This window comes from Ferruginibacter profundus, assembly GCF_054783275.1.
Genome location: NZ_BAAGQW010000002.1, coordinates 1211101 through 1268771, shown reverse-complemented (window position 1 = coordinate 1268771; position 57671 = coordinate 1211101). Strand labels below are relative to the sequence as shown.

The 57671-nt window shown below is 39.5% G+C and carries 53 protein-coding genes (2 of these 53 only partly in view); 29 read left to right on the top strand and 24 right to left on the bottom strand.

The window, feature by feature from the left end; all coding sequences use genetic code 11:
- From ACYVM0_RS15595 to ACYVM0_RS15570, 6 genes are all read right to left on the bottom strand, one after another.
- Window positions 1-599, bottom strand: partial view of an alpha-2-macroglobulin family protein gene (locus ACYVM0_RS15595; protein WP_460558322.1) — the start only. 5011 nt of this gene lie to the left of the window's left edge; 599 of the gene's 5610 nt are visible here — the first part of the coding sequence; its start codon is at window positions 597-599; its stop codon lies off the left edge, out of view.
- Window positions 600-976: 377 nt separating this feature from the next.
- Window positions 977-1372 (bottom strand): hypothetical protein, encoded by a 396-nt coding sequence (locus tag ACYVM0_RS15590; RefSeq protein WP_460558320.1) that lies wholly within the window; start codon window positions 1370-1372, stop codon window positions 977-979.
- Window positions 1373-1374: 2 nt separating this feature from the next.
- A complete protein-coding gene (gene lysA, locus ACYVM0_RS15585; RefSeq protein WP_460558318.1) occupies window positions 1375-2583 on the bottom strand; it encodes a diaminopimelate decarboxylase family protein in 1209 nt (402 codons plus the stop codon).
- A gap of 184 nt (window positions 2584-2767) precedes the next feature.
- Entirely contained in the window at window positions 2768-3559 is a 792-nt protein-coding gene (gene scpB / locus ACYVM0_RS15580) for an SMC-Scp complex subunit ScpB (protein WP_460558316.1), read from the bottom strand.
- An 87-nt stretch (window positions 3560-3646) separates the two neighbouring features.
- The gene (gene atpG / locus ACYVM0_RS15575; protein WP_460558314.1) at window positions 3647-4528 is read right to left on the bottom strand and encodes a F0F1 ATP synthase subunit gamma; all 882 of its coding nucleotides are present in this window, start codon (window positions 4526-4528) and stop codon (window positions 3647-3649) included.
- A 277-nt stretch (window positions 4529-4805) separates the two neighbouring features.
- A complete protein-coding gene (locus tag ACYVM0_RS15570) occupies window positions 4806-5810 on the bottom strand; it encodes a helix-turn-helix domain-containing protein (RefSeq protein ID WP_460558312.1) in 1005 nt (334 codons plus the stop codon).
- 16 nt (window positions 5811-5826) lie between these two features.
- Between ACYVM0_RS15570 and ACYVM0_RS15565 the strand changes: the two genes are divergently transcribed.
- Entirely contained in the window at window positions 5827-5973 is a 147-nt protein-coding gene (locus ACYVM0_RS15565) for a hypothetical protein (RefSeq protein WP_460558310.1), read from the top strand.
- Window positions 5974-5980: 7 nt separating this feature from the next.
- Here ACYVM0_RS15565 and ACYVM0_RS15560 read toward each other — a convergent pair whose 3' ends face one another.
- A complete protein-coding gene (locus ACYVM0_RS15560) occupies window positions 5981-8773 on the bottom strand; it encodes an outer membrane beta-barrel protein (RefSeq protein WP_460558308.1) in 2793 nt (930 codons plus the stop codon).
- A 266-nt stretch (window positions 8774-9039) separates the two neighbouring features.
- On the opposite strand from ACYVM0_RS15560, the gene ACYVM0_RS15555 reads away from it, so the two are divergent.
- The 4 genes from ACYVM0_RS15555 (at window position 9040) to ACYVM0_RS15540 (ending at window position 10848) form a co-directional block, all read left to right on the top strand.
- Window positions 9040-9186, top strand: a complete 147-nt coding sequence (locus tag ACYVM0_RS15555; RefSeq protein WP_460558306.1) for a hypothetical protein — start codon at window positions 9040-9042, stop codon at window positions 9184-9186.
- Entirely contained in the window at window positions 9183-9323 is a 141-nt protein-coding gene (locus ACYVM0_RS15550; protein WP_460558304.1) for a hypothetical protein, read from the top strand. The genes ACYVM0_RS15555 and ACYVM0_RS15550 overlap by 4 nt, the downstream gene beginning before the upstream one ends.
- A complete protein-coding gene (locus ACYVM0_RS15545; protein ID WP_460558302.1) occupies window positions 9323-9634 on the top strand; it encodes a hypothetical protein in 312 nt (103 codons plus the stop codon). The genes ACYVM0_RS15550 and ACYVM0_RS15545 overlap by 1 nt, the downstream gene beginning before the upstream one ends.
- A gap of 125 nt (window positions 9635-9759) precedes the next feature.
- Window positions 9760-10848 carry an MFS transporter gene (locus ACYVM0_RS15540; protein WP_460558300.1) on the top strand — a complete coding sequence of 363 codons (1089 nt, stop codon included), beginning with the start codon at window positions 9760-9762 and terminating at the stop codon, window positions 10846-10848.
- Here the strand turns inward: ACYVM0_RS15540 and ACYVM0_RS15535 are convergent.
- Window positions 10837-11541, bottom strand: coding sequence for a hypothetical protein (locus tag ACYVM0_RS15535; RefSeq protein WP_460558298.1), 705 nt, complete (start codon window positions 11539-11541; stop codon window positions 10837-10839). The genes ACYVM0_RS15540 and ACYVM0_RS15535 overlap by 12 nt on opposite strands.
- A gap of 262 nt (window positions 11542-11803) precedes the next feature.
- Between ACYVM0_RS15535 and secA the strand changes: the two genes are divergently transcribed.
- Together secA and ACYVM0_RS15525 are read left to right on the top strand one after the other, a co-directional pair.
- The gene (gene secA, locus ACYVM0_RS15530) at window positions 11804-15130 is read left to right on the top strand and encodes a preprotein translocase subunit SecA (RefSeq protein WP_460558296.1); all 3327 of its coding nucleotides are present in this window, start codon (window positions 11804-11806) and stop codon (window positions 15128-15130) included.
- Window positions 15131-15305: 175 nt separating this feature from the next.
- A complete protein-coding gene (locus ACYVM0_RS15525; RefSeq protein ID WP_460558294.1) occupies window positions 15306-18104 on the top strand; it encodes a TonB-dependent receptor in 2799 nt (932 codons plus the stop codon).
- Window positions 18105-18184: 80 nt separating this feature from the next.
- Here the strand turns inward: ACYVM0_RS15525 and ACYVM0_RS15520 are convergent, their stop codons facing one another.
- Window positions 18185-18832: a hypothetical protein gene (locus ACYVM0_RS15520; RefSeq protein WP_460558292.1), complete on the bottom strand. Its 648-nt coding sequence runs from the start codon at window positions 18830-18832 to the stop codon at window positions 18185-18187.
- A gap of 171 nt (window positions 18833-19003) precedes the next feature.
- On the opposite strand from ACYVM0_RS15520, the gene ACYVM0_RS15515 reads away from it, so the two are divergent.
- Window positions 19004-19900 carry an SAM hydrolase/SAM-dependent halogenase family protein gene (locus ACYVM0_RS15515; protein ID WP_460558290.1) on the top strand — a complete coding sequence of 299 codons (897 nt, stop codon included), beginning with the start codon at window positions 19004-19006 and terminating at the stop codon, window positions 19898-19900.
- A 106-nt stretch (window positions 19901-20006) separates the two neighbouring features.
- Here ACYVM0_RS15515 and ACYVM0_RS15510 read toward each other — a convergent pair whose 3' ends face one another.
- Window positions 20007-21200: a pyridoxal phosphate-dependent aminotransferase gene (locus ACYVM0_RS15510; RefSeq protein WP_460558288.1), complete on the bottom strand. Its 1194-nt coding sequence runs from the start codon at window positions 21198-21200 to the stop codon at window positions 20007-20009.
- A 170-nt stretch (window positions 21201-21370) separates the two neighbouring features.
- On the opposite strand from ACYVM0_RS15510, the gene ACYVM0_RS15505 reads away from it, so the two are divergent.
- Window positions 21371-22543, top strand: coding sequence for a THUMP domain-containing class I SAM-dependent RNA methyltransferase (locus ACYVM0_RS15505; RefSeq protein ID WP_460558286.1), 1173 nt, complete (start codon window positions 21371-21373; stop codon window positions 22541-22543).
- An 86-nt stretch (window positions 22544-22629) separates the two neighbouring features.
- On the opposite strand, the gene ACYVM0_RS15500 is transcribed toward ACYVM0_RS15505, so the two are convergent.
- The 5 genes from ACYVM0_RS15500 to ACYVM0_RS15480 all read right to left on the bottom strand — a co-directional run bounded on the left by ACYVM0_RS15500 (window position 22630) and on the right by ACYVM0_RS15480 (window position 26576).
- Window positions 22630-23394, bottom strand: a complete 765-nt coding sequence (locus tag ACYVM0_RS15500; RefSeq protein ID WP_460558284.1) for an NYN domain-containing protein — start codon at window positions 23392-23394, stop codon at window positions 22630-22632.
- 31 nt (window positions 23395-23425) lie between these two features.
- Window positions 23426-24055 carry a Pr6Pr family membrane protein gene (locus tag ACYVM0_RS15495; RefSeq protein ID WP_460558282.1) on the bottom strand — a complete coding sequence of 210 codons (630 nt, stop codon included), beginning with the start codon at window positions 24053-24055 and terminating at the stop codon, window positions 23426-23428.
- 85 nt (window positions 24056-24140) lie between these two features.
- Window positions 24141-24368: a VF530 family protein gene (locus tag ACYVM0_RS15490; protein WP_460558280.1), complete on the bottom strand. Its 228-nt coding sequence runs from the start codon at window positions 24366-24368 to the stop codon at window positions 24141-24143.
- A 3-nt stretch (window positions 24369-24371) separates the two neighbouring features.
- Window positions 24372-25250 carry a DUF6263 family protein gene (locus ACYVM0_RS15485; protein ID WP_460558278.1) on the bottom strand — a complete coding sequence of 293 codons (879 nt, stop codon included), beginning with the start codon at window positions 25248-25250 and terminating at the stop codon, window positions 24372-24374.
- A gap of 93 nt (window positions 25251-25343) precedes the next feature.
- The gene (locus tag ACYVM0_RS15480; RefSeq protein ID WP_460558276.1) at window positions 25344-26576 is read right to left on the bottom strand and encodes an NADP-dependent isocitrate dehydrogenase; all 1233 of its coding nucleotides are present in this window, start codon (window positions 26574-26576) and stop codon (window positions 25344-25346) included.
- A 263-nt stretch (window positions 26577-26839) separates the two neighbouring features.
- Here ACYVM0_RS15480 and ACYVM0_RS15475 point away from each other — a divergent pair, with 263 nt between their 5' ends.
- Complete coding sequence (locus tag ACYVM0_RS15475; protein ID WP_460558274.1) at window positions 26840-27724, top strand: T9SS type A sorting domain-containing protein; 885 nt, start codon at window positions 26840-26842, stop codon at window positions 27722-27724.
- A 187-nt stretch (window positions 27725-27911) separates the two neighbouring features.
- On the opposite strand, the gene icd is transcribed toward ACYVM0_RS15475, so the two are convergent.
- From icd to ACYVM0_RS15450, 5 genes are all read right to left on the bottom strand, one after another.
- A complete protein-coding gene (gene icd / locus ACYVM0_RS15470) occupies window positions 27912-29222 on the bottom strand; it encodes an isocitrate/isopropylmalate dehydrogenase family protein (RefSeq protein ID WP_460558272.1) in 1311 nt (436 codons plus the stop codon).
- A gap of 187 nt (window positions 29223-29409) precedes the next feature.
- Window positions 29410-31209, bottom strand: a complete 1800-nt coding sequence (locus ACYVM0_RS15465; protein WP_460558270.1) for a carboxypeptidase-like regulatory domain-containing protein — start codon at window positions 31207-31209, stop codon at window positions 29410-29412.
- 78 nt (window positions 31210-31287) lie between these two features.
- Window positions 31288-31755 (bottom strand): GNAT family N-acetyltransferase, encoded by a 468-nt coding sequence (locus ACYVM0_RS15460; RefSeq protein WP_460558268.1) that lies wholly within the window; start codon window positions 31753-31755, stop codon window positions 31288-31290.
- Between the two features lie 2 nt (window positions 31756-31757).
- Complete coding sequence (locus tag ACYVM0_RS15455) at window positions 31758-32216, bottom strand: hypothetical protein (protein WP_460558266.1); 459 nt, start codon at window positions 32214-32216, stop codon at window positions 31758-31760.
- A 2-nt stretch (window positions 32217-32218) separates the two neighbouring features.
- Window positions 32219-33445 (bottom strand): trans-sulfuration enzyme family protein, encoded by a 1227-nt coding sequence (locus ACYVM0_RS15450; protein ID WP_460558264.1) that lies wholly within the window; start codon window positions 33443-33445, stop codon window positions 32219-32221.
- 66 nt (window positions 33446-33511) lie between these two features.
- Here ACYVM0_RS15450 and ACYVM0_RS15445 point away from each other — a divergent pair, with 66 nt between their 5' ends.
- A complete protein-coding gene (locus ACYVM0_RS15445) occupies window positions 33512-34006 on the top strand; it encodes a DinB family protein (RefSeq protein ID WP_460558262.1) in 495 nt (164 codons plus the stop codon).
- Between the two features lie 55 nt (window positions 34007-34061).
- Here the strand turns inward: ACYVM0_RS15445 and ACYVM0_RS15440 are convergent, their stop codons facing one another.
- From ACYVM0_RS15440 to ACYVM0_RS15430, 3 genes are all read right to left on the bottom strand, one after another.
- Complete coding sequence (locus tag ACYVM0_RS15440) at window positions 34062-34772, bottom strand: hypothetical protein (protein ID WP_460558260.1); 711 nt, start codon at window positions 34770-34772, stop codon at window positions 34062-34064.
- A gap of 22 nt (window positions 34773-34794) precedes the next feature.
- Window positions 34795-35913 (bottom strand): MnmA/TRMU family protein, encoded by a 1119-nt coding sequence (gene mnmA, locus ACYVM0_RS15435; protein ID WP_460558258.1) that lies wholly within the window; start codon window positions 35911-35913, stop codon window positions 34795-34797.
- Window positions 35914-36011: 98 nt separating this feature from the next.
- Window positions 36012-36407: a TonB family protein gene (locus tag ACYVM0_RS15430; RefSeq protein ID WP_460558256.1), complete on the bottom strand. Its 396-nt coding sequence runs from the start codon at window positions 36405-36407 to the stop codon at window positions 36012-36014.
- A gap of 69 nt (window positions 36408-36476) precedes the next feature.
- Here ACYVM0_RS15430 and ACYVM0_RS15425 point away from each other — a divergent pair, with 69 nt between their 5' ends.
- The 15 genes from ACYVM0_RS15425 to ACYVM0_RS15355 all read left to right on the top strand — a co-directional run bounded on the left by ACYVM0_RS15425 (window position 36477) and on the right by ACYVM0_RS15355 (window position 54347).
- Window positions 36477-37271 (top strand): thymidylate synthase, encoded by a 795-nt coding sequence (locus ACYVM0_RS15425; protein WP_460558254.1) that lies wholly within the window; start codon window positions 36477-36479, stop codon window positions 37269-37271.
- Between the two features lie 179 nt (window positions 37272-37450).
- Window positions 37451-38869, top strand: a complete 1419-nt coding sequence (locus ACYVM0_RS15420; RefSeq protein WP_460558252.1) for an AAA family ATPase — start codon at window positions 37451-37453, stop codon at window positions 38867-38869.
- Between the two features lie 52 nt (window positions 38870-38921).
- Window positions 38922-40523: an OmpA family protein gene (locus tag ACYVM0_RS15415; protein ID WP_460558250.1), complete on the top strand. Its 1602-nt coding sequence runs from the start codon at window positions 38922-38924 to the stop codon at window positions 40521-40523.
- Window positions 40524-40641: 118 nt separating this feature from the next.
- Window positions 40642-41133: a dihydrofolate reductase gene (locus tag ACYVM0_RS15410; protein WP_460558248.1), complete on the top strand. Its 492-nt coding sequence runs from the start codon at window positions 40642-40644 to the stop codon at window positions 41131-41133.
- 573 nt (window positions 41134-41706) lie between these two features.
- A complete protein-coding gene (locus tag ACYVM0_RS15405) occupies window positions 41707-42504 on the top strand; it encodes an O-methyltransferase (protein ID WP_460558246.1) in 798 nt (265 codons plus the stop codon).
- Between the two features lie 101 nt (window positions 42505-42605).
- Window positions 42606-43733: an NAD(P) transhydrogenase subunit alpha gene (locus ACYVM0_RS15400; RefSeq protein ID WP_460558244.1), complete on the top strand. Its 1128-nt coding sequence runs from the start codon at window positions 42606-42608 to the stop codon at window positions 43731-43733.
- A 59-nt stretch (window positions 43734-43792) separates the two neighbouring features.
- Complete coding sequence (locus ACYVM0_RS15395) at window positions 43793-44101, top strand: NAD(P) transhydrogenase subunit alpha part 2 (protein ID WP_430986617.1); 309 nt, start codon at window positions 43793-43795, stop codon at window positions 44099-44101.
- A gap of 141 nt (window positions 44102-44242) precedes the next feature.
- Entirely contained in the window at window positions 44243-45679 is a 1437-nt protein-coding gene (locus tag ACYVM0_RS15390) for an NAD(P)(+) transhydrogenase (Re/Si-specific) subunit beta (protein WP_460558242.1), read from the top strand.
- Between the two features lie 245 nt (window positions 45680-45924).
- On the top strand, window positions 45925-46521 hold the full coding sequence (gene cysC, locus ACYVM0_RS15385; RefSeq protein ID WP_460558240.1) for an adenylyl-sulfate kinase: 597 nt from the start codon (window positions 45925-45927) through the stop codon (window positions 46519-46521).
- Entirely contained in the window at window positions 46518-47342 is an 825-nt protein-coding gene (locus ACYVM0_RS15380) for a sulfotransferase (protein ID WP_460558238.1), read from the top strand. Before cysC ends, ACYVM0_RS15380 begins: the two co-directional genes overlap by 4 nt.
- A gap of 63 nt (window positions 47343-47405) precedes the next feature.
- On the top strand, window positions 47406-48533 hold the full coding sequence (locus ACYVM0_RS15375; RefSeq protein ID WP_460558236.1) for an OmpA family protein: 1128 nt from the start codon (window positions 47406-47408) through the stop codon (window positions 48531-48533).
- A 53-nt stretch (window positions 48534-48586) separates the two neighbouring features.
- Window positions 48587-49249 (top strand): alpha/beta fold hydrolase, encoded by a 663-nt coding sequence (locus tag ACYVM0_RS15370; RefSeq protein WP_460558234.1) that lies wholly within the window; start codon window positions 48587-48589, stop codon window positions 49247-49249.
- 146 nt (window positions 49250-49395) lie between these two features.
- Complete coding sequence (locus ACYVM0_RS15365; RefSeq protein WP_460558232.1) at window positions 49396-51873, top strand: DUF5686 and carboxypeptidase regulatory-like domain-containing protein; 2478 nt, start codon at window positions 49396-49398, stop codon at window positions 51871-51873.
- Window positions 51874-51925: 52 nt separating this feature from the next.
- Entirely contained in the window at window positions 51926-52768 is an 843-nt protein-coding gene (locus tag ACYVM0_RS15360) for a maleylpyruvate isomerase N-terminal domain-containing protein (protein WP_460558230.1), read from the top strand.
- A gap of 73 nt (window positions 52769-52841) precedes the next feature.
- Complete coding sequence (locus ACYVM0_RS15355; protein WP_460558228.1) at window positions 52842-54347, top strand: DUF4394 domain-containing protein; 1506 nt, start codon at window positions 52842-52844, stop codon at window positions 54345-54347.
- A gap of 135 nt (window positions 54348-54482) precedes the next feature.
- On the opposite strand, the gene ACYVM0_RS15350 is transcribed toward ACYVM0_RS15355, so the two are convergent.
- Window positions 54483-55220 carry a hypothetical protein gene (locus ACYVM0_RS15350; protein ID WP_460558226.1) on the bottom strand — a complete coding sequence of 246 codons (738 nt, stop codon included), beginning with the start codon at window positions 55218-55220 and terminating at the stop codon, window positions 54483-54485.
- 115 nt (window positions 55221-55335) lie between these two features.
- On the opposite strand from ACYVM0_RS15350, the gene ACYVM0_RS15345 reads away from it, so the two are divergent.
- From ACYVM0_RS15345 to ACYVM0_RS15335, 3 genes are all read left to right on the top strand, one after another.
- Window positions 55336-55716 carry a Dabb family protein gene (locus ACYVM0_RS15345; RefSeq protein ID WP_460558224.1) on the top strand — a complete coding sequence of 127 codons (381 nt, stop codon included), beginning with the start codon at window positions 55336-55338 and terminating at the stop codon, window positions 55714-55716.
- Between the two features lie 13 nt (window positions 55717-55729).
- Complete coding sequence (locus ACYVM0_RS15340) at window positions 55730-57100, top strand: methyltransferase RsmF C-terminal domain-like protein (RefSeq protein ID WP_460558222.1); 1371 nt, start codon at window positions 55730-55732, stop codon at window positions 57098-57100.
- 124 nt (window positions 57101-57224) lie between these two features.
- Window positions 57225-57671, top strand: partial view of a LysM peptidoglycan-binding domain-containing protein gene (locus ACYVM0_RS15335; RefSeq protein ID WP_460558220.1) — the 5' portion only. Its footprint extends 567 nt past the window's final position; only the first 447 of its 1014 coding nucleotides appear in the window; the start codon lies at window positions 57225-57227; its stop codon lies beyond the right edge, outside the window.

Genomic DNA, 57671 nt, shown 5'->3' with positions numbered 1-57671 from the left:
TGCTGCCAGTTAATTTTTAAAGCTTTGCCGCTTTGTGTTGCTACCAGTAATTTTTCAACTTCGGCACCTTTTTCCACGTCAGCTGTCTCCAGGTCGCCGCTCAAGGTCATTTTATTTTTTACGCCGCTGCTGCGCAATCCTTCATCGCTTACTTTAAATGAAGGCTTAACGGTTTGCATACTGAATTTAAAGTCTTCATACTTGCCGGGTACTTTGGTTACATTACCCAATTTGAATTTTACGGTATACAACTGATTGGGCTTTAACCAGGCTTCCGGTTTAAATTCAATTGTTCTGGCGTCTAACCAAAATGCTTTTCCCTTAACTGAAGGAGAAAAGTCAAAGAGGTCATCTTTTACGGCTTCTCCTACGGCATGGGTGGTGTTGGCATCAGTTGCCAGCTGAATGCGTACGGCAGATGTTTTGGAAACGGTGCCTGTAGTGTAGGCGTCAATGTACTTGCTGAATGCAGGATCTACATCAATCCATTTGTCTTTTTTGTTGCAGGATGAAAACAGAGCAAGGATTACTGTAAGGCACAGTATTGCCCTAAAAGTTGCACTGAACTTTTCAGGACGGGGAACACGGTCGTGATCCATAAATTTAAAGTTGTAATTTTTTTGTTCAGCAAAACCAGGACGGCTTTACTGTTTTTGTTTTGATGACGTAAATGTGATAAGAATTTTTGGATTCTGCAATAGTGGGGAGAAATATTTTTAGTTAAAGGTTGTATAAAACTAGCAAAAGGTAAATCAGTTTTGTTTTTTAGAGAGATTCGTTAGCAGTAAATATATAATTACCCCTCCGCACAAAACAATAAAGCTGTTGCTGTCAGGATTAGTTGGCCTGTTTGGGTCGCCGGTGGAAATATGTATAATTTCAGAAAGCATACCTCCGCCAAATAAACTAATAATAACTCGTACCCAGGTCTTTTGAAGGTATTTCACAGCTGTAAAGTTTAATCTGATAAAAATGATTAGTCTAATTTGGTTACTTCAACGTTGTATGTGCCATTAGTTAGTGAAGAAGAGGTTTGTTGTGTGTATGACCTTCCTGATGTGGCAATGATCTTTACATGAATTTCGAGGTTGGATGGAAAATCAATTTTATTTTCATTACGGATAACTTTGTCCAGCTTTAGTGTATAGGAACAGTTGTCCTGCCAGGTAATGCTGAATCGTACCACAGCCTTCAGCGATTCACTGGACTCAGTCTGGTAACCGCCTCTGCGCTCTGCAATGGTTACCACACCCACTCTTGTATCTGCAATCCTGAATTTGCCTTCTTTAAATTTAAAGCAATCCGCAGTTTGACTGAATGCTGTAAAAGCAGGTAAGAATAGTAGTGTCAGTATAGTGATATTTTTCAACATTATTAAAGCACCTGGTTACTCAGTATATCTTCAAATGTATCTCTTTTTCTTATGAGAGTCGCTTTACCATCTTTTATCAATACCTCGGCAGGTTTGTAACGGCTGTTAAAGTTGCTGCTCATCTCAAATCCATAAGCACCTGCGTTTTTAAATACCAGCAGATCGCCTTCTCTTACGGCAGCAATTTTTCTATCCCAGGCAAAAGTGTCGGTTTCGCAGATATTACCGGTTACGGCATAATGTTTTTCTTCGCCGGCAGGGTTGCTGATATTCTCTATCTGGTGATAAGCATCATAAAACATAGGGCGTATCAGGTGATTAAAACCAGTATTCAATCCTACAAAAGTGGTGTTGGTATTTTCTTTGATCACATTTACTTCTGCAATTAAATAACCTGATGCACTTACTAAAAATTTACCCGGTTCAAACCAAACCTGTAAATGTTTGCCATTGGGGTTGGGATGATTGGCAAATGCTTCATGTACTTTTTGCGCCAATAAAGGGATGTCCGTTTCTGCGTCGCCTTTTTTGTACGGCACTTTAAAACCACCGCCAAGATCTATAGATGATAATTCTTTGAATTGAGGGATGATGTCGAACAAAACTTCAATACCTTTTACAAATACATCTACGTCTTTAATATCGCTGCCCGTATGTATATGAAGATTTTGGATGAACAGATCATATTGTGAAACCAGTGCAACGATCTTATCTAACTGGTCAATGGGAATACCGAATTTACTTTTATCATGCCCGGTAGAAATTTTGATATTGCCACCCGCCATAATGTTGGGGCGTAGGCGAATACCAACAGGATAACTATGCCCGAATTTTTTGCCGAACTTCTCCAGGTTGCTCAGGCTGTCGATATTGATATTTACGCCTAAGCTTTGCGCCTCTTCTATCTCGCTAAAATGAATACCATTGCTGGTGTATAACACATTGCCGGGCTCAAAGCCAGCCAGCAAAGCCAGTTTTACTTCGTTGATAGAACTGCAATCCACATTGCAACCAATGCTTTTAATGTGTTTTAAAATATTGATATTGGTGAGCGCCTTGCAGGCATAAAAAAACTTTGTATCAGTTTGTGCAAAGGCATCGGTTAGCCGTTGGTATTGTGCCGTGATGTTGTCCGCATTATATACATACAATGGTGTACCAAACTCCCGTGCAGCGGCAATTAATTGTTCGTTGGGTAATTGTTGTGACATTTTGCGAATTTACGAAGGAATGGAACACGGATTCCGGGGATTGATAAAGATTATAGAAATTGAGATGAAAACTTTAAGCTTCGCTTAAATAAATGGGAATATGGATTGTGCAGCCAGGATCGATTTTTACCGATAAAAAAAGGCATGAAATAATTCATGCCTTTTAAAAACCTGTATAATATGCTTAGCCTTCGTTTTCTTCTTTATCAGCATCCGGCTTTTCTTCAATAATTTCTCCTGCTTCAGTAACTGCTAAAATAGTTTCTTCCTGTGATTCTGCAACTACAATAATTTCTTCGGTTTCTGCAACTTCAATTTCTTCTTCTGCAGCAATCTCTCTTTCCATTGGTGTGCCATGGGCAACATCAGATTCGTATTCCTGTTGTTCCGCCCTGGCTTCAATTACATTAGTAGCATTTACCAATTCTTCCATCATTACTTCACTAATCTTAGGCAGATCATCTGCACTGTTGATACCAAAATAATCCATAAAAGATTTTGAAGTAGAGTAGATCAATGGCTGGCCCACTGCATCTTCTTTTCTTCCGGATATTACCACCAGATCTTTCTCTAATAACTTTTGTACGGCATAATCGCAGTTTACTCCACGAATAGCTTCCATTTCACTTTTAGTAATGGGCTGCTTGTAGGCAATAATAGCCAGGGTTTCCAAAGCTGCAGTAGAAAGGCGTTTTAAAAATTTATCGCCATTTAATAAAGCAACTGTTTTATAGTATTCCTTCTTGGTTAAAAACTGTAATCCACCTCCTATCTCTCTCAGTTCAAAAGCGTAAAATTCAGCACTATACTTTTCTCTTATACCATCAAGGGCAGCGTCAATCTGCTCGGGAGTTGCCCTGTCTTCAATAAAGCCTAAAGCATTATTCAGCAGGTCCACCAGTTCCAGCCTGGTCAATGGTTTATCACTTGCAAAAACCAATGCTTCTATATGAGGTATAATCTGAGAAAGCTCCATTTTGATTGTAGATTTTAGATTGTAGATTTATGATTTGAATTGCGTTGTAAAATCCGCCATCTGAAATCATTAATCACAAATCGTTTTTTAGCCGTTTAATGCAGCTGCACCACTTACAATTTCTGTAAGCTCAGTGGTAATGGCAGCCTGCCTTGCCCTGTTGTAACTGATCTTTAATGATTTTAATAATTCATTGGCGTTATCACTTGCCTTATCCATTGCTGTCATCCTTGCACCATGTTCGCTGGCATTGCCATCAAGTATAGCCTTGTATAATTGAGTATTTAAGATCTTGGGCATCAGTTCTGCAATCAAAATCTCTTTGCTGGGTTCAAAAATGAAATCTGCATTTTTTTGTCCTGCAGCTTTTTCAACTTTTGATACCGGTAAAAAAGGTTCTGCAATAAAACGCTGGGTAGCGGCATTTTTAAATTCGCTGAAAACTAATTCTACTGCATCTACTTCTTTATTAGCAAAAGCATCCATAGCATATTTTGCGGCAGCCTGTACTTTATCAAAACTTAAGCCGGTAAAAATATCCCAGTATTTATCTACTACTTTAAAACCATTCTTGGTAAAATGTTCATACCCCTTTTTGCCAATAGGTAATACCTGAACATTGCCTTTTGCCAGTTGCTGGGGGTATTTGTCTTTAATTACCTGCTTGGCTAATTTAATCAGGTTACTGTTGTAGCCACCACATAAGCCCCTGTCGCTGGTAACCAACATAATTAAAACTTTTTCTACCGGCCTTTCAGCAGCCAATGCCACTTTTACATCGCCATCGCTATTGCTCACAATATTACTCAGCATTTCCTGCAACTTGTGTGCATAAGGGCGCATTTGTGTAATGGCATCCTGTGCACGGCGCAGTTTTGCCGCACTCACCATTTTCATAGCTTTAGTGATCTGCTGTGTGCTCTGCACACTTTTAATTCTGTTACGAACCTCTTTTAATGCACCTGACATATTGAAATAATTAGAAAATTAACGCTTGGTTTTCGGGTGGCAAAGGTAGGGCAAAACGGGCAAAAACAAACACCCCTTTTCGAAATGAAAAAAGCCCGGGTAATCGGGCTTTTCATTGTGGTTTCATAGCACATTATCGAATTATTTGCTGTAATCGGGGGTTTTACCGGCTTTAAAGGTTAGTGGACTTTAAATTGGCTTAAGAGGTAAAATTAAAAGAAACCGTTATGGTTCTTGTGTTGTATACGGCTTAATGATAGCCGTATTAGCTATTTTTTTAAAGTACTTGCTGTATTTCGCTGGGCAAATAGCTGAATTCTTTTTTAAATGCCACAGAAAAATTGCTCAGGTTCTGGTAGCCCAGCATGGTGCCCACCTGTGAAATACTGTGCTCACGGCTACACAGCAATTCCTTTGCTTTATGCATCCGGTTCTTTTGATAATATTGATAAACGGCCATGCCGTAAGCTTTTTTAAACAATTTCTTCAATTTGCTTTCGCTCATATAAGCTGTTTTGGCAAGTGTTTCTACAGAAGGAAAACCGGCAGTAAGGTTTTTTGATAACAGGCGCTCCACTTTTACGATGGCCTGGAAATCTTTGGGATTAGCAAATTCGGGCATACTGGTTAAGCCTCTGTGGCAAAGCCGGGTAAGAAATTGCTCTGTTAAACGCAGTACCCTGCTTTTTATAAACAAACCGGGCAGCAGGCTTTGTTCGGAACTAATAAAAATATCATTTAAAATACTGCGCTGTTTAGCACTGATAAAATCTGTTACACAATCTTTTTGTTTTATCATTTCCAGTTTCTCCGGGGTAAGATCTTTGATGTTTTCTTTTAACCAGGCTTCGGATAGCTGAACAGATAATCCTTTTACAATAGTGCCTTTTTTTAATTGTAAATGCTGATGGGTTAAACTGTTGGTCATTAAGGCAATGCTGTAATATTTATCATTGCTTTCAATAACAGTACCACCGGTTTTGCAATACACTTTTTCATCAAACTGCACTTCGTAAAAATAGAGCATCAGGTGCAGCTCTTTGGATGGGGTGCGCAGGCATTCAAGATCTGTATGAAGGGTGTAGTTTACGATCCGGTAAGACAGGCCGGGTTCAATAGTTTTTGCTTTTGCATATCCTGCCGCAACATTTTCGGGATAGGCTATCCGGTCGGCAAGGGTGGTGGCTTTAATATGGTTGCCAAAATTGGTTACCCATTTTTCATAATCTTCCTGGTAATAATTGAAAACCAACGGTTTGCCGGCAATATTCAGGGCATTCATAAAAGATAAGTTTATAATGTATGCACTCAAGATGGAAGGCAATAGAAAATGGTTGCAACTACAGGCAACTAATTCGGGCGCAGGTGTCACCGAAAAAGACAAATGGGGAATATGGTATGATTTTGCTATACAATATTCCCCACCCGGGTATTTATTAGATTAGAATTTGTTTAAAACATTCTCATGGCAGGGCCGCCCATGGTACGCATATTACCACCTTGCGCCGCCTGGCCCACAAATTTTTGAATGCGGTAGGTGAACGTAAGTAAGAAATAACGGGTTAATTTATTGGTTCGGGTATCAGTTATAGAACTACCGTATATGCTGCGGCTGATATTGGTATTTTGTTTAAACAGATCGTAGGCGGCAAATTTAATGATGCCGTTCTTCTTTTTAAATAATTGTTGTTCTATTGAACCATTCATTAAAACGGGGTTTTGGCTTACACCGCTGGCAAGGCCATTGTTCATGGTATAATCAAGGTCATATTTTACTACCAGCGTTTTGGTTACATTAACATTGATATTGTTGGTCAGCGTCCAGGCATTGCTGCTGCTGTTTACAAAACTGGTAGGTTTGTCTGATGTACTTTTATATTTCACATCGTTCAAACTGTAGTTCACTCCGCTTCCTAATTGTAACCATTCCTTTAAATTATATTCAAAACCAAAACCCTGGCTGAGTACCCAGTTTTGCCCGATGGTTTTAATATCATCAGTAAGGTTGATATTGTGGTTAAAGTTGGCAGAACCGTTCAAACTGAAAACATACTTGCGGTTTTTAAATGGTTTTGAAAAATTATAAAAACCCGTAAGGTTGTAGTAGCCATTTACATTTTGCGGAAGGCTTGTTCTGTATCCTGTACTTTTATTGATGATACTGTTGTTGATGATCTGGTTTTTAATAGTGCTGAAATTAAGGGCAGTAAATAATACTTTGCCCGTGATCAGGTTAAAACTATTGTAGGTTAAATTGATGTTCTGTGTAATGGATGGTTTTAAGTTAGGATTACCAATAATAATATTCTGGATATTACTTGAATCTACAACCGGCTGCAATTGGGTAAACGTAGGCTGGGTGGCATTACCGCTATAAGTAGCATTAATTGCTTTGGTACGGCTGAAATTATAAACCAAACGTGCAATAGGAAAAATATTTACCCTGGTAATGGATTTATACGCACTGTCTTTAGTAATTGATTTACCCTGCAGATCAACCGGCTGTACACTTACACCCAAAGTGTAATTGTATTTTTTCATGGTAGTTCTTAATGAAAGGCCGATACGATTATTATAAAAATCATTTTCATAGTCATTACTTAAAAGCCCGTTCATGGTTTTTATCTGCGTTAATGAATCTACGTTGTACGTTTTTTTATTATTGCGGGCATAGTTTAAATTATGAGAATAAGAAAGATCTAAACTGCGGTATTTGCTGATGGGTTCGGAGTAAGTGAAACGAACACCATAATTATGGTTATCATTTTCCTGGTCAATATATTGAAAGGTATTTTTAGGACCGATAAAAGGACCCTGGTAATAATAACTCAGGTTGGTTGCATCCTGTGTGGAATTACTGTTTGAATTGCCCAAACTTCCGCTGGCTGAAAAATTTCTGCCACGTTTCCGGAATTTATGGTTGAACAAAACATTTATACTGAGGTTAGGCGATTTTGAATCGCTTAAATTTTTATTGCTTCCGTCGGTAGTTTTACCCGTACCGGTTTTAGTATTGTTGAAAACAGTGTTACTATTACCATCACTATTGCTGTAACTGAAATTGGGTGTAACTTTTAAATAATTAAAGGAATCTACCTGGTATTCTATATTAAACGTTGCCCGGTGACTGCCGCCGGTAGTTAAAGAATTGGCATCCTGCTGATTAATGAATGTACCATTGGCAGAATTATTTTGAGAAGAAATATTTTGTAACTGGCTGGTGTTTCTGTGGCTGTAACTATAGCTGCCGTAAACACTCACTCTTTTACCCCATTGGTCCCTGTAATTAAGACCGGTTGAGTTTGTTGCAGTGATACCGGAATTTCCACCGCCGCCAAACTGGCTCATATCTATTCCTCCGCCACTACCCATTGCTATCATACTGCTCATACCACGGTTGCCGCCACCACCAAAATTAAACAAAGAGGCATTGGTATTATTGCTGTTGCCTACGAGGGATATCTGCGTATTATTGTTGAAGTAATTACCGTTAAAAGAACCGAGGTAACGGTCTTGTGTACCTGCTCCCACAGTAGCCCTGCCAAAAAACCCTTTATTCTTATCTTTTTTAAGCTGTATGTTGATCACTTTATCGGGATCACCATCTTTAATGCCGCTTACGGTTGCCTGGTCGCCGTAATCATCAATTACCTGTATCTTATCTACAATATTGGCAGGTAATTCTTTGGTGGCAGTTTTAAGATCGCCACCAAAAAAATCTTTGCCGTTTACTTTTACCCTGGTAACGCTTTTGCCCTGCGCTTTTACATTACCATCTTTATCAACATCAATACCAGGTAATTTTTTCAACAGGTCTTCTACTACAGCACCTTCCTTGGTTTTAAATGCATCCGCACGGTATTCTACGGTATCTTCTTTTACAATTATGGGGGCCGATTCTACAATCACTTCATCCAGTAATTTGGCACGGCTGGCTAAAATAACAGTACCAATGCTGATGGTTTTTTCCTGTTGCTTTACAGGAACAAATTTTGCAACCGGTGCAAAGCCACTGTTGGTAATGATCACAGAAAAATTTGAAGAAGGGACCACATCAAAATTAAATTCACCCTTATCGTTGGTAAAAGTATAAGTGGTATCGGTAGGGTTGGTTTTAATAACAAGGCCTACAACGGCTTTGTCAATTGGCTTTTTTGAAGCAGAATCAATTACAGTGCCCTTTACCTGGGCTTTTGCAGCAAGTATGCCTACGGTTAAACACAGACTAAGTACAAGTTTTCTCATAAAGAAGTTATGGTATTACGAAAAATTTCGTGTAAAAGTAATACCCCGGACTTTATTTCAAACTTTTTTTTTATAAGTGGTAAGTAGTTTATAAAATGATTAACAGTTTTTTTTCACTGATTGTTTTTTACTATTGGCCAAATGTGTAATTGAAGCGGACAATTGAGGGGGTGAATTATTGTTGCTATTTTCAACGTTTAAATAATATACCTGCACAAGGGTATTGCTCTTTTAACTGCATATGATTAGTTTCACGTAAACTTTCAATGATGAAGCAGTTTTTCCTGGATGTGGTGGAAGAACCCTGGCTGCAAAGAAATGGCAGGGATATTATTATACTCACCATAATGGCGGTGGTAGCCATTGCAGCTATTGTGGGTATTTTTATGTGGATCAAAAAAAGAAAAAAATGACAATAAGTACAATACTCCTCGATGGTGTTCCGGAGGAATTTGGAATTGCGATAAGTTTCATTTTTTTTGGTGTTGTGGTGCTGGCGCTTTTTTTACTGATCTATTTTTTTCTTAAACAAAAAAATAAAAAATCCTGATGCCGGTATGGTATTATTTCCTGCTTACTTTAGTTATTGAACTGCCAATAGTTGGTGTTTTTTTTAGTAAGCGATGGAAGTATGCATTACTCATTGGTTTTTTATTAAATCTTTTTACATGGCCATCGCTGAATATTTTATTGTTTTACACCCACTGGAATATTAATGTTTTGGAAATTGGCGTAGCTGTAACAGAAAGTGCCGGCTACTATTTATTAATGCAATGCAGTTGGAAAAAGGCGCTGTTACTCGGTTTTATAGCAAACGCTATCAGTTACGGAATAGGAGTAATACTGAATAGCTATTTATAGCGGCAGAAAAAAAATACTCCATATGCAATGTTCAATACTAAATGAAAATAAGCCTGCGTTTGTTGAATATTGGATATTACCGTGACGTTTTATTATAAACTAACACGTTTTAAATAACTATCGAAGTGAAGTATAACTATCAGCTACCAGCTAAAAACTATCAACCTGTATTATGGGGTTTGCTCCATGGCCTCAACGATTTTGCTGCAGGTTTTATGCTGGCAGGTTACACTTATCATCATAATGCTTCCGATAGTTTTTTATTCATCGTTATTTATTCCATCATTGGTTTTGGCGGTCAGTTGCCTGTTGGGTTTTGGTTAGATTATAAAAAACAAATCAAACCATTTGCTGCTGCTTCGCTTATATTATTACCGGCATCAATGCTGATGTATTTTATAAATGCAGAAACGGGTATTATATTCTCAGGTATAGCATCTGCATTGGTGCATGTAACAGGCGGGGCGGTGTGCCTGCTACATGAGTGCGGCGGACAGGGACAAGAAAATAAGGCCGGGCCACTGGCATTATTTACAGCACCGGGCGTTTTGGGCTTAACCATTGGTGGTGCGCTGGGAATGTTATCAATGTATAGTTTGTGTTTTGTTATAGTTGCAGTTGTACTGGTTGCAGTATTTATCCGTAGCAATAATTTACCTGTTTATAAAGCACCCGAAAAAAAGCATAGTGAACTGGATGCACATGATTTTATCATGCTGGGTATTTTACTCATTATGTGTTTTCGTTCTTTTGTTTTTGATATTATTAATCATGTGGCACATGATTATGAAAATGGTATTCTTATTATTGGTATCAGTGCATTTATTGGAAAAATAGCCGGCGGTTTTGTAGCCGATAAAATCGGCTGGAAAAAGTTTGTGTACATTTCACTCCCCATTGCATTGGTGCTCTTTCAATTTGGCAAAGAAAATATTTATGCATTGGCATTTGGTATTGCCTGTTTGCAAAGCAGTGTGCCCATTACACTATTGTTGATGAGCAGGAGCCTGCCTTTGTATCCTGCAACAGCAACGGCTTTAAGCCTGGGTACCTCGGTGGCCCTGGCCGGCTTACCGGTTTATTTAATCAGCGAAAGGAAAATAATACTGGATGGTTTTAATAATGCCTGGCTGACAGCCATTGTATTTGTTCTGTTATTTTTAAGCTGGCTGCTGGCAGACAAATTTTTATTTGGAAAAAAATTACTCCGATAGTTTGATCGTCACCGGTCTTAACGCATAGCGTATGCTTATCTTTCCACCTTCGGCAGTACTTTGCTGCAATGGGATGCTTCTGTATAACGCTGCTTCAAGGGTTAATGTTTTGGTTTTCTGACGTTTCAATTCTTTTGCCGGTATCACAATAGTATTGCTTTTATCTGCGGCATTATGTGTAACACTAAAACTACTGTCCGTATTGCCGGTGCCTACTTCAATATAATCATCGCCCTGTAATGGCGTAGTTTCAAAATTCAGGTTAAAGGATTGTTTTTTGGAAACTGTGGCCGGTACATTTACCAGTTTAAAAGGATCGAAAGAAAAACGATTCTCCAGCTTTTTATTATCGGTTGTGGTAAACGTGATGTTATGCTTTCCTGTAAAACCAGCCGCCGGCTTATAGATGCTGTAATAAGCGCCCCCGCCGGCGCTGCTGTCTACCGGCAACTTTTCTCCGTCAAATTGAACCTGGCTGGGGGTATTTAATACCAGTGTTGTGCCATGCTGACCGGCAAACCTGAACTGGCAATACACTTCTGCATTGGTGTTTCCTTCTGTATAATTAACCGTATATCCCTGGTAAATTTTATCCTGTGCTACATCTTTACTGTCACCTATTTCGTTGCTGCTGCAGGCTGCAAATGCAAAAATAACTGCAATTAAAACGGGTGCTGGTTTACTTTTAAACATATTGTTGGTTTTTTACTTTATGCCCTGTTTTATTAAAAAGTTAGTTAACAAAACCCTAAACCCCTGAACTCTAAACCCCTCAACTGGTAAACCTCTAAACTCAAAACCTCTAAACCCAAACTATTTGCTACCTTTGCCACCCTCATTAAACCGGGGACAATTGCTGTCAATTTGGCTTTAATTATGTTTTCAGCACCATATTTGACAACACAATAATCTTTATAATTAATTATTTATACAATACCCAACAACACTGAATTTTATGTTAGGCATTATTTCAAAACTATTTGGCGGCAGTAAGAGTGAGAAAGACGTAAAAAAAATTACCCCACAGGTAGATAAGATCAACCAGTTTTTTGCACAATACCAATCATTAAGCAATGATGAACTGCGTGGCAAAACTGCTGAATTTAAACAGCGCATTGCTGCTCATCTTACCGCAATCGACAAAACCATTGCCGATAAAAAGCAGGTTGCAGAGGAATTACCCGTTGCAGAAATTAACAGCAGGGATATTATCTATAAAGAGATAGACGAACTTAAAAAAACAAGGGATAAGCAGATCGAAGAAATTCTGGAACAGTTATTACCCGAAGCTTTTGCGGTAGTAAAAGAAACCAGCCGTAGGTTTAAAGAAAACGAAACATTGGAAAGTACAGCCACAGACCTGGACAGGGATCTTGCTGTAAAAAAAGACCAGGTAACAATAGTTGGAAGTAAGGCCATTCATAAAAATACCTGGACGGCAGGTGGTGGCGCAGTAACCTGGAACATGGTGCATTACGATGTACAGCTGATAGGCGGTACCGTATTACACTCCGGCAAAATCGCCGAAATGGCAACGGGTGAGGGTAAAACCCTGGTAAGTACTTTGCCTGCTTACCTTAACGCTTTGGCAGGCGAAGGCGTACACATTGTAACAGTGAACGACTACCTGGCTAGAAGGGATAGCGAATGGAACGGGCCAATTTTTGAATGGCTGGGCTTAAGGGTGGATTGTATTGACAAGCATGAACCCAATACTGATGCCAGGCGCAATGCCTATAATGCCGATATTACCTATGGTACCAACAATGAATTTGGTTTTGATTACCTGAGAGATAATATGGTGCATACCCCTGATGAAATGGTGCAGCGTAAACCACATTTTGCCATGGTGGATGAAGTGGATAGTGTATTGATTGACGATGCCCGTACACCGCTGATCATTAGTGGACCGGTTGGCCATAGTGATAATACCCAACAGTTTTTTGATCTTAAACCACGTATAGAAAAATTATTGGAAGCACAGCGTAAAGCGGTTAACCAGTTTTTAATTGAAGCCAAGAAAAAGATTGCCGAAGGTAACGATGATCCAAAAGATGGGGGACTGGCCTTGATGAGGGCCCACCGCGGTTTACCAAAGAATGGTGCTTTAATTAAATTTTTAAGTGAACCTGGTATCAGGGTGAAACTGCAGAAGAGTGAAAATTACTATTTAGCCGATCAGCAAAAACAAATGCCTAAGGTTGATGAGGAATTGTTTTTTAACATCGATGAAAAAAATAACCAGGTAGACCTTACTGATAAAGGTATTCAACTGATCACCAGGGCAGGAGAAGATCCTAATTTCTTTATTGTTCCGGATATATCTACCAAATTAGCCGACATCGAAAAAAGTGATGCCAGTGCCGAAGATAAATTACATAGCAAGGAAGCATTGCTGAATGATTACTCTGTAAAAGTTGACCGTATACATACTGTACAGCAATTACTAAAGGCTTACACTTTATTTGATAAAGATGTGGAGTATGTAATTATTGATGATGCTGTAAAAATTGTTGATGAACAAACAGGCCGTATCATGGAGGGCCGTCGTTACTCCGATGGTTTGCACCAGGCGCTGGAAGCAAAAGAAAATGTAAAGATTGAAGCCTCTACGCAAACTTATGCAACAGTTACTTTGCAGAATTACTTCCGTATGTATCATAAACTTTGTGGTATGACGGGTACTGCCGAAACTGAGGCTGCAGAATTGTGGAGCATTTATAAATTAGATGTGGTAACCATTCCTACTAACGTAAAGGCTATACGAAAAGACGAACAGGACCTTGTGTATAAAACCAAACGTGAAAAGTATAAAGCTGTAATTGACGAAATAGAAAAATTGCGTATTGCAGGACGACCTTGCCTGGTAGGTACCACTTCTGTTGAAGTAAGTGAATTACTGGCAAGAATGCTGAAGCAAAAAAATATTCCGCATAATGTATTGAACGCAAAACAACATGCTAAAGAAGCTCAGGTAGTTGCCGAAGCAGGTTTTGCAGGTGCTGTTACTATTGCTACCAACATGGCGGGCCGTGGTACCGATATTAAATTAGGCCCCGGTGTTAAAGAAGCCGGTGGTTTGGCTATCTTAGGTACAGAGCGCCATGAAAGCCGCCGTGTAGACAGGCAGTTACGTGGGCGTGCCGGTCGCCAGGGTGATCCCGGCAGCAGCCAGTTCTTTGTAAGCCTGGAAGATGACCTGATGCGTATGTTTGGCAGTGAGCGTATAGCAGGATTGATGGATAGGATGGGGTATAAGGAAGGCGAAGTGATCCAGCACAGCATGATCTCTAAATCAATTGAAAGGGCACAGAAAAAAGTAGAAGAAAATAACTTTGGTATAAGAAAACGTTTGCTGGAATATGATGATGTAATGAACAAGCAACGTAACGTGGTATATGGCAAACGCAACCATGCATTGTTTGGAGAACGCCTGGCACTTGACCTGGATAATGCATTCTATTCTGTTGCCGATGGTTTGATCAACTCATTTAAAGAAGGTAACGATCATGATGGATTTAAATTAGCCGCCATTGTAAACTTTGGTATTGATACCACTATTACTGCGGAAGAACTAAGCAAGGATGACGCTAACAGCTTAACAGAACGTTTGTATACAGAGGCTATAACACAATACCGCCGTAAAACAGATGCGATGATTGAGCAAACCCTGCCGATCATTAAAAATATCCGTAAAGAACAAGGTACACATATTGAAAATGTACAGGTACCATTTACAGATGGTAAAAAAGGTATACAGGCATTAGCAAACCTGGATAAATATTTAGCCAGCAACGGAAGGGAATTGAATGATGCACTGGAACGCAGCATTACCTTAGCTTTAATTGATGATGCATGGAAAGAGCATTTACGTGCGATGGATGATTTACGCCACAGTGTTCAAACTGCCGGTTACGAACAAAAAGATCCGTTGGTGATATACAAGATAGAGGCCTTTAGTGCATTTAAACAAATGGATGATGAGGTAAACAAAAATATTGTGAGCTTCCTTTGTCATTGCGGTATACCAATGGAACAGCAACAGCCGGGTAATTTAAGAGAAGGCCGTGAGCAAAAGACTGACCTTAGTAAAATGCGTGCCAATAAAGCTGAGATTGATGCCGCCGGCGAAGATTACGCCGCCAACGAAAAAGATTATTACGATCCTTCCGAAGGTATAAAACAAGCACCGGTAAAAGTAGAAAAGCTGCCGGGCCGTAATGACCAATGCCCGTGCGGTAGTGGAAAGAAATATAAAAACTGTCACGGCAAAGAAGCATAAATATCTCTAAGTAATTTTAATTATCACCGTCCCCAACTTGTAGGGGACGGTTTTTTGTTACCCAACTGTTATTCGATCAACCAGGTAAACGCTGTGGTTTTAATAACTCAATTTATTTTATTAGTTTTACTGCCTGCTTGTTATCCCGCTTTTTATCAACCAAAACTATGTTATTATGAGACAATTATTATTGACAGTATCCTTAATTTTCAGCAGTTACCTTTTGTTGGCACAACAAACGATAACGGTAAAAGTAAAAGATGCAAAAACAGGAGATCCTGTAACCAGTGCATCAGTAGTTGTAAAATCAACCGGTAAAGGTGCTTCTACCAACAACGATGGTGTCTTCATCATCCAGGTTAAAGCGTCGGATGTTTTAGAAGTAACCAGCGTTGGTTATAAACCCCAGTTAGTAAAGCTTACAGGGTCAAACGAAATCACTGTTTTTCTTGAAGTGGCTTCTCTCGACCTGGGAGATATAGTTGTAATTGGTACACGTGGTGCAGCAAGAGCGAAAACAGAAACTGCAGTACCGGTAGATGTGATCAAAATAAACCAGGCCGGGTTACCTACTGCAAAAATGGATCTTACTTCAGTTTTAAATATGGCGGCGCCATCATTTAATTACAATAAACAAAGCGGTGCCGATGGAGCAGACCATGTTGACCTTGGTACACTGCGTGGCCTGGGACCCGACCAGACATTGGTGTTGATTAATGGCAAACGCCGCCACTCCACTGCCTTTGTAGCTTTATTTGGAACAAGGGGCAGAGGTGCATCAGGATCTGACCTGAATGCATTTCCTCAAAACGCAGTAGACAGGATAGAAATATTACGTGATGGTGCTTCGGCACAATATGGTAGTGATGCCATGGCTGGTGTAATGAACATCGTTCTTAAAAAAGATATTAATCACTGGACGATCAATACCGGCTGGGCTGGTTACTATGATAATAAATTCAATACTTCAAAATTCAATGAAGGCAACCAGTATTATTCCGGCAATAAAATTGATGGCGGCACATTTACCTTTTCTGCCAATAATGGCTTTGGGTTAGGTAAGAACGGGGGCTTCATTAATTTTTCTTTGGATTATCTGACACAAAATAAAACGTATCGCCAGGTAGATACCACCAACTGGCAAACGGATAAATATGCCTTACCCTATATCAATAGCGGCCGCAGGGCATTTGGCGATGGTTCTGTAAAAACTTACGGTACCATGTACAATATGGAATTGCCAATAAAAGATACAAAAACGGTGTTCTATTCATTTGGTAGTGTTAACCAGAAAGAATCGGATGCATTTGCCTACACAAGAAATTTAAGCGCCAAGCCTAAACGTTTTCCTACCAGTGCAGGTGGTGCCCCGATATTTGTACCTGGTATAATGAGGGTATCAAATGACGGCGAAACTTATTACAATCCTCATATCGGTACTAATATCAATGATGCCTCTATTGCTTTAGGCTTCAGGGGTATCAGTACAAAAAACTGGAACTGGGATGTGAGCCTTACCAATGGAAAAAATGATTTTCAATATTTCGGCGATAAAACATTCAACGCTTCATTAGTAGGCAATACCGAAAAAACTTATTTCCTTGACGGCGGATTCAGATTCAGGCAAGCTACTTTAAATGTAGACCTGAGTAAATCATTTAAATCTGTTGCACAGGGATTAAATATCGGTTACGGATTTGAGTACCGCAACGAAAAATATACTATCAATAAAGGAGAAGAAGCTTCTTATGCGGCTTACCCTAACAGTTATGACCTTGCACCCGGTGCACAGGGATTCCCCGGATTCAGCCCTGCCGACGTAGTTGATGCAAGGCGTTATAACTTTAGTGCTTACGGCGATGCCGAATTAAATGTTACCGATAAATGGCTGGTTGATGGAGCAGTTCGTTTGGAAACTTATTCCGATTTTGGTTCGGTAGCTACTTTTAAATTTGCGACCCGTTACAAAGTGGCTGATAATTTTAATTTAAGGGGATCAGTAAGTACAGGTTTCAGGGCCCCTTCTTTACAACAAATTAATTTCAGCAATACGCTTACTTCTTTTAGTAACGGGCAACTGGTACAATCACGTGTTTTACGCAATGGTGATCCTATTACCAAATCCATTGGTATTCCCGATTTGAAAGAAGAAACTTCACTAAATGCCAGTCTTGGTTTTGCATGGAAACCTGTAAGCGGATTTACAGTTACCGTAGACGGGTACATGATAAAAGTAAAAGACAGGGTTGTGTTATCAGGCTTGTTCAGCCAGGGTGATCCTTCTTTGCCCCAAAGTTTCAACGACCAGTTAGCAGCCCTGGGAGTATCCACGGCACAATTTTTTACCAACGCAGTTAATACCACCAATTACGGCGCAGATGTAGTGGCAGATTATACAAAAAAATGGGGTAGCCATAGTTTTAAAATATTGCTGGCAGGTAATTTTCAGGATATAAAACTGGACAAGATAAATGTACCGGCAGCATTAAGTACCACTACATTGAATAAAAATACTTTTTATAGTGACAGGGAAATTGCCTTCTTAAAAGCATCGGCGCCCAAAGCGAAATTTAATTTGAACCTGGATTATGGTTGTGGTAAGCTGGGCTTTGGTACACACCTTACCTATTATGGTGGTATTAAGTTATTGGGCTTTGGAGATTCCACACCTGATAATCCATACAACTCCGGTATTAATCCAATGGTGCCTTCTGATGCCAACGGCACGTATGTACCTGAAGTATTTGATTACAAAGGAAAGCTGGTAACAGATCTTTTTGCATCTTATAAATTCTGTAACCAGGCTACCATTTTTCTTGGAGCCGATAATATTTTTAATGTACATCCTAACCTTGGCGTTAATCCATTGGCAAAAGGCTGGGCTGGTGATAATGAAAGCGGCGGCCCATGGGATAGCGTGCAGATGGGCTTTAACGGTATGAAATTATTTACTAAGCTGGTGCTTAATTTTTAATACTGTATTCCGGTTTTAAAAAAGGTGGTGAACTTTCAAGTTCACCACCTTTTTTATTTAATAAAATATTTAAAGAGAACTTATCTTATTGTTATGCCATAAGAAACAGCAAATGATAATCTTTTTACTCTGTATTTAAAAAAATCCTCGGGAGAGTATTGGCTGATTGTTTTTAAATAAGCAGTGACATAATCAATTTGCTTTTCTATCCCCAGCTTAAGAAGCCCTTCATTGTTTTTGGAATAAAAAATACCGAGATTAAACAGGGCCCCGTTTCTGAATTTATAAATATAATCATCCTGCGAAAAAAATATAAAACCTTCAGCAGCTTCAATTCCGATAGTGCTTTTTTCAGGAGCCCATATTGTATACCGCTGAGTCAGTTGCAGGGAGGGCCTTAGGGTGGTTCTTTTTAAATTGTAAATTACCGGAGAGTGTTCTGAATAATGCACATGGATGCCTGTTTGCAACCCCAGTTTTAAGTTAGCTGCAGCAGCATAGGATATAGTACCCAGCAAATTAAAATAAGGGTGATCAAATTTTTTTCTTGAATAATATTGAAGGCTTACGAAAGAGGGGTTAGTTATATAGGTGCGTTCAAGGTCGTTACTAAATGATTTTCTTACGCCAAAACTCAGGTCAATACCAATCTTCTTTTGGGCGAATGCAAAACTTGTACAGAATAGCAGGAATAAATAAATATGACGGCGGATGATGCTGATAAACATAAGGTGATAGTTTAGTCTTATTGCGAAGGATCAAAAAATCAAGCAGTCATAATTTTTGCAACAGGTAACAAGGATAGATAATTTTTACCGGGCCTGCAAATTTTCTGTTCGTAAAAGCTTCGATTTAACTATTTTGCAACTATTACTTTTATAACTGAAATGCCTTTACAGATGAATAAGATTATCGCTGCTTTATTATTTCCCTTTGTTTTTTCTATAAGTACAATACTTGCTCAAAACAAGATCGTAGTCTTTCAATCAGATTTTGGAGTAAAGGATGGCGCCGTATCGGCAATGAAAGGCGTGGCGATGGGTGTAGACAGCAGCCTGAAATTATTTGATCTCACCCATGAAATCCCGGCGTATAATATCTGGGAAGCCGCTTATCGCCTGGAACAAACGGTGCAATACTGGCCGGCCGGCACCGTGTTTGTATCTGTAGTTGACCCCGGGGTAGGAACGGACAGAAAATCTGTTGTGCTAAAAACAAAAGCGGGGCATTTTATTGTTACACCGGATAATGGTACGCTTACTTTAATTGCTGCATCAGAAGGTATTGCAGCCATAAGAGAAATTGATGAAGCGGTGAACAGGAGAAAAGGCTCGGAAAAATCTTATACTTTTCATGGACGTGATGTGTATGCGTATACAGCTGCAAGGTTAGCTGCAGGTGTGATCAGTTTTGAACAGGTGGGGAAATTATTGCCTGAAGCAGTAGTGAGCATTCCTTACCAGAAAGCAACTATAGAAAATAAAAAAGTAAAAGGCACCATCGCTATTTTAGATATCCAGTATGGTAATATCTGGACCAATATTACTGCCGACATTTTTAAACAGCTGGATGCAAAAGTGGGCGATAAATTACACGTTGTAATTTATCAGCATAAAATAAAAAAATACGAAGGCTATATGCCTTATGCCGAAACTTTTGGTGCCGTTGCAAAAGGCAAACCATTGTTGTATTTAAATAGTTTGTTGCAGGTTTCATTTGCATTGAATATGGATAATTTTTCTGTAGTGCATAAAGTGTATAGCGGCAGCGAATGGACGGTGGAAGTTTCTAAATAAAATGATTATTTAAAAACAATTAAGTATACAGTATGGTATAAAGTACAAGAGAGCAAATTCATTTGCTCTCTTGTACTTTATAATAATTTATTTCAACGTCATCCTGCTACAACCTTCCGGGATATTCTTCTAAAGCTTTTTCCAAACAATCCATAGCAGCATTAATTGCAGTTGTATTTAGCACATAAGCCAAACGCACTTCCTGTTTGCCTAAACCCGGTGTGCCATAAAAGCCTGTAGCTGGCGCCAGCATTACTGTTTGCCCGTTGTAACTAAATGATTCCAGTAACCATTGACAAAAAGTATCGCTGTCATCTATCGGCAATTTTGCCATGGCATAAAATGCACCTCCGGGGTTAGGGCAAAATACACCAGGTATTGCGTTCAATCTTTTTACAATAGTATCCCTGCGTAATTTATATTCTGCTTTAGTGGTATCAAAATAATCATCCGGTAAGTCAACAGCAGCTTCGCCTAAAATTTGGGCAAAAGATGGAGGGCTTAATCTTGCCTGTGCCAACTTCATTGCAGCACCCAGCAAGGCGGCGTTTTTTGTTACAAATGCACCAATGCGTCCGCCACAGGCGCTGTAACGTTTACTGATCGTGTCCATCAATATTACATTATCATCCACACCGGTTAAATGCATGGCACTGGTATGGGTGCCTTCGTAACAAAATTCACGGTAGGCCTCATCAGCAAATAAATACAGGTTGTGTTTAAGGATGATCTGCTTCAATACTTCCATTTCGGCGGCACTGTATAAATATCCTGTTGGATTATTGGGGTTGCAGATAACGATCGCTTTTGTTTTTGCAGTGATAGCTTTCTCAAAATCTTCAATGGGCGGTAATGCAAAACCATTTTCAATAGATGATGTGATAGGCTTTACAATTACACCGGCTTCTACAGCAAATCCATTGTAATTGGCATAAAAAGGCTCGGGAATGATCACTTCGTCACCGGCATCCATGCAGGCCATAAAACCAAAGATGATGGCTTCACTGCCACCTGTTGTAATAATGATCTGTTCAGGGGTAACATTAATGCCCACTTTTTTATAATACTGCGTAAGTTTTTTACGGTAGCTTTCATTACCTGCACTATGGCTGTATTCCAATACTTTAAAATCGGCATTGCGTACCGCATCCAGGCATTGTTTGGGTGTTTCAATATCAGGCTGCCCTATGTTTAAATGATACACTTTGGTACCCTTTTTTTTAGCCGCTTCGGCATAAGGTACCAGTTTACGAATGGGAGAGGCGGGCATTTGTAAGCCCCGGTTACTGATTGTTAGCATGGCGCAAATATAAAGCAGAACCGCCTGCGGCGGTAATAGGAACGCAGATTTTTATGATAATTATGATATACACAGATAAGATCGTAATAAATTAATCCCCGTCTTTAAAATCTGCGTTCCCGAAAAAAGTACTGAAATTGCTTAGGTGTTTTTTAAAGTATCTTTGCGCTATGCAAATTTTTGAAATCATCAGCCGTATAATTGTAACCTGCAGTAATCGTCTTTCGCCACATTTACAAATGGAAATTGAAGCATTGGGGTTAAAGCCCATACGTATTTTTAAAACCGGTGTGGAATTACATGGCAATTTGCATGATTGTATCAGGCTGAACCTGAATTTGCGCTGCGCCAGCCAGGTATTGTTTTCTGTAAAAGAATTTACGGCTTTTAACGCCGATGCTTTATACAAAACTTTATTGGATTTTGAATGGGAAGACATTATTCCTGCAGAAGGTTATTTTTCTATCACCAGTAATGTAGATAATGAAACCATCACCAATAATTTATTTGCCAATGTAAAAGTGAAAGATGCTATTGTTGACAGGTTCAGGAATAAAACAGGGCAACGCCCCAACAGCGGTCCGGAATTAAACCAAACGGTAATTCATTTATACTGGAAAGAAACTATTGCAGAAATATTTATTGATACTTCGGGAGAAACTTTATCCAAACATGGCTACAGGAAAATTCCGGGAAAAGCACCGATGCTGGAAAGCCTTGCCGCAGCCACTTTGTTAGCAAGCCGTTGGGATAGAAAATCGGCATTCATTAATCCGATGTGCGGTTCAGGTACCGTTGCCATTGAAGCCGCATTGCTTGCCACTAACCGTAAGCCGGGATTGCTAAGGCACAATTATGCTTTTATGCACCTGGTAAATTATGACGAACAATTGTATGTAAAAGAATTTTCCAAATTAGAGGCACAGGTTACTACTATGCCGGAATTAAAAATTATTGCTACTGACATCAGCGAAGATGCGGTAAGCATTTCAAAAATAAATGCCGGCATTGCAGGTGTGGAAGAAATGATTGAATTTGATGTATGCGATTTTGAAGAAACGAAACTTATAGAAAATGAAGCTGGCGTGGTGTATTTTAATCCGGAGTATGGTGATCGTTTGGGGGTAGAGGCAGAACTGGAAATTACTTATAAACGCATTGGTGATTTTTTAAAAAAGAAATGTAAAGGTTATACCGGCTACATCTTCACGGGCAATTTAGAACTGGCAAAAAAAATCGGCTTAAAACCTAAAAGACGAATTGAATTTTATACAAGCAAGATTGATTGCAGGTTATTGGAGTATGAGTTATATGACGGAAGTCGTGAAAAACGTGAGGCGTGAAATCGTCAGACATGAATCGTGGGTTACCGCTCGGTTAAATAGTTATTTGGTCTCACTAATTTAATACTCTGCTCAAGTTTCACTACTCATGCCTCTTTATTCCTGATATACACCAGCTTTATCCCCGCCTTATCTGTTTCTCTTTTATCAATTTCAAATTGTGGTAAAGATTTTATCAGTGGGGTTAGTTTTTGAAAACCATAATTCCTCGGATCAAAATTGGGTTGCTTTTTCAATACTAAATTGCCTACATCTCCTAAAAAGGCCCAGCCATTTTCATCGGCCAGGTCATTAATGGTATGAGCAATTAATTTCAATGTTTCTTTATTCAGTTTATCAACTAATGCTTTAGGTTTTGGATTAGCAGCTTTTGTTTTTGTGGTGCTGGTTTCTTCAGGCTCGGCTTCAAATGCAGGAATGATCTCCATGTAAATGAATTTATCGCAGGCTACAATAAATGGATTGGGGGTTTTCTTTTGGCCGATGCCAAATACTTTCATGCCGGCTTCTCTTAACCTTGTAGCCAGCCTGGTAAAATCACTGTCGCTGCTTACAATACAAAAACCATCTACTTTACCGGAGTATAAAATGTCCATCGCATCAATGATCAAAGCACTGTCGCTGCTGTTTTTGCCACTGGTATAACTGTATTGCTGAATAGGCGTGATAGCATTTTCCAGCAACACATTCTTCCAGCCACTGATAGTTGGTTTGGTCCAGTCGCCATAAATTCTTTTAAAAGTGGGGGTGCCGTATTTGGCAATTTCTTCCATTACACCTTTTACATTGCTGTAAGGCACATTATCGGCATCAATTAAAACAGCCAGGCGAATATCTTTTTGTATTTCCATACTTTGTATTTCAAATACAATTTACTCTTTTTTATGCAGAACGTTTGCTCATTGCTTTTGCAATACCGATAAACAAGGCGGCAATTACAACAAAAGCAAATGTTACAAAAATGCAGTTGATAAATACTTTGTTGTAACCAAAACTATCTACATCAACAAAAGGATAAGGGTACCAATGCGCCAGCGGGCCCCGTAATAATGTATAGATAATGTACAACAGGGGATAGGCCAGCCAGGGAAAAATATTTTTCCATTCAATATTTAGTTTGGGCACAAATTGTAACCAGAAAATAATAAAGCCTGATGGGATGACACTATGCAGTAATTCATCGGCAACTTTTGGCCATCCCTGTGGAGCCCATTGAAAACGTAAAATGGTATTATAGATCAAGCCAACTATTGTGATGTACACAACTGTTGCGGTTAAGGTTTTCGGTCTTGCAAAAAAGTTGCCGGTTACTGCAATGCCTTTAAAAAAAACAATTGTAAAACTTAGCGCTACCAATATATTGGTGAGTATGGTAAAATAGCTGAAGTAGCGTACAATAGTTTCGGGAATACCAGCTAAGCGGTTTTGAATGATAAGGTATAGCTGCAATAGTAAAGCAAGCCATCCAACTATAGCGCCAACAGCGGCATAGGTTTTTGTTGATGACGACATAAGGTGTAGTTTGTAAAATAAAGTTAGGGTAAAACAAGCGTATGGTCACCTCTTGTTTTACCCTCGATATTTAGTGCACTGGTGTTTAGTAACCACCATCAACAGAACTGATATATAACGCTTCCACTTTTTTTCTGGCCCACTCCGTTTTGCGTAAAAATTTTAATGAAGAATTAATGCTGGGGTTATCAATAAAACAATTGATACGAATGGTATCACCCAGCTCTTCCCAACCATATTTGTTCACTAAATATTCCAGTATGGCTTTTAAAGTGATACCATGCAGCGGGTCTTTATGGGCAGCCTTGTTCATCAATTATTTATTGCTTAAAAAATAGTCTGCTTTAATGGTCATCGGTACTTTTTGTCCGGCCATTTCCATATCTGCTTTTACATCCATTTTGTAAGAGCCATTTTCAAGATAACCATCTTTCATTGCAATGGTAAGCATTCCTTTTTGTGTGCCCGACATCGACATGGCAATTGACATGCCATTTTGTTTCATATCTCCTTTGCCATCAATAAGGCCATCCACATCAATATCTGCCATGCCATTTTTAACACCCACCAATTTATATTTTATGCTTACCTGCATATCTATATTGGCAAGGTTTACTTTTGACTTAGAGGTCCAGGTTTCCCCTATTCTAACCGGTTTGGAAGGATACATACTGAACATCATACCAAACATATTATTCATCTGGTCTTTCGAAAACATTTTTTCCATCATCTGCTTGGTGGCTTCGTTATCGGTGCTGTTCAGCATCAGCGAATCAAAACCCTTTACCCCGGTGATTTCGTTGGTGGGGGATAATTCTATAAGAACCGATTTACCGATCATTTTTCCAACAGATTCATTCATGATGCTATCCATATTAATAGCGGCCATGGCTTTATTGCCCATATCCATTCCCATATGCATTTTGGTATAGGTTAATTGTAATTCCTTGCCGGTGCTGGTAGTATCGGCCACTTCAAATGTTATGCCTGCATCCATATTCATTTTCATGTCCATTGCCTGGCCCATTACATTCATCTTCATGTTCATATCCATTTTGATATTCTGATGAAAAGTATCAGCTTTATTCATCCTCATCTTAATGGTATAAGCTTCTCCGGTAAGACCACTATTACAGGAGGATACTACTACACAGCATGCAGTGGCTACTAAAAGGAACAGGTTGATTTTTTTCATAAAAAATATGATTGGTTGATTAATGAGGGTATAAATGTAAACTAAAAAGGCAACTATTACAGTTGCCTTTTCTTATTTTGTTTTAAATAGATTTTACAATCCCATCTTCGCTTTTAAGTTAGCGTCAATAGCATCTAAAAATTCTTCGGTGTATAGATAATGGTCACCATGTTTTACTTTGTTGCCATGTATACAAACTGCAAGATCTTTTGTCATTTTGCCGCTTTCAACGGTTTCAATACAAACAGCTTCCAGTGCATTACAAAAATCGATCAGTGGCTGGTTATCATCTAATTTACCACGAAAGGCCAAACCTCTCGTCCATGCAAAAATGGATGCAATAGGATTGGTAGATGTTGGTTTACCTGCCTGGTGCTCCCTGTAATGGCGGGTAACGGTACCGTGTGCAGCTTCTGCTTCCATGGTTTTGCCATCAGGTGTAACCAATACAGAAGTCATTAAACCCAATGAACCAAAACCTTGTGCTACAGTATCACTCTGTACATCACCATCATAGTTTTTACAAGCCCATACAAAGTTGCCATTCCATTTTAAGGCACTGGCTACCATGTCATCGATCAGGCGGTGTTCATAAGTAATGCCTGCTTCGGTAAAGGCAGTTTTAAATTCTTTCTGGTAAACTTCTTCAAAAATATCTTTAAAGCGGCCGTCGTATTTTTTAAGAATAGTGTTTTTTGTAGACAGGTACAAAGGCCATTTTTTGCTGAGTGCCATGTTAAAGCAACTCCTGGCAAAGCCATAAATACTTTCGTCGGTATTGTACATGCACATAGCAACGCCGTCGCCTTTATAATTGTACACCTCAAAAGTCTGAGCTTCACCCCCGCCTTCCGGAGTAAAGGTCATGGTTAACTTTCCTTTGCCTTTTATTACGGTATCAGTAGCACGGTACTGGTCGCCAAAAGCATGGCGGCCAACAATGATAGGTGCCGTCCAGTTTGTAACCAAACGGGGAACGTTCTGCATTACAATCGGCTCACGAAAAACGGTACCGTCTAAAATATTACGGATAGTGCCGTTGGGAGATTTCCACATTTGTTTCAGCTTAAATTCTTCCACCCTTTGTTCATCAGGTGTAATGGTGGCGCATTTAATACCTACCCCACAGGCTTTAATAGCATTGGCCGCATCAATAGTAACCTGGTCGTTGGTCTCGTCACGGTATTCCATACCCAGGTCATAATACTGAATAGGTACATCCAGGTAAGGGAGAATTAATTTGTCTTTAATGAATTTCCAGATGATCCTTGTCATCTCGTCGCCGTCCAGTTCCACCACCGGATTTGCTACTTTTATTTTTGCCATGTCAATTAAATTGTTTTGGGGTAAAATTACAGAAATACTGGTGTATTATCAGCATTTTACTCATATTGATAAACGCAGAGTGCCTGTGTTTAAGTTTTACCCTGCATTTTTATAAAATGAACAGCATGTAACCGGGTAAAAAATTATCTGTAAAACGATACAACTATTTTCCTTGTCTTTTCGACTAAGAACCTGAAACAAACTCCTTTGAAAGGCTAAAGAGCTTTTTATTTATATTATTTAATCATTTTAAATCGGAGTTTGTGAAAAAATTATCTACATTTTTTGTTTCCCTGTTATTTTTATTTTCGGCCCATGCCACGCTTTATACCGGCACTTTAAGCAGTGCAACAGGTACTGCAGGCAGTGCCGTTACAGTTACCTTTAACCTTACCAGCGGCCCGGCCATTAGCGAACTGGTGATTTACTCTTCAATTTTGGGCACCGTAACACCGCTTACTACGGCCAATAACCCGGTTTTTGGTATTTATAATAATAATTACACGGCCACCTTTACCGTACCATCCGGATACCCGAATGGCACACCCGTATTTTTTACCATAAGTTCCAACCCGTTTGGCACCGTATATGGTAATACAAGTCCGTTCCCTATGTACACTATTTTACCCATCACCTATATCAGTAACTCGGCCAGGTATATTGAAGCCGGAAATAAGGTGGCTTTAAACTGGAAAATCGGCTCTACAGATGGTGTAAAAGAATTTAAGATCATGCGTAGTACCGACGGCTTCAACTTTACAAAGATCGGTACTGTGTTACCGGGTTCAACCACCGATTATACCTACGAAGATTACCTGCCTAATACAACCGTAAATTATTACTATAAAATTTCGGGAGTAACCATGGATGGTATGGTAAAAGAAACAGGAAGAATGCTGATTAAAAAAAGCGATAAAAATGCGGCACCGGTTATTTTAAATAACGGGAATGTAAAAAATGAGCTGCTGGTTACGGGGGTTAACCTGATGGATTATAAAACCGGTGAAGTAAAAGTTTTTGATGTAACGGGCCGCAGCTATGCAGCCACTATACAAAGCAGCAATTCCATTTTTGTTAGTACGTTATCTGCAGGTATGTATTTTCTAAAGATCAAAGATCTGCCTGCCCTCAGTTTTATGGAAAAATAATTGAGCAGCCCATTTAGCAAATTGTTTAAAAGATAGTTTATTTATCATTACGGCATCGGAAACTATACTCATGAAAACAAATAAAATCTGAATACCTGACAAGCCAAAAAATAGCAGCAGAAAAAACCCGGTTATTACCGGGCTTTTTTATTACTGTATTTTTTAGTATTTCGAAAATCGACGGGTATTACAAACTGGAGCTTTTTTTCAATTGAGCTTCACCGGTTACGGTACCCATATTGTTTATGATCTCTGCACCAAACTCACTTGTTTTTAATAAGGTTGCGCCGCTCATTAAATTGTAAAAATCTATTGTTACCCGCTTGCGCATAATTGCCGCCTGCAAGGCATCGGTGATAAGGTCTGCAGCTTCTTTCCAGCCGATATACTCCAGCAACATACAACCGCTTAAAATTACCGAAGAAGGGTTCATGCTGTTAGTGCCTGCAAATTTTGGGGCCGTACCATGTGTGGCTTCAAATACAGCATAACCGGTTTTGTAGTTGATGTTAGCACCCGGTGCAATACCAATACCACCCACTTCGGCTGCCAGGGCATCAGAAATATAATCGCCATTTAAGTTTAAAGTAGCCACTACCGAAAAGTCTTTAGGTGCAATCAGTATCTGCTGTAAAAAATTATCTGCTATCACATCTTTTACCAATAATTTTCCTTCGCTTAATGCTTTACGTTGTACTTCATTGGCATGTGCTTCGCCATGGTCTTTCTTCAGCTGATCCCATTCGTCCCAGGTAAAAGTTTTGTCGCCAAATTCCTGCCTGGCCACTTCATAGCCCCAGGTTTTAAAACCACCCTCGGTAAATTTCATGATATTGCCTTTATGCACCAGCGTTACCGAAGGCAGGTGGTGCTCCAGCGCATGTTCAATAGCAGCCCTTACCAATCTTTTGCTGCCTTCGTTACTAACTGGTTTTACACCATAACTGGAATCACCCGGGAAACGGATATTTTTCACGCCCATTTCTTCAATCAGGAATTTTTCAAATTTTAACGCTTCAGCGCTGCCGGCCTTCCATTCTATACCGGCATAAATATCTTCGGTATTCTCCCTGAAAATTACCATATCCACCTGCTCCGGATGTACTACCGGGGAAGGCACACCTTTGAACCATTTTACCGGACGCACACAGGCATACAGGTCAAGGTCCTGCCGCATGGCTACATTGAGTGAACGGATGCCACCGCCAATAGGAGTAGTTAAAGGACCTTTTATAGAAACGATATAATCTTTCGCAGTTTGTAAGGTATCGGCAGGCAGCCATTCCCCGGTTTGTTTAAATGCTTTTTCGCCGGCCAGCATTTCTTTCCAGTTTATTTTGCGGCTGCCACCATAAGCTCTTTCTACAGCGGTATTAAAAACTTCTTCTGCCACTTTCCATATTTCGGGGCCAATACCATCGCCTTCAATAAACGGGATAGTTGGGTTGTTGGGCACATGTAGTTTTCCGTTGGTACCCATTGTAATTTTTTCTGCCATAAATAATTTATTTTGTTTAAACAGTTATCCTGATGCAGCACACATTAATGGCGCCTGTTCCGGGAGAGATTTGTGTGCCACCTCGGAATCGCACTTTTGTACAATACATCTTTATTGAAACTTTTTTTGTGTTGCAAATTTACAACATGTGCTGATATGGGAAAGCAGAAGATTTTAGTTCAAAAAATCAGGTTCTTCTTCTTGTTCTGAAAGAGCCGGAAACTATATGAGTAGCACTTCCATTAGTTCTTTCAGCAAAAATGCCTGAAAAATTTCCTGAAACAAATTGTCCAACAGGGCCGTATTCTATGATGTTTACATAAGTAAAAGGGTTTGTTGGAAGTAAAACCTGGGAAGGTATTTTAGAGGTAACAAATTCCCTGAGTTCCTGGTTACTGTTTGCAGCCATACCAAATCCACGGAAATCTATGTAGGTAAAATGAGTGCTTACCGGTTTGTCCTGGGCAGTAACGTAACCTTCAGGGGAGGTTGCTGAACCTGTAAATGAAATACTGTCTTGCGGAGTTGTCAGCAAATAATTTGTACCATCTATGCTGTAATAAAAATATTCCTGTGAAGAAATACCACAGGCAGTTAAATTGCCTGCGGCATTAGCTCCGGGATGTATGGTAATATTGATAGGAGCGCTTTGTTGTAAAGTGGCTGTATCTTCTGCAAACAGAGTGATACTTGAAGTATTGCCACACATAATTCTTGAAAAGCTAAAACTGCCATTGCTGTTTAGCGGGTATTTATTGTACTCATTGAATTCCGATACAAAAACATATCCATTGCTCACGGGGTTGTTGCTGCAATTGGTGACTGTGCCGCTTATTATTGCAATAGCATTATTGGTAGAAATATTGATGTTGCCTAAAGAAACAGGGACATTGGTGGTGGTAAATGTAGTTGAATATGCAGGTGTGGTACAAATACCTGAACTAAATACTTCCAGTAACAATTGTGCATTACCGGGAACCGGGCCACTGACATAACCTGCGGCATTGGTATGCGCATATCTAAAATTAGCGGGGTTATTTACACTGGAAATTTTTACAATTGCGTTGGCAACGGATTGAAAGCTATTGACATCAGTAATAATAGTACAATCAAACTGTACAAGAGGTCCTTGCACATCATAATTCCAAAAAGAAAAATGACTTACCTCTCCTATATAGTTACTGCCCGTCTTATTTGCACTGCCTTCCTGTTTCCATAAGCCATTGATTTCATCAAAATACCATAAAGGAATTGTTGCAGGTGCTGTTGAAGATAAAGCAGTAGGAATTGGTAAACTTAATATAGCTTTTTTGCCGGATGCAATTTGTAATAACTCTCCGCCGGTTCCGGTTAATTCAACAGCAGCCATACCATAAGTGCTTAATAATTGTACATTTCCATCAGAGTTTACGCCACGTAAATCGCCTGGCATTATTTGAGGTAATTCATTACTGACAGGATTTATCCAGTAAGCGGCAATATTTACAGTGCCGGTATAAACGGTATTGGTAGTAGTGGTAATAACGCTGTTATCAGGTAAGGTGATACTTAATCCATTGCTTAATGTAACGGTACCGCCTGCACTTGCACTAACTGTTCCTGCTATAGTTTTTGGGATAAGTTTTATTCTGAAAAAAGCACTTTTACCAGCTTGTGCAATATAGGTTTTGATACCTTTAAAATAACCGGGTCTTGTAACAGTAACCGTTGCCGCGTCTTTTACCACCTCAACATTCTTTGCTTCAAAATAACCATATTTATCTGTGGTAATTATAGCTGTACCAAACTGAACGCTGGCGTTTTTTACGGGCAGGTCGTTTTCATCGGTAACAAAACCGCTTACGGAAGAAGTTACTTTGGTAGTTAAATCGGGAGGGCTTAATAAAGTGTTTTCATTAGTGTTTTTTCTGCAAGCTGTGAAAAAAGCAATGCAGCAGATGGTCAATAGTAATAGTACCGGTATTTTCGAACGGAAATAGCTTCTCATAATGATGTATAAGCGTTAGTCAATATACGGACAAGATACATTATTAAAAAGTTGCCTGTAAGAATAAGTATTGTGAAATTAAAATGGCTGTAACGGGAAATTAATACTGCAATTCACCCATTCCCCATCAAACTTTACCCCTGCTAATTTTTTATAAAAATTTATTGCCGGTTCATTCCAGTCTAATACCTGCCACATCATACCGCTGAATTGTTGTGCTTTACATTCTTCAATAAGGCTATCAAATAATAATTTACCAATACCCCTGCCTCTCATTTTTTCTGTAACCAGCAAATCTTCTAAGTACATGCGTTGCCCTTTCCAGGTACTGTAGCGTACATACCATAATGCAAAGCCTTCTACCCGGCCATTGTCTTCGGCAACAAATGCCCACCATACCGGGTTTTCTCCAAAACCACTTTTTACAAAATGGTCAAAATCTACAGTTACTTCTTCGGGTGCTTTTTCATATATGGCTAACTCCCTGATGAGTTCCATCATCCGGGCACAATCTTCCTGAACTGCTTTTCTTATGATTACTGGCATTATTAAAATTTTATGACTGAAAATACAACTGTTAATTGTAATGTTATGGCAATGGCCAGGCAAATGATCCAGCCCCGAAACCATGTGAGTGATACACCGGTATTTTTTACATTACTGAAATATAAAGCGATCATTACTGCTACTGCAATCAACAAAGACGAAACAAAAAATGTTGCTGAATTATAATGGCTCCATGTGGCCATCACCGCATAAGGCAATAAAATTATGGAGCCTGCCAAACAGGTTGCGCCAATATTTTTTATAAAATCCCATTTTTTATTTTTTAAAAAGAAAAAAGCTGCAGCAATTTGCAAACTCCACTTAGCACCTGCAATACCTGTTGATAATAATTTTTGCTGCAGGCTGCTGTACAGCGGGCACACATCCACAAACCACCAGGTGATTGCCGTAGAGAGTATGAAATAAATTATGGCCAGGGATATCTTTTTACTGTTGTTCATTTTTATCTCAGCGCCTGTTCTAAATCCATTAAAATATCCTGTACGTTTTCAATACCTACACTCATGCGTATCAAGCCATCGGTAATACCATATAGTTCTCTTTTTTCTTTGGGCACACTGAAATGCGTCATGCTTGCAGGGTGGCAAAGTAAAGTATCGCAGGTGCCTAACGAAACTGCACGTATGCACATCTGTAAGTTGTCGATACATTTTTTAGCTGCTTCCAGGCCATCTTTCATTTCGAAGCTCAGCATGGCGCCCGGGTGACGCATTTGTCTGGCACCGGTCTTATAATCAGGATGCGAATGCAATCCTAAATAATTCACTTTGCTGATAGCAGGATGCTGCTCTAAAAAATGAGCTACTTCCATGGCATTATGGCAATGGCGGTCCATACGAACTTCTAAAGTTTTCATGCCCATGGTTAATAAGAAGGCATCAAAAGGATTGCTGTTGCCGCCTAATAAACGATGCACTTTAGTAACATGCGTATTCATTTTTTCTATATCTCTTCCTAGCAGCACGCCGCCAATGGCTGTGCCATGACCATTTAAAAATTTGGTGGTACTATGAAAAACATAATCCACACCATATTTAAAAGGCTGTTGTAAATATGGTGTTGCAAACGTATTGTCGCAGGCAACAATAAGGTTATGTTGTTGGGCAAGATTGGTAAGTGCTTCAATATCCACACAATTTAAAGTGGGATTGGCAGGCGTTTCTAAATACAACATTTTAATGGCACTATCTGCTTTCATCAGTTCTGCCGCTTTATTCAGATCCCTCAGGTCGGCAATGATGGCTTCAATACCCAATGGGGGTAAAATTCTTTCTACTAAATCCTGTGTGCCGCCGTATAAAGAAAAATGTGTAAGAATTTTGTCACCGCTTTTTAAATTGCTGATGAGTAATGTGCTTAATGCCGCCATACCGCTGGAATGCAAAATGGCTTTCAATTCCAAAGGGTTGCCTGCATGATCTGTAACACCAAAACTTTCCAGTGCTGCAATTTTTTCTTCTGATTCAGAGATGGTGGGGTTGCCCCAACGGCTGTAGATATACCCTTTTTCTTCGCCGCTGAACCTGCGCATACCTTGCTCTGCTTCGTCAAACACATACGTGCTGCTGGCGTAAATAGGCGTTAAGTGTGCATAGTTAGGATCGGCGGTATGGCCGGCATGAATGGCGAGAGAACTGAAACCTGTAAGCGGCATTTTTTTTTCAGACATGTTTTTTAATTGATACTGTTGTAAGTAATAATTGATAATTTAGGGTATTCAAAAGTACAGAAAACCATGAAGGAATTATTACAACAGTATGCCGCTTATAATGTTTGGGCCAATAATATCTTATTTGAAAGAATTGCAAAGCTTAACGAAGAAAAGATACAGCAGGAAATAGTAAGCAGTTTCCCTTCTGTATACAAAACAGTAGTGCATATGTGGCAGGCCGAAAATATCTGGTGGCAACGGCTTCAGTTAGTAGAAAACATCAGTGCTTTAAGTGAAACTTTTAAAGGCAGTTTTGCAGATGCTGTTGCAGGCCTTGCTGATCAAAGCCGGCAATGGGCCGCCTGGGTAAATGCTGCTAACGATGCTCAGTTGACTGATGTATTTGCTTTTGTACGTAACAAAGAACCGTTTACAATGAAGGTAGCTGATATGCTGTTACATCTTTTTAATCATGCAACTTTTCATAGGGGGCAGCTGGTAACCTTATTAAGACAACTGGGAGAAACAGAGCATATTCCTTCTACCGATTTTTCTACCTATACCAGGCTGAAAAAATAGGGCAATAAAAAAGCTGCATGGTACATGCAGCTATAAGTTTTTTGTAAGTATATCTTTAATTGTGGTCGATCATTTTTAAAATAACGCCGTAGGAATTATCAGAATAAGTGCCATTGGCATTGCCTTTGTTCCAGTACAAAAAATTGCGGTATACCAGGCCAATACCTTTTGCATATTTGGCTTCGCTAAAAGTTCTGTCAATTGCAGTTTGGTCGTCTATTTCAGAAACTTTAATAGTGCTGTCAACAGTTAAAGCACCAATTTTTGCAGGCATATTCAGGCTGTCGTAATAATAATCCCAATCATCATAATATTTAAGATAAGGCGTTTGCGAATTGGTATTGATGTAGGAGTTGCCTTTCCAGGTATAATCCTGCTGGATAGGTTCTTTTAATTTCATAAAACGCAGGTTGTTCTCCACCCATTCAAGAGTAGTGCCCGTATTGATAGCCATAAAAGTATTATCGGCCACCCAAGCTGCAGTTGGTGTGCTGCGGATATATCTTATAATACGGTAGCCGGGCCTGCCCAGGTTATCTGTAACCTGTGCATCCACCACCTGTTTTACCTGGTAGCTTTTTGTGGAAGCCGAAGTACCGAAATTATCATAATAAACGATAGAATCCAGGCTGTAAGTAATGTACTTGCCTACTGTTAGGGGGAAATAATCGCTTAACGGGGCAGTAGGGAATTCCTCTGTAGTTTTTTTACAGGCACTAAACGTAACCAGTGAAGCGATGGCAATAAAGGAAAATAATTTTCTCATAAGTTATACATTACAGACGCTATTATAAGCTAAAAGGCTGCTCATTCCGCTGAATAACTCCTCCGCCGATCACATCATCACCTTCATAAAAAACAGCACTCTGCCCGGGGGCAATACCTTTTACATTATCATAAAAACGTACATTGATGCCATTTTCGTATGTAAAGAGGTTAGAAAGCGCACCTTTATCTTTATAGCGGATCTTCGTTACGGCTTCCATACCTTCAGTAACGCCTTCGTATTTTAACCAATTGAGTTTGGTCACTTTCATTTCGGTGCGGTTCAGGTCATCTTCTTCGCCCAGTACCACGGTATTGGTTTCGGGGATGATCTCGGTAACAAATGCCGGCTTGCCTAAAGCAATATCCAGGCCTTTACGCTGACCGATGGTATAGAAAGGATAGCCTTTGTGCTTACCTAGAATCTTGCCATTTTTATCTACAAAAGAACCGCCGTCCACTCTTTCTTCCAGGCCGTCTACCTTGCGTTTTAAAAAGCCGCGGTAGTCGTTATCAGGCACAAAACAAATTTCGTAGCTCTCGCTTTTTTTAGCCAGTTCGGGGTAGCCAAAATCATGCGCCATCTGGCGTATTGCTGTTTTGCGGTAAGTGCCTAATGGTAAAATAGTTCTGCTCAGCAAATCCTGCTGTAATCCCCACAGGGCATAGCTTTGGTCCTTGGTTTCATCCAGGCCTTTGCGTAAAAAATACCTGCCGTTGGTATGCTGGTGCACCTGTGCATAGTGGCCTGTAGAAATAAAATCGCAGCCTAAGGCATCGGCACGTTTCATCAGTGCCCGCCATTTGATATGCGTATTGCACATTACACAGGGGTTGGGTGTACGGCCGGCAATATATTCATCCACAAAATTCTCAATTACAAAATCGCCGAACTCTTCCCGTATGTCCAAAATAAAATGCGGAAAGCCGTGATGTACAGCGGCTTGCCGGGCATCATTAAAACTATCCAGGTTGCAGCAGCCGGTTTCTTTTTTGCCGGAGGTACCTACACTGCTGGCATAATCCCATGTTTTCATGGTAATGCCCACCACTTCATACCCTTGCTTATGAAGCATCAAAGCCGCTACGGTACTGTCTATACCGCCGCTCATCGCCATTAAAACTTTTCCTTTTTTACTCATGATAATTTCTCCGCTGCAAAGATAGGGCTTAGTTGATAGTTCATAGTTGATGGTTGAGGTTTGGGGTTTTCGATTTGGGGAGTTTTTTGGATGGCTGGCTAATCATCGTCTGGATTAGCGAAGGTTAAAGGAAATCTTACTTTTCTTTTATTACACCAATAACTTTTACATTTGAGGTTACAGTTGTTTTGGAAAGATATCATAAGGTTGACGACCCTCAGTGCTTCTTTATCATATTCAGAGCCAAGACTTTGTACAATCTTTGCGTTGCCAGCAGTACACGCCGAATCTATTTCATATTCAACGATCACCGTTCCGGATAATTTATTTTCGTCGGGGAGGTCGGGATACCTTACTTGAAAATTACGTTGGCATTTGCATGCATTGCTGTCTTTTTTTGCATCTTGAGCTAATAATTTAAAAGGGAAGAGCAGGATAATTAATGTGGTAAAATGGTTCATGTCATTTAAGAAGCAGATTTTAAAGAATTGCATAAATGCACTTTAAACAAGTCTTAATAAGTTTCGGATCTTGACTTTCAACTTTTCGTTTATTTTGCACTCATGCAACAATACCTTGATCTAGTTAAACATATAATTGAAACCGGAACGGATAAAAGTGACCGTACCGGTACCGGCACCAGGAGCGTTTTTGGCTACCAGATGCGCTTTGATCTTAGCAAAGGATTTCCTTTGGTGACCACTAAAAAAACGCATTTAAAAAGTATTATTTACGAATTGCTCTGGTTTTTACAGGGCGATACCAATATTGGCTATTTAAAAGAACACAATGTAAAAATATGGGACGAATGGGCTGATGAAAATGGTGACCTGGGGCCGGTTTACGGCAAACAATGGCGCAGCTGGACAGGAGCTGATGGGGTGGAGGTAGACCAGGTAAAAGACCTGATTCACCAGGTAAAAAATAATCCCGATAGCAGGCGCATGATCATCAGTGCTTGGAATGTGGCGGAATTGCCAAAGATGAAACTGATGCCTTGTCATTGCCTGTTTCAATTTTACGTAGCCAACGGAAAATTAAGTTGCCAGTTGTACCAACGCAGCGCAGATGTATTTTTAGGTGTGCCTTTTAATATCGCCTCCTATGCTTTATTAACCATGATGATTGCACAGGTTTGTGATTTAGAACCGGGAGAATTTGTACATAGTTTTGGCGATGTACATTTATACAGCAATCATTTTGAACAAGCGAACCTGCAATTAACACGTACCCCATTTCCATTACCAACAATGAAAATCAATCCCGAAGTAAAAGATATTTTCAGTTTTAAATATGAAGATTTTGAATTGCTCAATTATCAGTCTCATCCGGGGATAAAGGCGCCGGTGGCCGTGTAAGCTACCATTATTGCCAGCGGAATGTAGTTGTATAAGTATAGATTCCGCTGGCAATAAAATATTTCTTCTTTGTGTTTTTTGTCTTTTGCAAAATAATTTATGGCCTGTGTTAAAAATTATTGCTAGCGGAATCTATGTATATTTGTGTAGATTCCGCTAGCAATAATTTAAATTTGTAAATGAAAAAGATAATTATAGGACGGCAGGAAGAGCAAAAAATGCTTGCCGAAATTGAGTTAGCCAGTGCAGCTGACATGCTTGCTGTTACCGGACGAAGGCGGGTAGGGAAGACCTATCTTATTAAAACTTTTTTTGACAACCGTATGCATTTTGAATTTAGCGGAATTCTGAATGCAGGAACCGGTCAGCAATTACAAAGCTTTGCGATGGCACTTGCAAAACAAAGCAAAAAAAGAACAGGTAAAAGTATTCCTGCAAACTGGATGGAAGCTTTTCATCAATTGGCCGATTACCTTGATAGTTTGAATACTAAAAAATTGATAGTGTTTATTGATGAACTGCCCTGGCTGGATGCACATAAAGCCGGGTTTTTGCCGGCGCTGGATTGGTTTTGGAATAGCTGGGCAAGTACTAAAAATATATTGTTGATTATTTGTGGATCGGCCGCATCATGGATGGCAAGTAAAGTGATTAATAACAGGGGCGGCCTGCATAACAGGGTAACTAAGCGTATGCATCTGCAACCTTTTAGTTTAAGCGAAACAGAGGCCTACCTAAAATACAACGGTGTTATACTATCCCGCTATCATATTTTGCAATTGTACATGGCATTAGGGGGTATACCGCATTATTTAAAAGAAATAAAAAAGGGACAAAGTGCAGCACAAAATATAAGCCGCATCTGCTTTGAAAAAAATGGCTTGCTGGTAAATGAATTTGATAATTTATATAATGCTCTTTTTGTAAATGCCAGGCAGCATATAAGCATAATACAGGCATTAGCCTCCAAACAAAAAGGGTTATCAAGAAAGGAATTACTGGCAATAGTAAAACTAAAAGACGGGGGCAGTTTCAGTAAGCTATTAACCGAATTGGAGCAATCTGATTTTATTACCGCGTATTCTCCATTTGATAAAATAAAAAAAGAAACCCTGTACAGGCTTATTGATGAGTATTCTTTATTTTACCTGAAGTTCATACGCAATAAAAAAAATATTAACTGGTTGCAATTAGCTGCTGCTTCAAGTTATAAAAGCTGGAGTGGTTATGCTTTTGAAAATGCTTGCATGAAGCATATTCAAAAAATTAAAACTGCTCTTGGTATTGCGGCAGTATATACAGAACAATACAGCTTTGCCTATAAAGGCAATACCGTAAGCGAAGGTACACAAATAGACTTATTGATTGACAGGAATGACAATGTGATTAATATCTGCGAAGCTAAATTTTACGATAAGCCTTTTTCTATTACTAAAGCTTATGCAGATGAGCTGCGGAAAAAGATGATGATATTCCAGGAAAAAACAAAAACTAAAAAATCGCTTTTTATTACCATTATTTCTACCTACGGTATTGTGGAAAATATGCATAGTATTGGCTTTGTTCAGCAGGAAATTACTATGGAAAATTTGTTTTAAGCCCGTACTATTTTCCTCATTTTTTCGTTATAGTCGTGGCCAACTATATTCTATGAAGAAAATATTTACTTTTTCAGCACTCATTCTATGTGCTGTAACTGCCGCAGCACAGCCTGCCATTGATACCACTTTAAAAGAGCAAAAGGAAAACGTAATTAAAGAATCTACCATCATCAAAGTGGAAAACCTGGGTGAATTGATCAATACTGCTCACCCCGAAATGAGGCCCACTATTTCTGCCGATGGCGATCTGTTGTTCTTTATCCGCCAAAATGATCCTGCCAATATTCAATATCAAACAGTACCCAATTCGCAGGATATCTGGTATTCTACCAGGGATAGTGCCGGAAAATGGAGCAAGGCCAAACATTTAAGTGCTAAAGTAAATGCCTCCCAGTATAATGCCGTGTACTGGATATCGCCGGATTTAAATACCATCTTATTGAAAGGTTCTTTTATTGACGGGCAGTATTTAGGTATGGGGGTAAGTATGATTCACAAAAGGCCGGATAACAGCTGGACCAATGCCGAAATGCTGAAGATCAGGAATTTTAATAAGTTTAGTTTTACGCAGCAGATCGGTGCTTCTATGGGCCATGATGGAAAGACCTTATTGTTCTACATGACCGATAAAAAAAACAGTACTGATAATGATCTGTATGTTTCTTTTTTAGAAGGCAATGATATCTGGACGGCACCGAAAAGTTTAGGCAAAAAAATAAACCTGCCTGATTATAATGAGATGAGCCCTTTTATTGCGGCTGATGGTGTTACATTATATTTCAGCAGCGACAGGCCGGGAGGTTTGGGTGAAAATGATATCTGGATGAGTAAACGTTTAGATGACAGCTGGACAAAGTGGAGTGATCCTGTAAATCTTGGAGCACCAATAAACACAGCAGGCTCCGAAGCATTTTTTACCCTGGATGCAGGGGGAGAATATGCGTACCTCACATCGAGCGATGGGGCTTTTGGTGCCAGCGATATAGTAAGAGTGAAACTTTTAGAAAAAGAAAAACCCAATCCTGTGGTGTTGGTGAGCGGTAATGTATACAATGCAAAAACAAAAGAACCATTAACAGCGCAATTGATATACCAGACCTTGCCTGATGGCGCTGATGCAGGCAATGGCGTGAGCAGCCCTATTGACGGTTCGTTTAAAATTGTGTTGCCCTATGATAAAAATTACAGTATCAGGGCATCGGCAGATAAATTCTTTGCCATCTCCGAAAATTTAAATTTGGATTCTTTAATAAAAGCAGGCTACAAGGAAATTCATAAGGACCTGTATTTAGCACCGATAGAAATCGGGCAGGTGTTCCGTTTAAACAATGTATTCTTTGATTTTGATAAATACAATTTAAGGCCGGAATCTTTTGTGGAATTGGATCGGGTGGTGAAATTCTTAAATGATTATCCAAATGTGGAAATTGAAATGAGTGCCCACACGGATAGTAAAGGTTCTGATACCTATAATTTTACCCTGAGTGATAACAGGGCCAAATCGGTAAGAGAATACATTTTATCCAAAGGCATTGCCGCATCAAGAATTATATCACAAGGGTATGGCGAAACCAAGCCTGTTGCCACCAATGAAACAGACGAAGGACGCCAGCTGAACCGCCGTGTGGAATTTAAAATTCTGAAGAACTAAAAAATAGTCCCGCACATTTCGCAGATATCGCTGAGTGAAATACAGTTTTTGTTTTTCTGCGACATCTGCGAAATCTGCGGGCCATATTCTTCGCAGCAGATTCCTTATTTTTGTTTTTATGATCTCAATAATTGTAGCAGCATCCGAAAATAATGCCATTGGCAGGGAAGGTGAATTACTGTGGACCTTACCCAACGATATGAAGTTTTTTAAAAACACCACCTGGGGTTTACCTGCCATTATGGGCCGCAAAACCTATGAAAGTTTAGGAAAGCCACTGGCCGGCAGAATAAATATTGTAATTACAAGGCAAGCCGGATGGAATGCAGAAGGGGTGATGGTGGCAAAAGATATTGAAGAAGCACTGGCAAAAGCTGCTGAAGCCAATTGCAAAGAAATATTTATTATCGGCGGTGGTGAGATTTATAAACAAAGTATGGATGTTACGGATAGGATTTATTTAACCAGGGTACACCATTCGTTTAATGATGCTGATGCTTTCTTTCCTGCAATAGATGATAATACATGGGTATTAAAATCCAACGAAGACTTTGATTTTGATGCGAAGCATGCTTATCCCTATTCATTTCAAGTCTGGGAGAAGAAATGATATACGATCCGGCATTTTATTTTTATTTTTTTTCAGGGTTCTATCTTTCCATCTACGTATTTGCAGCAATACTGCTTTTGATTGGCACTACTTTTTTAAAAGCTACATTTAAAGCAGAATCGTGCAATCTTTTGTATGTATGTAATACTATGGCAGCGTGGTGCTCTTTTTATATTTTAATTTATTTTTCAGTTGAATTGTTTATGGCATGGTATGGACAAAATCCATACGAATGGTACTCTTTCACTCCCCGTACGGCAGCGTATTCAATGAAGTGGTTTTGTTTTAGAATGTATTTGCCGTATTTTGCCGGGTTGCTTTTGTTGTTTAGAAAACTGAGAAGTAATCGTTTGTACACTTTGCTTTTCCTGCTTTTTTTAAATATAAGGTTAATTGAAAAATTTATTAACAGGTACAATGACTACCTGCCATCATCATGGTCGACTAATTACCATGAACCATATAGTGAACAATTTATGAAATATGCAATAGCCTTTTTATTACTGGCCATAATTTATTTCGTTGCAAAGAAAAGAAACAAACTTCCTTACCCTTCCGTATTTTTGAAATAGCATGTACAGCAAATTTCAGTTAGCCAAAAAATACCTGCAGTATTACTTTACTGCTTCCAATGGAAAAGGCCATGGCATTCATTCGCCTTTTGTATTTGATTTTATTATTCATGTATTGAATGATAAAAAAGAATACGGTTGTTATACTGCTATTGAAAAAAGAAGGCAGGAGCTACTGCACAATACCACGGCAATTGAAGTAGAGGATTTTGGTGCCGGTTCATCGGTTATAAAAACCAATACAAGGGTGGTGAAAGATATTGCCCGGTCGTCTTTAAAACCAAAGAAGTTTTCGCAATTGTTGTTTAGAATGGTTCAATATTATCAGCCTGAAACAATTTTGGAATTAGGTACTTCATTTGGTATTACTACTGCATACCTGGCCTCGGGCAATACCAATGCACAGGTATTTACCTGCGAAGGAGCAAAAAATATTGCCCAAATTGCACAACAAAGTTTTGATCAGCTCCGGCTGAAAAATATTGTTTTAACCGAAGGCGATTTTACTATTACCCTGCCACCACTTTTACAGCAATTACAAAATACCGGTCTTGTTTTTATAGATGGCAATCACCGCAAGCTACCCACACTGGATTATTTTACACAATTACTGAGAGTTTCCTCTCCTTCAAGCATTCTTATTTTTGATGATATTCACTGGAGTGCCGAAATGGAAGCTGCCTGGGATGTAATTAAGCAGCATCCTGCGGTAACACTTACCATCGACTTGTTTTTTATTGGTATAGTTACTTTAAATAATGATATTAAAGTAAAACAACACTTCAGTCTCAGGTTTTGATGATAACCGTCAACGCCGGTTGAAAAATCCTGTTTAAAGTCATATTGATTTTTTAAGGAGATAGAGTCAATTTCTGTACCTTAGCAGCAATTAATTTTCTTATGACAATAGGCGTTTTAAAAGAACCATCCCCCGAAACCAGAGTCTCTTTACTGCCAGAACATTTAGCTACCCTTAAAAAATGGAATGTAAATGTTTGTATCGAAAGCAATGCCGGTGCAAAGGCTTTTGCCAATGATGATAAATATACCGAGGCAGGAGCAACAATAAAATCCCGGGCAGAGATTCTGCAAAGCAGTGATATCATTCTCTCTATTAATACACCACAGCAATCCGAAATCGATAACCTGAAATCAAAAATCGTTCTCGGTGTGTTTCAGCCTTTATTCAATGCGTCATTAATGAAAGACTGGGCTGCAAAAGGCGTTACTGTTTTTAGTATGGATATGCTGCCACGTACTACAAGGGCGCAAAGCATGGATATACTCAGCAGCCAGGCCAACATTGCAGGATACAAAGCAGTGCTGACGGCAGCCAATTTATTTCCTAAATATTTCCCCATGTTTATGACCGCAGCCGGTAGTGTGCCGCCTGCAAAAATGTTGATACTGGGAGCAGGTGTTGCAGGATTACAAGCTATTGCAACAGCAAAGCGTTTAGGTGCAGTGGTAGAAGTTTTTGACACCCGCCCTGCGGTAAAAGAAGAAGTGATGAGCCTGGGTGCAAAATTTGTAGAAGTGGAAGGCGCTGCTGATGCCAGCAAAGCCGGAGGGTATGCAGTAGAACAAACAGAAGAATTTTTGCAAAGACAAAAAGCAAAAATTGCAGAGAGTGTTGCCAAAGCAGATATTGTAATTACCACGGCGCAGATACCCGGCAAAAAAGCGCCGGTATTAATTACCACAGCCATGATAGAAGGTATGAAGAATGGTTCGGTGGTAATAGATCTGGCAGCAGCTACAGGGGGCAATACCGAATTAACCAAAACAGATACTACCGTAATTTACAATGGTGTAAGTATTGTAGGCAACTCCTATTTAGCAGGTACGATGCCCAGTGATGCCAGTAAATTGTACGGAAAAAATATCCTGAACTTTTTGCAACTGGTTATTACTAAAGAAGGCGCTGTCAATTTAAATTTTGAAGATGACTTAGTAAAAGGAACCTGTGTGGTACATGACGGAGTGATTACAAATGAAAGAGTGAATGCAATAATTAATAATGGATAATTGCATTGTGGCGGTTATACCAATTAACTAATGAACCAACAAACTAATTAACTAAAAACATGGAAAATATTTTAGCATGGATTTCTGAAAATCAGCAGATCATCTATATCGTTATCCTGATGATATTTGTAGGGATAGAGGTGATTGGCCGGGTACCCAGTGTGTTGCATACCCCTTTAATGAGTGGTGCCAATGCCATTCATGGTGTGGTGATCATCGGTGCTATTATTGTAATGGGCAAAGCCGAAACAGATAATTACCTGGCGTTGGGCCTGGGCTTTTTTGCAGTAATACTCGGTACCTTAAATGTAGTGGGTGGATTTGTAGTGACGGATAGAATGCTGGAAATGTTTAAGAAGAAGAAATGATGCCCCAAACCCCTGAAGGGGCTTAAAATGCAGACGCTGATATTTTGGAATTTGTCAAGTTGGGAATTACTGTTATAATTAAAAGATACTTTAAATAAAAATTTCTGCGGCCTCTGTGCCACAGCTTGAAAAAATATACGAATGGAACTTAACCTACTCACACTCTGTTATCTTATTGCCTCTGTAACTTTTATTCTTGGGCTTAAAATGTTATCCAATCCTGCCAGTGCACGTAAAGGAAACCTGGTAGCGGCATTTGGTATGACGGTTGCAATTTTCGGTACCATCTTTTTGTATGAAGACAATGGTGAAAAACTACACAACTATGCCTGGATATTTGCAGGTTTACTGATTGGTACTGTTGCAGGAACGCTCTCTGCAAAAAAAGTAAAGATGACGGCAATGCCGGAGATGGTGAGTTTATTCAATGGAATGGGCGGCGCCTGTGCAGCATTAATTTCTGCGGCAGAGTTTTATCATATTTATAAATTACATGAAGCATCTCCTGAAACAGCTTTTGCAGAACTGGCAACAGTTGGTCATTATATCACTATTGTTGCAGGTGCCATCATTGGTACTATTTCTTACACCGGCAGTATCATTGCATGGGGAAAGTTGAATGGTAAGGTAAAAGATTTTTCTTTTAAAGGCCAGCATATAGTAAACATGATCGTGCTGGTGCTGGTAATTGGAACAGCAGTTTGGGCATATCAATCAAATATCGGCAGCATGTACATTCCTTTTTTGCTGATTGGTTTTTTTGCATTCATCTACGGAATATTATTTGTAATGCCGATTGGCGGCGCAGATATGCCGGTAGTAATTTCTCTTTTAAATTCCTTTACCGGTGTGGCTGCAGCATGCGGTGGCTTTTTATATGATAACAAAGCCATGCTTACAGGTGGTATATTAGTTGGTGCTGCAGGTACATTGCTTACCATACTGATGTGTAAAGCGATGAACCGTTCGTTAACGAATGTATTGATCGGTTCTTTCGGCGGTGGAAATAAAGCTGCTGTTGAAGGTGGCCCTGCAAAGACGCAAGGCAATTACAAAGAAATAAGCCTGGCAGATGCTGCAATGGTAATGGGCTATGCTACTAAAGTAATGATTGTTCCGGGTTATGGTTTGGCGGTAGCACAGGCACAACATATTTGTCATGAGCTGGAAAAAATATTAACTGAAAAAGGGGTGGAAGTAAATTATGCCATTCATCCTGTAGCCGGACGTATGCCCGGGCACATGAATGTATTGCTGGCCGAAGCAGATGTGAGTTATGATAAACTGATGGAAATGGAAAATGCAAATGACGAATTTAAAACTACTGATGTGGTATTGATATTGGGTGCCAATGATGTGGTAAATCCTGCTGCAAAAAATGATCCGGCCTCACCCATCTATGGAATGCCCATATTAGAAGTTGAACAGGCCAAAACTGTAATTGTAAATAAACGCAGTATGAAACCCGGTTATGCCGGTATTGAAAATGATCTCTTCTTTCAACCTAAAACAAGTATGTTATTCGGCGACGCTAAAAAAGTGTTACAAGACCTTTGCGCCGAAGTAAAAGCAATTTAAATTACTCACTGATTTATTGCAACGACTTTTTTTAAGCAGTTGTGTTAACCGCTTGTAAATTAAAAACGGATTAAAATAAAATTAAAAAATTTTAATTCAGTGGCTACGCCACGTGTATTATTTTTGTTCTGCTATCACACACAACATATTTACCCAACCATTTTAATTTATTGTTCATCTTTTTATTGAATGGATTTTAAACTGTTCTGTAAAAAGTAAGTCCATTCATTTTAAACAAAACTAAAATGATCATTCAATTTTGTGGGTTGTCGGGTTCGGGTAAAAGTACTTTAGCAAGAGCTGCAGAAGCAGAATTGCTGAAACAGGGTATTGAAACAGAGATCATCGATGGAGATGAATATCGTGCCACCTTGTGCAAGGGCTTAGGATTTTCGAGACAGGATCGTTTTGAAAATATGCGCCGCATGGCCTTTGTGGCGCACCAACTGTCCAAACACGGTGTTGTAGTGATCATTTGCGCCATTAATCCCTATGAGGAGATACGTAATGAAGTTAAAACAACTTATCCCGATGTATTAACAGCATTCATTGATTGCTCTGTTGAAACATTAAAGATACGTGATACCAAGGGCCTCTATCAAAAAGCATTTCTTCCTTTACATCATCCGGACAGAATTAATAACCTTACCGGTATCAACGATCCGTTTGAGGACCCGCTGGCCCCGGATATTTATATCAATACCGATAATGAAACCATTATCCACTGTGTAAATAAAATGGTGGCTTTTGTAAAAACAAATCTGCATAAAAAGCAAACCACACTTTTACCGGGGTACTTGAAAAGCAATATTCCTTTTTTAAACCGTTACATTAATTCATGAATTCCAAAGTACTTATCATTGCAGGCATGCATCGTTCAGGAACGTCGGTAGTAACCCAATGGTTAAATCGTTGCGGACTTTTTATTGGTAATAATTTATTAGGCCCGGGTATTGGAAATGAACAGGGGCATTTTGAAGATGCTGAATTTTTAAGCCTGCACCAGAAATTTTTAAAGAAAAGAAACTTTCCTGATACCGGGCTTATCACCAAAACTCCCGGACGGTTATCGGAGATAGAACAGATGGAATTGAAAGGTATGCTGGAAACCAGGAACAGGAAGCATGATGAGTGGGGATGGAAAGACCCCCGTACCTGTTTGTTTCTTGGTGAGTACAGTAAATTAATTCCCTCTGCATATTATGTTATAGTCGTACGGAATTTTAATGCTACTGTAAGTTCGTTAATTACCAGGGAGTTTAAAATGAATGAAAAACGGTTTCAGCAAAAAAGAGGATTGTCTAAACTGAAATGGCAATTGTTTAAAAGAAAAGGCCTGGAAAAAATATTTGAAAAGGAAACGGACCGGTTTTTAAAAGTATGGGTACATTATTATGAAGAGATCTTACAACATGCCCGTTCGTTACCCGTTGATAGTGTAGTGTTTTTAAATTACAACACACTGATGGAGGCTGATGCAGGTATTTTTTCAACCATCAGGGACCAGTGGCATTTTGCAATAAATTATTTTCCTTTTACAAACGTGTATAAAAAGGAATTGCTGAGTGAGGAGCAGGATATAAAAAAATACATTAAAAATAAAGACCTGGAAGCAAGAGCGCTGGCAATAGAAGAATACATGATGCAGCATTATGCCCTGTAAATTTCAGCAGTATTATTTTAATAACCTACTTGTGCATTTAATTTTTTAAATTGCTCTTAAAAATTGAACCTGCCAAAGTATAGTCGCTGTATAATCATAATTTCCTCTTTTTTATTTTGTAGCAATACTATAAATGCACAAAACCTTTTTGCTAACCCCGGTTTTGAGGCCATTAATAACTGTGTTGAATTTAAAGCAGATTGTTCTCCTGAAGCCTGGTTCAATATTCCTGCCGGTAATTTTTTAGTGAATAGCCGTATAGCTCCAAGGCCCGTAATTGGCAATATGGTATTGATTGTGCCAGCAGGTAGTGTGCTTGCAAATTTTAACCATCCCAGGTACGTGTACACCGGTTTATGTTGCCCGCTGGTGGCAGGAGAAAAATATGGCTTATCGTTTTATCTGAATTCTGCAAATGGCAATTTTAAACAACTGGCTTTTTATTTTACAGCAAAAGAACCGATGCTGGCAACAGTTAAAGATTTACCTGCAACCCCTTCTGTAATTATTACAAAAGAAAATATTGATGGCGATTATAAAGACTGGAAGCATGTAAAATGCGAATACCTTGCAACAGGCAATGAGCAATTTCTTACGATCACCACTGCAGGGTTACCTGAAGTAGAATATAATATGGGTGATGCCATGAATAAAAGCGGGGATGTTTTATATTTTATTGATGAAATTAAATTAGAACCCCGGGGTAAAGTTCCCGTTTGTGCAGCATACGAGGCCAACATAACAAAAATGTTTGACTATAATTACCGTCACACTAATAATGTACCTGTTTTTAAAGAAGCTCCTGTTGCCGCACCGGTTGTAAAATTTTCAACAGACACTATTGTTATTCCTGATTTATTATTTGATGTAGGAAAATATGATCTGAAACCAGGATTGAAAAATATCCTCGATAGTCTTATCACGAAGTTGACTGTGAAAAAATTTTTAACTATCGGTATCAGCGGACACACCGATAATTCGGGTAGCGAAAATAAAAACCTGTTGCTTTCGGTAAACAGGGCAACAACAATTAAAAATTACCTGGTAGAAAAAATACCGGGCACTGCAGAAAAAATAACTGCTGCAGGAAAGGGGCAATATTTTCCGGTAGCAGAAAATACCACTGCAGCAGGAAGGCAAAAAAACAGGCGGGTGGAAATAGTGATCACCTATCTCAGCATCAGCAGATAAAATTATTGTAACAACTGTTTTTGCAAGCCGCCTGCAATGGAGTAATTTGCAGCGTGACCATTTACTTTCTCAGTGGCCTGGGTGCCAATTACAGTGCTTTTAAATACCTGGCATTTCCACCGGATGTTACTCCTGTTTTTATAGACTGGCTGGCACCCGAAAAAAAAGAAACGATAAGGCAATACGCCAAAAGAATTGCTGCAAAAATTAACAGCACAGAACCTTTCATACTAATAGGTTTATCATTTGGCGGTATGCTGGCTACTGAAGTAATAGAATTTGTGCAACCACAAAAAACGATTCTTATTTCCAGTGCAGCAAGGCGACAGGAGTTGCCTGCGTATTATAAAGCAGCAGGTACACTCCGGCTGAATAAATTATTTCCGGCAGCAGTAATAAAAAAAGGAAACCTGGTCATCAATTGGCTGATGGGAGTTTCCGCCATAAAAGATAAAGCCTTGGTGCAGGAGATACTGGCTGCATCCAATCCTGAATTCTCCAGGTGGGCCATCAACGAAATTGTAAACTGGAAAAGAACAACGGCTCCCGCAAATATTATCCGCATACATGGCGATAAAGACAAAGTATTACCCATAATCAATTTTAAGCCGCAACACCTTATAAAAAAAGGCGGCCATTTTATGATCGCTAACAGGGCCAATGAAATTTCAGCAATATTAGCAGCGATACTTAATGAAACCCGTAGCATACTGTAAGATCTTACCACACCGCCAGCCTTTTTTTACATTCCGGGCTGATGCTACGTATTCATTTGTTAATTAATATCCAATAAATAATTGCTGTGCAGAAGCTTTGAAAGTTTTATTGCATTTTTATAATCCTTAACCTGGCCAACTGTATTATGCGATCGATCCTTTTATTTATTTCCATTGGTTTTTCTGCCACAGCGTTCAGTCAATATCATAAGGTATATGGTAAGATCACCAATGGCAGGCAAGATCCGCTGGCCTTTGTAAGTATTCAGGTAAAAGAGATCAGGCAGGGTACCGTTACTAAAGAAGATGGCAGCTATTCAATAGCTTTGGAAGAAGGTAAGTACGATCTTGTAATTACATTGGTAGGCTATAAACCACAGGTGATTACTGTAATTGTGGGCAAGGCAGATTACCTGCAGAATATTATAATGGAAGCGGCTGATGCTACCAATCTTTCTGAAGTAGTGGTAAAAGGAAAAAACCGTGACAGGGCAGAAGAGTACATCCGTAATGTAATCCGTAATAAAGATGCTGTAGAAGCAGCTTCGGGGCCTTATTCCTGTAAAGTGTATATTAAAGCATTGCAGGAAGATTCTTTGCCGGAGAAAAAAAGTAAAAAGCCAATAAGTGATTCCCTATTAAAAATACAACAAGCCAATGCAGAACTTAACCGTATGGCAATGGCAGAAATTGTATTGCAATTAGATCATGGCTCTGCAAAAAATAGTAAAGAAGAAAGAACGGGTATAAAAAGAAGAGGCAATACACAAAGTTTATTTTTTCTTTCCACAACAGAAGGCGATTTTAGTTTGTACAATAACCTCATCAATGTACCTTCTGTGTCGCAAACGCCTTTTGTATCGCCATTAAGTTACAGTGGTTTGCTGGCGTATCGTTATAAAGTTTTAAAGACGGATATCGTAAACGGGAAAAAAATATTCACTATCAGTATTAAGCCAAGGCAATTAAGCAATGCAACAGTAGAAGGAGAAATAACCGTGGCCGATAGTCTTTGGGTGGTGCTGCACACCAAACTGCGGTTGCCTAAATATCATTTGGCCGAGTATGATTTTTTTGAAGTAGAGCAACAATACAGTTTGATACACGACAGCGCCTGGATGCTGAGCCGGCAGCAGTTTACCTACAATGCCGCTTCGGGAAAAAAGAAATCATCGGGCCGTACCGTGGTTACCTACAATAATTTTGAATTGCATAAGCAGTTTGAAAAAAAATATTTCGGTAGTGAACTGAGTGCGGCAACAACGGAGGCGTATAAAAGAGACAGCACTTTCTGGCAGATCAACCGGACAGAACCATTAACAGAAAAAGAAGTCCGGTTCATTCATTATAAAGACAGTATTTACAGTGCTACGCATACCAAAGCCTATCTCGATTCGATGGACAAAGTGATCAATAAAATTACTTTGGCCAATCTTTTTATTAAAGGCCAGAATTTTAACGATCATGTAAAAAGAAGGAACTGGTATATTCCACCTATACCCAATTTATACCAACCATTGCAGTTTGGTGGTACCAGGATACAACCTTCATTTTTTTATTTTAAAACCTATGAGTCAAGAAAAAATGTAAGCCTGTTTACAGAACTCAGTTATGGTATCAGGAACAAAGATGTGAACGGCAGTATACGGTTAAGCAGGATGTACAACCCGTTTAACCGTGGCGCTTATAATATACGGTTGCAGAAAAGTTTTGATTATATTTTTAATGGCGATGCCTGGATAAACATGATCAGCCGCAGTAATCTTTATCTTAACCAGGGCCTGGGAGCCGGCCATAGTTTAGAATTAGCCAACGGATTATTTTTTTATTCAGATGTGGATATGGCATTCCGCCGTTCATTAAAAGATTATAAAAGAGGAACGTTCCTGGATAGTAGTTCAATAGGAAATATATTTGACAGCACCAATAACCAGGTGGCAGCATTTGAACCTTACAATGCTTTTTATGGAACACTGCGGCTGGAATATACACCACACCAACGTTATATACGGGAACCCAAAGAAAAGGTACTACTTGGTTCTTCGTGGCCTACATTTTATGCAACGTGGAAAAAAGGTATTCCGCAAATATTCGACAGCAAAGTAAATTTTGATTACCTGGAATTCGGGATGAAACAGTCTATTAAAATTGGTACTGCCGGCATTTCGTCATACACTTTAAAAACCGGTTCCTTCTTTAATACAAAAGACCTGCGGCTGGTGGATTATAAAAGAGAGCGACGTGGCGACCCGGTTTTCTTTTCTAATCCTAACGAAGCATTTCAGTCACTGGATTCTTCCTTTCCTGTTTTTAAACGATTTTACGAAGGACACTATGTACATGAATTTAATGGTGCCCTGTTAAATAAAATTCCGCTCTTTAAAAAGATCGGCCTGCGTGAAATTGCAGGTACCGGATTTTTAATAGCTCCCGAAAGAAATAACCTGCGTTACATAGAAGTATTCTCGGGTATTGAAAGGGTATTTAAATATCCTTTCAATCAAATGGGTAAATTTAAATTGGGTGTTTATGTATCCGGCTCTGCAGCTAACCAATTCCGCAATCCGGTGCAGTTTAAAATTGGTGTTACCACCTGGGACAGGAAGAATGGAAAATGGTTTTAACCAGGCTGTTTTTATTTAATTGCTTTTAATAGCTTTGTATCATTTACAGGCGATGCAAAATACTTCCGGCAACATACCATTACAAACCTTACCTCTTTTTCCTGTTCTGGATAAAGCATTAATTGATTTACTTCAATCATTAACTGCCGAAGAATGGCAATTGCCTACCATTGCAAAATTGTGGACCGTTAAAGATATTGCATCGCATTTGCTGGACGGTAACCTACGGACTATTTCTTATTACCGCGATAATCATATTGAAGCTGCGGGCAATATTAATTCCTATGCCGACCTCGTGGCTTACCTCAATCAACTGAACATGTCGTGGACCAATGCCACCAAACGTTTAAGTCCGCAGTTGCTGATTGAATTGCTGGCATCAACAGGAAAAGAGTATATAGAACAGTTGCAAAAGCTCGATCCTTTTGAAACAGCCATATTTTCTGTAGCCTGGGCCGGTCAGGAGAAATCTGCCAACTGGTTTCATATTGCCCGTGAGTACACCGAAAAATTTATTCACCAGCAACAGATACGGGAAGCAGTTGGCAGGCAGGCCCTTTTTACCCGGGAATTATTTTATCCTTTTATCGATACTTTCATGTATGCGTTGCCGTACACCTACCGCAATGTTGGCGCTGCAACAGGAACGGTGCTGCAAATAAAAGTACTTACGGATATTGGCGGCGAATGGAATATCGAAAAAACCGAAAAGGAGTGGGCATTGAAAAAAACAATTACTTCCCAACCTGCGGCCACCGTCAGCATCACTCCTGATATTGCGTGGAAACTTTTCTCAAAAGGTATTACACCTGAAGTAGCTTTTCCGCAAATTACCATTACCGGCGATAAAAAATTAGCTGCAGTTGCCTTGCAGATGGTAACAGTGATGGCCTGAAATAAAAATTAATTTTTCTAAAACCCATGTTGTTGTTTCTCCGTACATGCCTGTAAAGCAAAATTAACAACACATGAAAAAATTAATCTTTATCCCTGTTTTAGCAGCACTTATTATAGCCTTTACCGGATGCAGTAAAGACGATGATACAGTTGTAATGCCCCCGGTTATAGTGGTAAAACCCGATCTTGTATTCTTCGGCATATCATCCTCTAATCAATTAATAAAATACAATGCCAATGCGGTGCAAAATGTAGCAGCACAGTTTACTATTACCGGTTTGCAAACCGGGGAGAATATACTGGCCATCGACTTCAGGCCTGCAACCGGGCAATTGTATGGCCTTGGCAACAGTAGTCGCATTTATGTGATTAACCCCGAAAGCGGAGCAGCCAGGGCTATAGGAACTGCAGCTTTTACACCTGCATTAAGTGGTACAGTTACGGCTTTTGATTTTAACCCTACAGTGGACCGTATACGTGTGGTAACCAATACGGGGCAGAATTTAAGATTGAATCCTGAAACAGGAACTGTAGCGGCAACGGATATGGCTATTAATCCTGCTGCTGTAATTACCGGTGCAGCATACACCAATAGTGTTGCAGGTGCAGCCACCACAACATTGTTTGATATTGACGGACAAAAATTATATAAACAAGACCCGCCGAATAACGGTGCCCTGGTAGAAGTAGGCAGCCTGGGTATATCGGGTATGGGTAGCAGTGATTTTGATATCAGCCCCGATAATAAAGTAATACTGGCACCAATAACGGTAGCCGGTGTAAATAATTTATACCAGGTTGATACCGCTACAGGTAAAGCCACTGATCTGGGAACATTGGCTACACCAATTATTGGTGTAGCTATTCCAACAAGGCCTGTTGCTTACAGTACTGATAACGCTAATAATTTACTGATCTTTAATTTAACAAGTCCTGGTACGCCGGTTACAAAACCAATTACCGGTTTACAGGCCGGTGAAAATATCTTGGGTATGGATATGCGTCCTGCAACAGGCCAGTTATATGCATTGGGAAGCAGCAGCAGAATTTATACGATCAATATGTCCAGCGGTGCAGCAGTTGCGGTTGGTACAACACCTTTTACAACATTGTTAGCAGGTACTTCTTTTGGTTTTGATTTTAACCCCACTGTAGATCGTATAAGAGTAGTAAGTAACACCGGGCAGAATTTGCGTTTAGATCCCAACACAGGTTTAATTGCGGCAATAGACGGTAATTTAAATCCGGGAGCACCCGCAGTTGCAGCAGCAGCATACACCAACAATTTTGCCGGTGCCACTGCAACTACTTTATTTGTAATTGATCCTGCAACAGATAAATTATATATGCAGAATCCTCCCAACAATGGCACATTGGTAGAAGTAGGCCCATTAGGTATTAATGCAGAAACTGATAATGGATTTGATATTGGAGGTACTTCCAGCAAAGCTTACGCATTATTAACCGTAGGTACCACATCAAAAATTTATACCATTAATTTAAGCACCGGCGCTGCGGCCGCAGTAGCAGATATTCCGAGGCTTGCAAGAGGCTTTGCAGTTGGTTTAGGGTTTTAAATATTTCATGGCTATAGTTTGTTTTCTTCTATCCGGCAGATTCATCTGCCGGATTTTTATTTTTACAACAAAGGGTTTGCTGCAAAAAAAGAAGCCAGGTTTTCAAAACCCGGCTTCTTTAAACATGATATTGTGCTAGTATTTTTTAGCAATAGTATAATAAAAAAATGTTGGTGGCCCTTCTACGCCGGCCGCAGCCATTTTATCTTTCAGGTCTTTTGATGCCATAAATGCTTTTGCTTTAGCCATATCGGTAATAGCAAAAACTATTCTTACCATGTGGTTGTCATCAATGCTATGCCCCACCACCCTGTCAACAAGGCCGGCATCAAGCCTTACCTGTTTGTGGCTGTCAAATTCTTTTTTCCAGGCATCCCAGTCTTTTACTTTATGCGTAACCATTACACGGGCAATGGTATTGGCCATGGTACTGGTGTCCATCATTACGTTTTCTTCAAAAAATACAATGGGGGCGCCAATTACACCACCTTGCTTCATTTTTTCTTTCAGTGCAGGTGAGCTGGCCATTGCTTTTGCTTTTACCGGGTCGGCCATTTTTAAGGCTACCAGTACAGTATTGGAATCTTTATCCATCCCTCTGCCCAAAACGTAATTACTTAAACCATTGGCCATCCTTGCAGAATCATCTGATTCATACAATGGCAGCCATTTGGTATAATTGGCTACTTTGTGAATAATAACAGCAACATTAAAAAGAGTTGCCGGAGCTGGTGCGGTTTCTTTAGGTTTTGCCGCAGTAGTATCCGGCGCAGCAGCAGTGGGTTCGGCTTTTTTTTCATCTGCATTGTTGCAGGCCGTAAAAACAAATGCCATAATAATTGGAATGGCAGCCAAAAATTTGAATTGCTTCATTGTTGGTTAAATTTTTAGAATGAACAATAAAATTTCAATGTAGTACAGCGCAATCGTTTAGAAGGGGAGATGACTGACAAAATAGAGTTTATATTTCAGGAATGCAAGAGAAATCTTGGCACAACAAATAAATATTAACCCCACCGGGTTAACTTTGCTGCTTACACTTAAAACAACCATCAACATGCAAAATGCTTTTATACACCATGTTTATTTCTGGTTAAAAGAACCTGCCAATGATCTGCACCTGCAACAATTAATTGCCGGCCTGCAGAAATTATCAGCAGTAACCACTATAAAATCTTTTCATATCGGCAAACCTGCTGCTACCAGCAGGGGGGTAATTGATACCACGTATTCCATCAGCTGGTTAAATATATTTGACAGTGCTGCCGACCAGGATAGTTACCAGACAGATCCCATTCACCTGAACTTTGTAAAAGAGTGCGCTCATCTCTGGGAAAAAGTGGTGGTGTATGATAGTATTGCTGTATAATAAAAAATAAATATTGAATTTACCGGAATCATTAATACAATCCCTGCAACAGGTTAAAGGCTTTGATGAAGAAGCTTTTAAAAAAGTTCATCTTTCCGGGGAACAGATCACTTCTGTGCGGTTGAATCCTGCAAAAGTATCCGGCCTTCAATTTTCAACTTTCAATCCTGAGCCTGTACCCTGGAGCAGTAATGGTTTTTATCTTTCAGAAAGGCCTTCGTTTACAGCCGATCCGTTATTTCATGCAGGTGCTTACTATGTACAGGAAGCCAGCAGTATGTTTTTGCAACAGGCCTTGCAACAAACCGTTGATTGTACTCAACCCTTAAAAGTATTGGATCTCTGCGCTGCGCCCGGTGGAAAATCTACTTTAATTCAGTCACTGATTACTTCGGATAGCTTACTGGTAAGTAACGAAGTAATAAAAACAAGGGTAAATATTTTAAGCGAAAATATTACCAAGTGGGGCGCTGCCAATGTAATGGTAACCAATAACGACCCCAAAGATTTTCAGCGGGTAGAAAATTTCTTTGATGTGATTGTTGCAGATGCGCCTTGCAGCGGCAGCGGATTATTCAGAAAAGATGTGGCGGCCATTGAAGAATGGAGTATCAATAATGTAATACTCTGCAGCCAGCGCCAGCAAAGAATTTTAGCTGATGTGATTTCATCGCTGAAAGATAACGGGATACTGATTTATTCTACCTGTTCTTATTCAACAGCAGAGGACGAAAGTATTTGCGACTGGCTGACAGAAGAACTGGGATTGCAGACGGTGCAGTTGACACCTGCAGCTGACTGGAATATTGTGGTAACCACTTCTGAAAAAAAACAGGCGTATGGCTACAGGTTTTATCCTGATAAATTGAAAGGCGAAGGTTTTTTTATTGCCGCATTTAAAAAAAATGAGGCGGCTTCATTTAACCGGTATGCGATAAAAGAAAGAAATACGCAGGAAAAAATTTCTAAAAATGACATTGAAATTGTAAAGCCCTGGTTAAAAAATGCAGCAGATTTTTTCTTTATCAAACAAAATGAAGAGATCATTGCCGTACCGCTTCATTTGCAACAGGACCTGAATGTTATCCAGTCATCTTTATACATCAAAAAAGCGGGTGTAAGAATGGGCACGGTGATTCGTAATGAATTAATTCCCCACCACGAACTGGCATTGAGTACTATTTTAAAAGATGACATACCTTATTGCGATGTTGATCTTGAAACAGCCTTACAATACCTGCGCAAACAGGATGTAAAAATAGAAACCCCGGTAAAAGGCTGGGCATTGATAAAGCACCGGCAAATGCCTTTGGGCTGGATAAAAGCATTGCCCAACCGCATCAATAATTATTATCCTAAGGAGTGGCGGATTCTTAACAAATAATACACGACACATTTGCCGGCCGGCAGCCTACCGCTTTATTGTGCGCTGCAGCCGGTTGTTAACAAGTAAATGGCTGTGTAAACCAACTAATTTTTGCATATTTGCAAACATAATGCGTTAGAAAATGAAGAAATTATTTTGCCTCTTGTTTTTAGTACCCTTTTTTGCCGTTGCACAAAAAGTGATCACACATACTGTTGGCCCTAAAGAAAGCTTAAGTAGCATTGGCCGTTTATACAATATCAATGGCCGTGAACTGGCAAATTATAATAAAATAGATTATGATAAAGGGCTTACTATAGGACAGGTATTAAAAATTCCTGTAAAACCAGGTACTGTAACTGCTACTCCCCCGGCGCCTGCTGTAGTAAAAGAAACAGCACCGGTAAAGGAAACACCGGTAACAAAACCGGCTGTTACAGCAAAAGAAAATGGTACCGGCAAACCCATTTATCATACGGTAGCTAAAAAAGAAACTTTATATCATATCAGCACCTTGTACAACAAAGTGCCCATTGCAGATATAAAAAAATGGAATAACCTTACCAGTGATGCCGTGAGCGAAGGGGCA

Bases quoted from the DNA above. Each gene is read 5' to 3' on its own strand.
- ACYVM0_RS15360 (WP_460558230.1), top strand. From the start codon at position 51,926: ATGCAAAATACTTCCGGCAACATACCATTACAAACCTTACCTCTTTTT.
- ACYVM0_RS15480 (WP_460558276.1), bottom strand. From the start codon at position 26,576: ATGGCAAAAATAAAAGTAGCAAATCCGGTGGTGGAACTGGACGGCGAC.
- ACYVM0_RS15560 (WP_460558308.1), bottom strand. From the start codon at position 8,773: ATGAGAAAACTTGTACTTAGTCTGTGTTTAACCGTAGGCATACTTGCT.
- ACYVM0_RS15510 (WP_460558288.1), bottom strand. From the start codon at position 21,200: ATGCTAACAATCAGTAACCGGGGCTTACAAATGCCCGCCTCTCCCATT.
- ACYVM0_RS15440 (WP_460558260.1), bottom strand. From the start codon at position 34,772: ATGAGAAAATTATTTTCCTTTATTGCCATCGCTTCACTGGTTACGTTT.
- ACYVM0_RS15495 (WP_460558282.1), bottom strand. From the start codon at position 24,055: ATGTCGTCATCAACAAAAACCTATGCCGCTGTTGGCGCTATAGTTGGA.
- mnmA (WP_460558258.1), bottom strand. From the start codon at position 35,913: ATGAGTAAAAAAGGAAAAGTTTTAATGGCGATGAGCGGCGGTATAGAC.
- ACYVM0_RS15350 (WP_460558226.1), bottom strand. From the start codon at position 55,220: ATGAAGCAATTCAAATTTTTGGCTGCCATTCCAATTATTATGGCATTT.
- ACYVM0_RS15455 (WP_460558266.1), bottom strand. From the start codon at position 32,216: ATGAACAACAGTAAAAAGATATCCCTGGCCATAATTTATTTCATACTC.
- ACYVM0_RS15395 (WP_430986617.1), top strand. From the start codon at position 43,793: ATGGAAAATATTTTAGCATGGATTTCTGAAAATCAGCAGATCATCTAT.
- ACYVM0_RS15400 (WP_460558244.1), top strand. From the start codon at position 42,606: ATGACAATAGGCGTTTTAAAAGAACCATCCCCCGAAACCAGAGTCTCT.
- ACYVM0_RS15545 (WP_460558302.1), top strand. From the start codon at position 9,323: ATGCCGGTATGGTATTATTTCCTGCTTACTTTAGTTATTGAACTGCCA.
- ACYVM0_RS15505 (WP_460558286.1), top strand. From the start codon at position 21,371: ATGCAAATTTTTGAAATCATCAGCCGTATAATTGTAACCTGCAGTAAT.
- ACYVM0_RS15550 (WP_460558304.1), top strand. From the start codon at position 9,183: ATGACAATAAGTACAATACTCCTCGATGGTGTTCCGGAGGAATTTGGA.
- icd (WP_460558272.1), bottom strand. From the start codon at position 29,222: ATGGCAGAAAAAATTACAATGGGTACCAACGGAAAACTACATGTGCCC.
- ACYVM0_RS15410 (WP_460558248.1), top strand. From the start codon at position 40,642: ATGATCTCAATAATTGTAGCAGCATCCGAAAATAATGCCATTGGCAGG.
- ACYVM0_RS15390 (WP_460558242.1), top strand. From the start codon at position 44,243: ATGGAACTTAACCTACTCACACTCTGTTATCTTATTGCCTCTGTAACT.
- ACYVM0_RS15490 (WP_460558280.1), bottom strand. From the start codon at position 24,368: ATGAACAAGGCTGCCCATAAAGACCCGCTGCATGGTATCACTTTAAAA.
- ACYVM0_RS15555 (WP_460558306.1), top strand. From the start codon at position 9,040: ATGATGAAGCAGTTTTTCCTGGATGTGGTGGAAGAACCCTGGCTGCAA.
- lysA (WP_460558318.1), bottom strand. From the start codon at position 2,583: ATGTCACAACAATTACCCAACGAACAATTAATTGCCGCTGCACGGGAG.
- ACYVM0_RS15515 (WP_460558290.1), top strand. From the start codon at position 19,004: ATGAATAAGATTATCGCTGCTTTATTATTTCCCTTTGTTTTTTCTATA.
- ACYVM0_RS15405 (WP_460558246.1), top strand. From the start codon at position 41,707: ATGTACAGCAAATTTCAGTTAGCCAAAAAATACCTGCAGTATTACTTT.
- ACYVM0_RS15520 (WP_460558292.1), bottom strand. From the start codon at position 18,832: ATGTTTATCAGCATCATCCGCCGTCATATTTATTTATTCCTGCTATTC.
- ACYVM0_RS15570 (WP_460558312.1), bottom strand. From the start codon at position 5,810: ATGAATGCCCTGAATATTGCCGGCAAACCGTTGGTTTTCAATTATTAC.
- ACYVM0_RS15355 (WP_460558228.1), top strand. From the start codon at position 52,842: ATGAAAAAATTAATCTTTATCCCTGTTTTAGCAGCACTTATTATAGCC.
- ACYVM0_RS15485 (WP_460558278.1), bottom strand. From the start codon at position 25,250: ATGAAAAAAATCAACCTGTTCCTTTTAGTAGCCACTGCATGCTGTGTA.
- atpG (WP_460558314.1), bottom strand. From the start codon at position 4,528: ATGTCAGGTGCATTAAAAGAGGTTCGTAACAGAATTAAAAGTGTGCAG.
- ACYVM0_RS15365 (WP_460558232.1), top strand. From the start codon at position 49,396: ATGCGATCGATCCTTTTATTTATTTCCATTGGTTTTTCTGCCACAGCG.
- secA (WP_460558296.1), top strand. From the start codon at position 11,804: ATGTTAGGCATTATTTCAAAACTATTTGGCGGCAGTAAGAGTGAGAAA.
- ACYVM0_RS15535 (WP_460558298.1), bottom strand. From the start codon at position 11,541: ATGTTTAAAAGTAAACCAGCACCCGTTTTAATTGCAGTTATTTTTGCA.
- ACYVM0_RS15430 (WP_460558256.1), bottom strand. From the start codon at position 36,407: ATGCAATTCTTTAAAATCTGCTTCTTAAATGACATGAACCATTTTACC.
- ACYVM0_RS15415 (WP_460558250.1), top strand. From the start codon at position 38,922: ATGAAGAAAATATTTACTTTTTCAGCACTCATTCTATGTGCTGTAACT.
- ACYVM0_RS15590 (WP_460558320.1), bottom strand. From the start codon at position 1,372: ATGTTGAAAAATATCACTATACTGACACTACTATTCTTACCTGCTTTT.
- ACYVM0_RS15380 (WP_460558238.1), top strand. From the start codon at position 46,518: ATGAATTCCAAAGTACTTATCATTGCAGGCATGCATCGTTCAGGAACG.
- ACYVM0_RS15450 (WP_460558264.1), bottom strand. From the start codon at position 33,445: ATGTCTGAAAAAAAAATGCCGCTTACAGGTTTCAGTTCTCTCGCCATT.
- ACYVM0_RS15425 (WP_460558254.1), top strand. From the start codon at position 36,477: ATGCAACAATACCTTGATCTAGTTAAACATATAATTGAAACCGGAACG.
- cysC (WP_460558240.1), top strand. From the start codon at position 45,925: ATGATCATTCAATTTTGTGGGTTGTCGGGTTCGGGTAAAAGTACTTTA.
- ACYVM0_RS15565 (WP_460558310.1), top strand. From the start codon at position 5,827: ATGTATGCACTCAAGATGGAAGGCAATAGAAAATGGTTGCAACTACAG.
- ACYVM0_RS15460 (WP_460558268.1), bottom strand. From the start codon at position 31,755: ATGCCAGTAATCATAAGAAAAGCAGTTCAGGAAGATTGTGCCCGGATG.
- ACYVM0_RS15525 (WP_460558294.1), top strand. From the start codon at position 15,306: ATGAGACAATTATTATTGACAGTATCCTTAATTTTCAGCAGTTACCTT.
- ACYVM0_RS15465 (WP_460558270.1), bottom strand. From the start codon at position 31,209: ATGAGAAGCTATTTCCGTTCGAAAATACCGGTACTATTACTATTGACC.
- ACYVM0_RS15445 (WP_460558262.1), top strand. From the start codon at position 33,512: ATGAAGGAATTATTACAACAGTATGCCGCTTATAATGTTTGGGCCAAT.
- ACYVM0_RS15420 (WP_460558252.1), top strand. From the start codon at position 37,451: ATGAAAAAGATAATTATAGGACGGCAGGAAGAGCAAAAAATGCTTGCC.
- ACYVM0_RS15500 (WP_460558284.1), bottom strand. From the start codon at position 23,394: ATGGAAATACAAAAAGATATTCGCCTGGCTGTTTTAATTGATGCCGAT.
- scpB (WP_460558316.1), bottom strand. From the start codon at position 3,559: ATGGAGCTTTCTCAGATTATACCTCATATAGAAGCATTGGTTTTTGCA.